The organism is Seonamhaeicola sediminis (assembly GCF_004358095.2).
GTDB lineage: Bacteria > Bacteroidota > Bacteroidia > Flavobacteriales > Flavobacteriaceae > Seonamhaeicola > Seonamhaeicola sediminis.
Genome location: NZ_SMZJ02000004.1, coordinates 57,672 through 115,342, shown reverse-complemented (window position 1 = coordinate 115,342; position 57,671 = coordinate 57,672). Strand labels below are relative to the sequence as shown.

Below are 57,671 nucleotides of genomic sequence, written 5' to 3'. Positions count from 1 at the left end.
AGCATCTACCATACGCTTCATATTCTTTATAAAGGCACCTGAGCTAAAATGTCCTTTTTCAATATCTTTTAATTGCTTTTCCCAACGCCCTGTTAATTCAGCTGATTTTAATAAATCATTTTGAATGGTATCTATTAACTGTATGCCCGTTTCTGTTGGTAATACTTGTTTTTTATTGCGTTTTATGTATTTTCGCTTAAAAAGTGTTTCAATAATGTTGGCACGAGTTGAAGGACGCCCAATACCATTTTCTTTCATTAAATCCCGCATTTCATCATCATCAACCTGTTTTCCAGCAGTTTCCATAGCACGCAAAAGTGACGCTTCTGTAAACTGATTTGGTGGCTTGGTTTCCTTTTCTAAAAACAATGGTTCATGAGGCCCTTTTTCACCCTTTATAAAGTTTGGTAGCATATTAGGCTCTTTTTCCTTTGAATTTGGAGTCTCGAACACGATACGCCAACCTTTATCTAATATTTCCTTACCTGTGGTTTTAAAGGATACACCTGAAGCTTTACCAACAACGTTTGTGCTAGACACCAAACAATCTGGATAAAACACTGCAATAAAGCGTTTTACAATAATATCATATACTTGTTGTTGTGCTGGCTGTAAGCGGTTTTGCATACCTGTAGGAATGATAGCATGATGATCGGTTACTTTTTTATCATTAAATACTTTAGAAGATTTTTTAATTTTCTTACCTAAAAGAGGCTGCATCAAATTGGAATAATAAGTAAGCTTTTTTAGAATACCCTCCACTTTGGGGTAAATATCACTTGGTAAAAAGGTAGTATCAACTCTTGGATAGGTTACCACTTTTTGTTCGTATAAGTTTTGAACAATTTTAAGGGTTTCTTCGGCCGAAAAACCAAACTTAGTATTACAATAAACTTGCAACCCCGTTAAATCAAATAATTTTGGAGCGTATTCTTTTCCTTTCTTTTTAGAGATTGAAACAATTTCAAAATCAGATTCTTTTACTTTATTAGCTAAAACCTGACCGTCTTCCTTTTTGAAAAAACGTCCTTCTTCGTAACTAAATAGGGTATCCCGGTATTTAGTTTGCAATTCCCAATAGGATGTTGGTTTAAAGTTTTCAATTTCTCTAAACCTATTTACCACCATTGCCAAAGTAGGTGTTTGTACCCTACCAACTGACAACACCTGTTTGTAACCACCATGTTTAACGGTATATAACCTAGTAGCGTTAATACCCAAAAGCCAATCGCCTATTGCACGCGAAAACCCGGCATAAAACAAATTATCATAATCTGATGCTGGTTTTAGGTTTTCAAAACCTTCTTTAATCGCTTCAGTGGTTAAAGATGAAATCCACAAGCGCTTTACCTTGCCTTTGTAATTAGCCTCATTCATTACCCAACGTTGGATTAGCTCGCCTTCTTGTCCAGCATCACCACAGTTTATAACCAGATCAGCCTTTTCAAATAAACGCTTCACAATATTGAACTGCTTCTGAATACCTGAATTAGAAACTACTTTAACCTCAAACTTTTCTGGAAGCATAGGCAAGTTATTCAAATCCCAGCTTTTCCAATAGGGTTTATAATCTACTGGCTCCTTTAAAGTGCATAAATGTCCAAAGGTATATGTTACCGCATAACCATTACCCTCAAAATAGCCATCGTGTTTGGTATTAGCACCCAAAACAGCAGCAATCTCTCTGGCAACACTTGGTTTTTCGGCAATACAGACTTTCACTTAATCTTTAATTTATAACGGCACAAAATATAAAAATTGAAGTCTTTTTTAAAGTTGAGTTATTAGGAGTTATTAACTTTAGATGTACTAAGGATTAAAGACCTGTCCTCTGTGAGGTTTTAGTGCATCTCGAACAAAACGCATTTCATTTTCTTCAACCACAATGAATGCAATGCTATGGATATCATTTACAACATCAACTCCAGTGATATTTAGGGATAATTTTTCTTTAGCAATATAGTCCTTGAGATGTATCATGTGATGTTCTGCTATCTTTTCAGCATCAGGACCTCTAAAATCCCAAATTAGTTTTAGTTGTCTCATAAAAACTAAAATTATCTATTTGCAAAATTACCACTCTCTAAGTTTATTAAGTTCTTCTTGTTCTTTTATTTGCTTTGGAGTGAGTACTTTTAAAAATGAGGGGTGTTGCTCTATAGCAAATTCAATTTTCTTTACAATCTCATCGGTAGTTTCGGCATCATAATCAATTTCTAATGGCTGCTTGATTTCCATAGATTGTAGAATATTTTTCTTTTTAATTCTAATACCCTTTTTATCAAAAGATCTTCTAAAACCATCAATTACAATAGGCACTACAATAGGTTTGTAACGTTTAATAATATGCGCTGTACCTTTTCTAATAGGCTTAAACGGTGTAGTAGTCCCCTGCGGGAAGGTAATGACCCAACCATCATCTAAAGCTTTACCAATATTAGAGATATCACTCATACGTACTTGACGATTAACATCTTTACCTTCTGCCCTCCAAGTACGCTCAATACTCACTGAACCTGCATAAGCTAGTAACTTTGGTAAAAATCCGGCTTTCATAGTTTCCTTAGCTGCTACGTAATAGATATTTAGCTTTGGGTTCCATAGATACCCAACATTTTTAATAGAGTCTACACGCCCACTTAAACTAGCATTAAATACATGGAACATTGCCACTACATCAGCAAAATAGGTTTGGTGGTTTGAAATAAAAAGGACATTCCTTTCTGGTAAATCTTTAATGATTTCGGAGCCTTCTATCTGAAGTTCATTGAACCCACGAAAGCGTCTGTGCGTCATGGCCCCCATAATTCTTATGAGCCACTTTTTTAAAAAGAGTATATGTCCGAAAGGGTTTCGTTTAAACAATCCCATGCCTTCTGGTTCTGGTTGGTTAGTATTGCAAAAGTAATAGAAACCTTTATAACTACAACAGTTGCTTTAAAATGTCTTTAATTTCGCTTAACATCATTGCTGTTGCTCCCCAGACCGTATAATGACTTAATTTAAATGCAGGCACCTCAACCTCAATACCATACGAGGTTTTTACTTTTTTTAAAGTGATTATATCATCATCTAAAAAATGGGGCAAACCTACCTCTATAATAGTTTCTACCTCACTTTCTTCTTTTATAAATTTAGGAATTTCTTTAGTAATAGCGATAAAAGGTTGTACATTAAAATTACTGGGCGGGATGTAAACTTGGGTTAGCTTTTTTACAACTTCAATATGATTTATGGGTACACCTATTTCCTCATTGGTTTCTCTAATAGCAGCCTCTTGTAATGATTTATCTTGAGCCTCTAGCTTACCTCCAGGAAATCCCACTTGGGCAGAATGCACACCATTGTATGTTTTCCTTAAAATAAGTACGAACTTAGTTAAGTATTCTTCGCTTGGATAAAATAAGGCCAATACCCCCGCACTTTTAGCATTTTTCATAGCTTTTTTTTGATGATTAAGCAGTTCTAAACGGTAAGGAGGCACCATTTTAAAGTGAGATGCTTCGGCTGGAAGTGGTATATTTTCTATTTTTGAAATTGATTTTAAAAATTCATCAAAAATCATAAAGTATGCGCTACACGTTGTTATTATTTCTTTTCGTTCTAATATTATCATGTGAAGATAAACAAACTAAAAAGAAAAACATAGTAGAGACATCTCAAACAAAAACAGAGAAAAAAGAAACTCAAAAAGATACTAACACCACACCTAAAAGGCCTTTTCCTAAGTTAAACTCGCGCATTGCTATGGATTTCTTTTTAAAGTATAACGAGGAACATAAAGAAAATAAAGTACGCATATTTACAGATTTTGGAAACATTGACATTTTACTCTTCAATGAGACTAGGTTCCACCGCTCTAATTTTATATTTTTAACTAAACAGAAATACTATGATGGCACCCAATTTTACCGTATAGTGCCAAATTTTATTATTCAAGGTGGCAATGGTGATGATAAATTAACCCCTAAAAAAAGGGCTTATATTGGAAAATATTTACTACCTGCCGATACCAAAAGAGGTTTTAAACATGATCGTGGTGTTATTTCTATGCCAAGTAGCGAAATTGACAACCCCCATAAACTAGCATCTCCATATGAGTTTTTTATTGTACAACAAAAAGGTGGAGCTTACCACTTGGACGGCGATTATACTATTTTTGGCAGGGTAATTAATGGAATGGATGTTGTTGATAAAATTGCTGCGGTTGATACCGATGATGGCGAATGGCCTATGCAAAATGTATATATTCGAAAGGTTGAGATTATTGATTAATAATTACTATTCTTGCTAGTAACTGGAAACTATAAAACTCATTTAACTTTTAAACAAACTACATATTCTGTGTATAATAGTTGTAATCTTTTAAAATAACATCAATAAATTCCATATCTGTTTTTTGTTTAATTTCCTTGATACCCACCACTTCAACCAATTTTTTTCTAAGCTTTATCAGGGTTTGATAGTCTCTGGCTAATTTTGCAGTTGTAAAGGTGTCTTTTATGATACGTGCATCGTTATCTGACAACTTGATAACATTAGGATAAGTGGGTACATAATCAGCCTTTAAATTTTCTAAAATTGTATGTTTAATAGTTACACTATCCCTTAAATTAATGACACCAGTACCTGCAGCCATATCACCAATTCTTTGTGACTTTTTACTGAAGATAATCACAAAAAAACCTAAAAAGAACAAATAAATATCTACTATTCTAAAGAACCACCGTACTACGTAATCTGATAGTGATGCCTGAAATCCATCAATTTTAACCACCTTAATCTTTAAGGCCTTTTTACCAATGGTTTGTCCGTTTAATAATGATTCTAGAGTCACTGTATAAAACATCACAGGAAAACTCAAAACCGTATTTATAGCTATCTGTGACCATTCGTCCATATTATCATAAGCACCAACTGTCCAACTTAAAATAAGCATGTACCCAATCTTTATAGCCCAATCAATAACAAAAGCTAAAATTCGTTCTCCTATTCCAGCTGTTGTAAAATTTATTTTGACATTTTGAGTCGTGTTAATTTGTAACTCTGACATTTTATATTTTAATTTATCTTGTATATGAGAGAAGTTGCATTCATTAAGCAAAATAAAGAAAAATGGTTGAGTTTTGAGAAAGCTATTTTCAATAATGACTTCAAAGATGCAGACGAACTTGCTTCGGAATACATTCAACTCATAAACGATTTAGCTTACGCCCAAACCTATTACCCTAAAAGCAAGGTTATTACCTATCTTAACCAGCTTGCTGCTAAGGCTTTTCAGAAAATTTACAAAACCAAACGTCACGACACAAACAGAATTATTGGGTTTTGGAAAACCGAAATCCCTTTAATATGCTATCAGTACAGAAAATTTATCTACGTGGCATTTATAGTTTTTTTCGCCTTTACCGCCATAGGTGTTATTTCTGCTGCTAATAATGCAGAATTTTTACGTTCGGTTGTAGGTGACCAATATGTAGATAATGCCATTAGAAATATAGAAGCAGGAGATCCTGTTGCCGTTTATAAAAGTGGCAGTAATTGGGGAAGTTTTATTGGTATTACCATCAATAATTTAAAAGTGGGTATTATTGCTTTTGTTTTAGGCGTTTTTCTTGGAATTGGTACGCTTTGGGTCCTATTAAAAAACTGTATTATGCTCGGTTCTTTTCAGTATTTCTTTTATGAAAAAGAAGTGTTTTGGGAAAGTGTAAGAGGTATTTGGATTCATGGTTCTATGGAAATTTTTGCCATTGTTATTGAGGCTGCTGCAGGGTTAATTCTTGGTGCTAGCATATTATTCCCTGGCACACATTCCAGGTACACCTCTTTTAAAATAGGTGCTAAAACTGGTGTGAAAATTTTAATTAGCACCTTTCCATTTACCTTTTTGGCAGGTTTCCTTGAGGGATTTATTACTCGCTACTCTAATATCATGCCCAATTGGTTATCGGTTGGTATCATTTTATCTACCTTAGGATTAATTAGTTTTTATTATTTAGTATATCCCTATAAAATTCAGAAAAAAATCACTCAAGTTCCTTCATTAAGACCAATCTATTCTTGATTTTTAAAAAAGCACATATTGTTTTATACCTTATATTATTAGTTTGTTTTTGTAACAACACCTTTGGTTTAAAGCCATTCCAAACACCACAGACTTTTAGACATTTTGAAGACAATTTTAAAGATAAATACAAAACTGAACGCTACAATTATGAAGGCGTAAAGGTAATTAGGCAAACTCCTGATGGATCTGGCAATTATGAGGAATACGAAAATAAAGACACTAAAATAAAAGAAGAAAGTGATGAAGAGTACTGGAGTATTAACTTAGGTGGCTTTGGGTGGATTTTCTATATTATACTTGCCCTTGCCGTTATATATCTAGTTTATATTTTATTAAATGAAGGTGGTACCGGTTTATTTTCTTCTGGTAGAAACAAGACTATAAAAAATTATGAAGACATTACCGCCGAAAATATTGAAGAAGCAGACATTAACACTTTAATTAAGCATGCCGAAAAAGACAATAATTACAGACTAGCAGTTAGATATTACTATCTTTTAGTATTAAAAACATTGAGTCTCAATAACCATATTAAGTATGAAGACGACAAAACCAATGCCGAATATCTAAGCGAAATTGAAAATAAAACATTTAGTAGCTCCTTTGCTTACACTTCTTATTTGTACAACTATATCTGGTATGGTGAATTTACTTTAAGCCCAAATCAATACAAAAAAGCAAAAACCAATTTTACAACGCTTTTAAAGCAAGTTGAATAATGAAAAAAGAATTTCCAATCATACTTGTTATTGTAGTTCTAATTATTTTTGGTGCTTTTGCATTAGGAATTAAGAGAACTAAAACTATAGATTGGGAAGAGTCTTTTAATGAGAAAAGCACTAAACCCTATGGTCTAAGTATTTTTTATAGAGAGCTTCCGTTTTTATTTGATGAATATGAAATTAGAACTGTATATCATCAACCACATAGCTATTTGGCTGCTAATTCAGAGGATGGTTGGGGTGATCATGTGGCTAAAGGTAATTACATTAAAATTGGAAACTCAGATTATTTAACACCACTATCGGTTCATGAGCTGCTGAATTTTGTAAATAACGGAAACACACTTTTTATCTCGGATTATTATTTTGCTAAAGAAATTCAAGATACTCTTGATATTGACATAGGCTTTGAATATAACCCCAGTAAGGATAGTATTTCAGAACTTTCGTTCACCAATAAATCACTTAATTTTACTAAGATTGACAAAAATGATGGAGACTATTATTTCACTGATTATGACTCTATATCCACTACCGTTTTAGGTCATGTTAAAACTGATAAAAAGCGTACAAACTTTATACATACTTCATTTGGAAAAGGTTCTATTTACCTTCATCTAGAACCTAAAGTATTTACTAACTATAACCTTTTAAAAGAAGACAGGTATAAATATGTTGAAAGTCTTTTATCTTACCTTCCAGACAATGATGTCTATCTAGATTCCTATAGCAAATATCAAACAGGGTATGACGGTGAGGTAGAACAAGAATCTAACCTCAGTTGGTTTTTAGACCAATTAGCTTTTAGATGGGCCTGGTATACAGCTATAATTTTTGGCCTATTGTTTATGATTTTTAATGCTAAAAGAAGGCAACGTATCATTAAAATAATAACCCCACTCCAAAACACAACAGTAGCTTTTGTAAAGACCATATCTAATTTATACTTTGAAACCAAAGATTACAAAAACTTAATAGAAAAAAAAATAACTTATTTCTTTGAGAAAATAAGAACAGATTATAATTTAAATACAAATGAGCTTAACGAAGCGTTTATTTCAAAACTTGCCGCTAAATCTGGTAAGAAAAAAAATGATGTAAAAACTTTGATTAATTACATCAAACTCATACAATCTAAAAGAGAGTATTTTGAGGGCAACCTAGTTACACTTAACAAACACATTGAAAATTTTTATTCCTAAATAATTATGAAGGACAACCAAGAAACAAATAAGCAAGAGCAATTAACACCAAAACCAGATGTAGTTGATTCCATAGATGATAGTGTCTTAAAAACAGAAGAAGCATTAGAATTTAAAAACCGATTGGATTTATCTGAATTACAAAGTAGTGTTCAAAAGATAAAGCAAGAGATTGGTAAAGTTATTGTTGGTCAGAAAGACATGGTAGATATGCTAATTGCCTCGCTTTTAGCACAAGGACATTCTTTAATTGAAGGAGTTCCTGGAGTTGCAAAAACGGTCACAGCAAAATTGCTTTCTAAATCATTAAGTGTAGGATTTAGTAGAATTCAATTCACACCAGATTTAATGCCAAGTGATATTTTAGGAACATCAGTTTTTAATTTAAAAGACTCAGAATTTGAATTTAAAAAAGGTCCTATTTTCTCTAATATGATTCTTATAGATGAGATTAACAGAGCGCCTGCTAAAACCCAAGCTTCACTTTTTGAAGTAATGGAAGAACGGCAAATTACCATTGACGGTAACAAATTTAAATTAGAGGTGCCTTTTATGGTTTTAGCTACTCAAAACCCTATTGAACAAGAAGGAACCTACAGATTACCAGAAGCGCAGTTAGATAGATTTTTATTTAAAATTGATGTAGACTACCCGACTCTTGATGAAGAGGTGGAAATATTAGAACGTGAGCATGCGTTGAAAGATGAGCAAAAAACAGATAAAATAAACTCATTTTTAACAGCTTCTCAAATTGCTAATTATCAAACCTTGGTGAGTCAAATTATCGTTGAAAAACACCTTTTAAAATATATTGCAGAATTAATTGTTGCCACAAGAAGCAACCGCTTTTTGTATTTAGGAGCATCACCAAGGGCGTCTATTTCAATTTTAAAAGCAAGTAAAGCATTTGCCGCCATGACTGGGAGAGATTTTGTAACTCCAGAAGACATTAAACGTGCCGCTGTACCTGTACTTCACCATAGAGTTATTGTAACTCCAGAACGTGAAATGGAAGGTGTAACCAGTAAACAAATCATAAAACAAATCATTGAAACCGTTGAGATTCCTAGATAGTAAGTTTTTTACACTAACAGTTTCCAGCACTAATCACTAATAAAGCTATTGAAATTCTTTAAACCATTTTACATCCAACCTAGGTTCTTTTTTGCTGGTATAGGTATAGTAACTTTATTCAGTCTCAGCTACTTTATACCAGTACTATTTAACATGGCACAGTTATCTATTCTGGTTTTGGTGTTTTTGTTTTTAGTAGACTTCATTATCATTTTTATTGGCAATAACAAGCTAAAAGCAAAACGTATTGTTCCTGAAAGATTTTCAAATGGCGATAAAAATAACATCAGCATAGAGGTAACCAACTATCATCCCTTTACGATATTCATAGTAATTATAGATGAATTACCAGAACAGTTTCAAAACAGAAATTTTAAACTTAAAAATATTCTAAACCCCAGAAAGACTAGAACAATTTCATATGAAATAAGACCAACAGAACGTGGCGAATATCACTTTGGAGATTTAAATATTTATGTATGCTCTGTTTTAAAATTAGTAGCAAAACGATACAAATTTGATAATGGTGCCATGATACCAACTTACCCTAGTTTTAAACAATTAAAAAAGTTTGAACTACTAAATATTAATAAAAATTCTACCGATTATGGTATAAAAAAAGTACGTAGATTGGGGCACACCATGGAGTTTGAACAAATAAAAGAGTATGTACAAGGTGATGATATTCGTACCATAAACTGGAAAGCCACTGCCAAGAAAAACCAACTAATGGTAAACCAATTCCAAGATGAAAAATCGCAGCCAGTATATTCGGTGATAGATAGAGGCCGAACCATGAAAATGCCTTTTAATGGTTTAAGTTTATTAGACTACGCCATTAATTCAACCTTGGTAATAAGCAACATTGTTTTAAAAAAACATGATAAAGCAGGGATGCTTTCATTCTCAAAAAAAATAAACAATGTTGTAGCTGCTGAAAGGCGTAGTGCACAAATGCAACTTATCTTAGAAGGGCTGTATAATGTAAAAACTAATTTTTTTGAAAGTGATTTTGGTAGGCTTTATAATAATTTAAAAAAGCATGTTACCCACCGAAGTTTAATTTTACTTTATACCAATTTTGAAACATTAGACGCCTTAAATAGGCAACTGCCTTACTTAAAGGCCATTTCTAAAAATCACCTGTTAGTGGTCATCTTTTTTCAAAATACAGAACTAAATAAACTAATAGAGAATAAAGCCGAGACTATTCAAGATGTATATGATAAAGTGATTGCTGAAAAATTCGATTTTGAAAAACGCTTGATTGTAAACCAATTAAAGAAATATGGTATTTACTCTATTTTAAGCACACCAGAGAATTTAACTATTGATACTATTAACAAGTACTTAGAAATTAAGGCTAGAGGATTATTATAAAAAGCCCCTTTTAAATAATTCTTTAAAAAGGGCTCCTTGCTATTAATCAACCAAAAAACTAAACATCTTCATTCAACCAAGCTTTCATCATCCACACCGTTTTCTCTTGTTCTGTTATAAAATCGCTCATCATGCTATTAGTTCCTTCATCATTAGCATCTCCAGATTTTTCTAATATCTCTCTTTCAATTTTGAGTAATTCAGTCAAAGAATTTACTATTAATCTTACTGCCTTGACATCCTCAGAAATATTTTTTCCAACTGGCACTTTAGCCTGAGCCGAATAAGCTTCAAATGTATGCAATGGTGTTTCTCCAAGTGTTAAAATACGCTCTGCTATTTCATCAACCTTAATATTTGCATCGTTATAAAGCTCTTCAAACTTGGTATGCAAATCAAAAAAGGCTTTCCCTTTGATGTTCCAGTGAATACCTCTTAAGTTTTGATAATATGTTTGAAAATTGGCTAATAAATGGTTTAAATCATTAGCCAAAACTTTAGTTTTTTTACTGTCTAATCCTATACTATTGAGTATCATTTTATTATAATTTTTATTTATTACAAATTTAACTTAAAATAAACCATATTTATTATAGTTTTTATTGATACATTTTATATTTTTATAACCTAAATTGATACCAATGACAATCACACAACTATATTATGTATTGGCAGTTGCCGAACAACAAAACTTCACAAAAGCCGCAGAGAAATGTTTTGTTACCCAACCTACATTAAGTATGCAAATTCAAAAGTTAGAAGATCAGTTAGATGTTCAAATTTTTGACAGAAGTAAAAAACCTATTGAGTTAACCGAAGTTGGCAAGAAAATAGTAACTCAGGCAAGAAATATTGTCAATGAATCGTACAGAATACAAGATATTGTAGACCAGCAAAAAGGTTTTATTGGTGGTGAGTTTAAACTTGGAGTGATACCAACCATCATGCCCACACTATTACCAATGTTCCTTAAAACCTTCATAAAAAGACATCCTAAAGTAAAACTTAAAATAGAAGAGTTAACGACTGAAGAAATTATTTCTAGAATAAAAGATGGTCATTTAGATGCTGCCATAGCGGCTACACCTTTAGAAGATGAGAATATAAAGGAACGCGTTTTATATTTTGAACCTTTTGTTTGTTACATACCAAAAAATCACAAATTATTTGGAAAACAAAACATTGACAGTACAGATTTGGAAATAGATAATATGCTTTTACTTGAAGATGGACATTGCTTTAGAGATGGTGTTATTAATTTATGTAAAGTTTTCAAAAACCATATTGATGACAAGTTTCAACTAGAAAGTGGCAGTATTGAGACGCTTATAAAACTCTCAAATGAAGGTTTAGGCATGACACTTTTACCCTATTTACACACCTTGGATATTAGAGAAAAGGAAAAAGAGAATTTACACTTTTTTAATGATCCACCACCTGCAAGAGAAGTAAGTATTATTTACCACAAAAGTGAATTAAAAATGCAAATTATTGAAGCTTTGCAAGACGTTATCTCAGGAATTATAAGAGGCGCTATAGCGTTTCAAGACGTAAAAATTATTAGTCCTATACCAAAATAGAAGACACTAAAAAGCGACCTATAGGTCGCTTTTTTTATGGTTTTAAATAAATTAAACATCTGTCTAAATCTGGGTTTTGCTGTACAAGAGATTGAATAAATATTTTAAGCTCTTCAATTTCATATGGCAGTAATCTTGTTACTGCTTTTTGTACTTCTCTGCAAAACAACGTAGCATCAAAACTAACTTTATTAAGTACAGTTTTAGTATACTCTAACATTGCTCTCGCCATAGTTATCTTAAGGTTTTAGGTTTCAGTATTAATAAATGTAGATTTGTTTTATAGGCTATAAATTTGCATTTATTCCAAAAGTAAATTTAGTAAAAAATTCCATTTCAAATTGTATTTAGCCTAAATTTAACATTTAAAATCGATTATCTCCATCTAGTAAATCACCTATCCCCCCAAGTATACTGCCTTCACCTTTATTTTTACCTCCACCCTGCGGTGCTGATGCTAGCACTCTTCCTGCTAACCTGCTAAATGGTAGTGATTGAATATAAATTGTTCCTGGTCCTTGCAATGTAGCAAAGAAAAGTCCTTCACCCCCAAAAATGGTGTTTTTTATACCACCAACAAACTCAATATCGTAATCTACCGTATGGTCAAAACCTACGATACAACCTGTATCTACTTTTAGAATTTCTCCAGCCATTAATTCCTTTTTTGCCATAGTACCACCTGCATGAACAAAGGCCATTCCGTCGCCTTCAAGTTTTTGCATTATAAAACCTTCACCACCAAAAAGTCCGCGACCTAGTTTCTTTGAAAATTCTATACCCACACTAACCCCTTTGGCTGCACATAAAAAAGCATCTTTCTGGCAAATAAACTTTCCACCAAACTGTGTTAAATCTATAGGGATTATCTTACCTGGGTACGGAGAAGCAAAAGCCACTTTACGCTTACCAATTATTTCGTTATAAAAAGCGGTCATAAATAGGCTTTCTCCTGTTAAGATTCTCTTACCCGCTCCTAAGATCTTTCCTAAAAACCCTGTATCCTTATGAGAACCATCTCCAAAAACAGTTTCCATTTTAACACCTTCATCCATCATCATAAAACTACCAGCCTCTGCAATTACGGCTTCTTGAGGATCTAATTCTATTTCTACGTATTGCATTTCTTCACCGTAGATAGTATAATCAATTTCGTGTGCTGTCATTTTTAATAAGTTTATTCGTTTATTTGTTGATGTGTTTAATGTTTTGTTACAGTATTAATTAAATTTTAAATTTTACTCTCGCTATGGTACTAACCTGTCTGCAAGCTGGCAGGCACAAAAAGCCTAACTACTTACTGAAGACTATTTCACTTTCAAACTCCACTCAAATCTAAAGGTTGAAACGGCAACGCCTTCTTCATTTACTCCAATAGATTCTAACCATATGGTTTGACCTTCACCGGTTTCAATAGCATTATAAAGGGTCTCATCAATGAGTTGGCCTTGACTACATGTAAACTTGATTCTCCCCGTTGCTTTTTTAGTATACTTTGCTTGGTTTGAAACCACTAACATAGAAATATTTTTACCAGATTCTTGAATCTTCCCAATCATTATAGCTGCAGTAGAAAGTTCTGCAGCCATACCTTGAACCGCCCAAAACATAGATTTGAATGGGTTCTGATTTATCCAACGGTGTTTTACAGAAACCATGCATTTTTTATCATTCAAATGTTTCACTCTAACCCCGCACAAATAGGCTGAGGGTAGTTTAAACATACTGAAAGCATTTAGTTTTCTGGGAGTTAACTTCATATTTAATATTTTAATTCTTCACTAATTTATGAAATAAAAACACAAAATTAAATGTTAAATTTATGTTAATATTAAGTACTATGCGTAACAAAGTACCTTATTTTAGACATATATTTGCATAAGAAACTATTATATGCTTTTAATCAATCGAAAAAACTATGTTAAGTAATCATCAAAAAAACATCGCCACGTTCATTCACTTATCAACGTTCAGTAGGTTTATTATTCCGTTTGGAAATTTTATTGGCCCCATTATACTATGGGTAACCAATAAAGATAAATCTGAGTTTATTGATGACCACGGAAAACAAGCTATAAACTTTCAAATTAGCATCTTGTTGTATGCTATTATTATAGGAACTTTAACTATTCCATTTTTCGTTTTTAAGATATTCAATGGTATAGACTTTATAGATTTTCATGGATTCCATGATTTTCACATTAACATTGGCAAACCTTCTCCCCTTCTATATATAGGAGGTGTTTTGGGAGCCTTTGCTATTATAGCTTTTATACTAGAATTAGTCTTTATTGTAATTGCTAGCTTAAAAGCAAGAGATGGAGAGTACTATAGATATCCGCTAACCATTAATTTTTTAAAGTAATGAGTGAGTGCGTTAGGGATTGAAGCAAGTTACCGTGTAACGCGGAAAGCCCGACCCGTCCCGATAGTTATCGGGAGTGTTACCTGCCTGCGATAACGCAGGTAGGCAGGCGCCATAAAAACAAAAATAATTTCATCAATATAATCAATCAAAAAATGAACAGTCTTAAAATATTAAACGAATGAAACTATGAAATGAGTAACAACCGAAAAACAAATGTAACACCTAAAGGTTAATTGCGAATTACATTTGACCTCTAAAAAATATTAAACATCAAATGAAAATAGAAAACACAAAAGCACAAATGCGTAAAGGGGTATTGGAATTCTGCATACTTTCTGTCTTGAAAGATGACGATGCTTACGTTGCAGAAATTTTAAGCACCTTAAAAGACGCAAAATTGCTAGTAGTAGAAGGAACCATATATCCGCTACTTACGCGACTAAAAAATGCTGGACTCTTGAATTACAGATGGGAAGAATCAACCTCTGGACCCCCAAGAAAATATTACGGTTTAACAGAAACCGGTAAGTTATTTTTAAACGAATTAAACACTACTTGGAGCGAATTACAAAACGCCGTTAACATAGTAACAAGCCAAAAAACAACAAAAAAATGAATAAAACAGTCAACATAAATTTAGCAGGTATCTTTTTCCATATTGATGAAGATGCATATCTAAAATTACAACGCTATCTTGAGGCTATAAAACGTTCATTTACAGACTCTCAAGGACGCTCTGAAATTATAGCTGATATTGAAGCTAGAATTGCTGAACTTTTTAACGAGCGTGTACAAAATCATAAAGAAGTTATACGCATTAAAGAGGTAGACGCCATTATTGCCATTATGGGTCAGCCAGAAGATTACTTGGTAGACGATGAGATATTTGAAGATGAACCTGAAGCATCCTATCAAAACAGAACACACACACCTTCTAAAAAACTCTACAGAGACACAGACAACTCTTATGTTGGCGGCGTTTCTTCTGGTTTAGGTCACTATTTTGGTATTGATGCCATATGGGTACGTTTAGCTTGGATTATTTTGTTTAGTGCTGCTGGAACAGGCATTTTACTGTACATCCTTTTATGGATATTAGTTCCGGAAGCTAAAACCACTGCAGAAAAAATAATGATGACAGGTGAACCTGTTAACATTAGCAACATAGAAAAAAAAATTAAGGACGGTTTAGATAATGTCACAGATACCGTTACTGACGTTGCCAAAAACGTTTCTGATACAGTTTCCGGAGCAGCAAAAAGTGCTAGTGATGCCGCAAAAAATGTAGATTTTAAGAAGCAAACTAAGAAAGTAAAATCTTCATCTAGTGCGTTTTTTGAAACCATTGGAGAAGTGTTTATGTTCTTCTTTAAAATATTTGCAAAACTTATTGGTATCTTACTCATATTTATAGGGGCCGTAACCATTATCTCGTTAATAGTTTCACTACTATCTGTAGGAGTTATAGATATTATCCAAGTGCCTTGGATGGAAAATGCCGAAATATTTAACGCTGGCAATTCTCCGCTTTGGTTAATATCATTATTTACGCTTTTTGCTATAGGTATTCCGTTTTTTTTCCTGTTTTATCTAGGTATAAAAATTTTAATAAATAATTCTAAATCTATAGGCAACATTGCTAAATTCACTTTACTTGGCGTTTGGCTCATATCAGTGATAGGCTTAGTTGTAATTGGAGTAAGAGAAGCCAGTGAACATGCTTATGATGAATCATTTACTGAGAAATACGAATTAAATATCACGGCTAATGATACTCTAAAAGTTAAAATGGTAACCAATGACGTTATGGATAGTTATCGTCGTCATCATAATTCATTTAAAGTAGCTAACAACGAAAATGGAGAAAGAACCATTTTTAATTCAGATATTTTGGTTGCAGTGCGCTCAACAACGGATTCCTTAGCTTCAGTACATATTAGAAAAAGTGCTGATGGTAGAACTTACGATAAAGCTATTGAACGAGCCAAAAACATAAATTATAATTATAGTTTCAATAATAACATCTTAATGCTTGATACTTTCTTATCAACGTCAGTAGAAAATAAATCTAGTGATCAAGAAGTATCTGTTATTCTTTACTTACCAGAGGGTGCTATTGTTAGTTTTAACAATAACACTAAATCGTTTTTAAACTATCATAAGAACCGAAGCAATATTATTTCCAGTAAACAAACAAACCTTTTACTTAAAGTAATTGAAGACAATACAGAATGTTTAGATTGCCCCAAAGAAGAAACCTTTGATGTTGATGTAGATATTAATAACGAAACATCTGGATTGAAAATAAACGAAGAAGGTGTTGAAATTAAAGGTGAAAACCTTAACATTAAAGTTGATGAAAATGGTATCAAGGGCGAGGGTGAAGAAGTGAAAGTAAACATAGATTCTGACGGTGTAGAAATTAAATCAAAAGATAACTAACAGTTCATCAATAAAAATCTACAATTCAGAAACTTAAATTATAAATCAAACTTTACAATAAAGATATTTGAATTAAATAACAAGACACAAAAACAATCAAAAAACAAACAATCATGACAACATTAGTAAAAATTATTGTAGCTGCCATTTTAAGTCTTTCGCTTGTATCCTGTAATTTTGACATTAATTTTAGCACAGGTATTAAAGGTAATGGTAATGTAATTACAGAAGAAAGAGATCTATCAGAATCATTCTCAACTATTAAAGCAGAAGAAGGATTAAATGTATATTTAACCCAAGGTAATGAGGAAAGTATTACTGTTGAAGCTGATGAAAATTTACATGACATTATTGTAACCGAAATAGAAGATGGTGTTTTAAAAATCCATACAAAACAAAACATAGGTAAGGCATCAGCCAAAAAAGTTCATGTTAGTTTTAAGAACATTTCTGGTATTATTTCTACTAGTGGCAGTGATGTATACTCAACTAATACTGTTGCAGCTAGTGAGCTAACACTTAAAACAACCAGTGGAAGCGATATGAAACTAGACGTGAATACATTATACTTAAATTGTAAATCTACTAGCGGAAGCGATTTAAAACTCTCTGGAAAGACCAAAACCCTTGAGGCAGAAGCTAACAGCGGAAGCGATATAAAGGCGGGTAATTTAGTAGCAGAGTCTAGTATTGTGAAAGCATCTAGTGGGGCAGATATTACAGTAAACACATCAAAGGAGTTAACAGCTAAAGCTTCCAGCGGTGGAGATATAAGATATTACGGAGATCCAGAAACTGTAATCAAAAGTGATAACGCCTCAGGAAGTGTAAAAAAGCTTAATTGAAACCAAACTAGATATCATCCCTTCCTATTACTAATAAATTAGGGACCTGGATGCAGTATTAACCAATCAAAAAAAGGTCTTCATGCATTGAAGACCTTTTTAATTAATTTTTTAAGTCGGGGTGGCAGGATTCGAACCTGCGACCTCCTGCTCCCAAAGCAGGCGCGATGACCGGGCTACGCTACACCCCGAAATTGTAACGGGATGCAAATATACTTTTTTAAACAATATACCATATCATTATCTAATAATTTCTTCTACTTTTATCAGTAAAATATCTATTTTAGAACCTCATTATTTTAAAATTATTTTGTGCTTTATTAAAAAAGTATTCCTTGTTTTTTACTTAGTTATTATCTCAAATGTTTTTGGACAGTCGAAAATCATTGGGAAAATTATAGACGCAGATAATAACACACCTTTGAATAATGTTACAATTATAGACAAAAACACACAAAAATCTTTGTTATCAAATAGAGACGGAAGTTTTCAACTTAACAAAGTTGGCACTTATATTTTTAAAAAAGAAGGATATAATGAACACGTAGTAACTTTAAAAGACGACCAATACCACCTTATCCAATTAAGATTAAATCCATCTCAACTAAATGAAGTTATCATCAACAGTTATCATATTCCAAAAAAACTAAAAAATGCAACGGCATCTATTGAAATTATTTCATCAAAAGATATTCAACTAGACAACAACACTAATGTTACTTCAGTTTTAAACAGAACTCCTGGGGTTTTTATGCAAAGTGGAGCTTTAAACACAAACCGCATAACTATAAGAGGTATCGGCTCTAGGAATTTATTTGGCACCTCTAAAATAAGAGCCTACTTTAAAGATATCCCTCTTACAAATGGTAGTGGCGAAACTAATATTGAAGACTTTGAGTTGGGAGCCATATCCCGTTTTGAGATAACTAAAGGAGCGGTTTCCAGTATATATGGTGCTGGCTTAGGCGGTACAATAAACTTAATTCCAGAAAACAACAACTTTAGCCAAGATCAAACACATAGTGAGTTTACATTTGGTTCATTTGGTTTGTTAAAAAATCTTACAAGTCTAAATATTAGCTCAAAAAAAAATGGTTATAAAGTTATTTACAGTAACACAAATAGTGATGGTTATCGTGAAAACAACCAATATAAAAGACAAACGTTAACTGTAAATTCCAATCATTTTATAAACGAAAAAAATGATTTTTCGGTTTTGGCAAGCTATGTTAATTTAAAAGCATTTATTCCAAGTTCTTTAAATGAAGATAGTTATTTAAACAATCCAACCTCAGCTGCATTTACATGGAATAGTGCCAAAGGGTTTGAAGATTCACAAAGAGGGGTTTTAGGGTTGTCTTGGAATCATCAACTTAATTCTAAAATCAGTCAAACAATTAGTATCTTTACTTCGTTTAGAAACGGTTACGAACCCAGACCCTTTAACATTCTTTCTGAAAAAACATTGGCCATTGGAGCTAGAAGTAGGCTCAAAGGAAATACTGAGTTTTTTAAAAACCCATTCCGATGGATTATTGGAGGTGAACTATTTAAAGACACCTACAAACACAAAACTTTTGAGAATTTATATCAAGATTTTCCCGAAGGAATAGGAAGTGTAAAGGGAAACAACCTATCAAACTTTAAAGAAAAAAGAAGCTACTACAACTTATTTTTGGAGACCAATTATGATATTTCCATCAGCACCACCATTTCTTTTGGAATGAACCTCAATCAAACATCGTATAATTTAAAAGATAGATTTGAAGTTACACAAAACAATCCGGATCAATCGGGTAGTTTCAAATTCAAAAGTATTTTATCTCCCAAATTTGGTGTTTTACAAAAATTAACAAAAAACAATAGTGCTTTTATCAGCTTAAGTCATGGCTTCTCTCCTATCTCTTTACAAGAAACCCTTTTGCCAAATGGACAAATAAACAACAATTTAAAACCTGAAACAGGATGGAATTTTGAGATAGGCACCAGAGGTTCTTCATCCAACAACCTTTTACAATATAGCGTTTCAGCATATCGATTAAATATTATAAACCTACTAGTTGCTAGAAGAACTTCTGAAGACCAGTTTATAGGCATTAATGCTGGTGAAACACAACATGATGGCTTAGAGGCTAGTCTAAACTATTCCTTAGTTTCAAAAGCCTCACTTCAAATAAATGCCTCAACAAATTTCACTTTAAACAATTACAAATTCAAAACATTCATTGATAATAACAACAATTATTCAGGAAATGATTTAACAGGGGTACCATCTGAAGTTTTTAATGCTGTTATAGATTTTGATTCTCAAATAGGAATTTATGGCAATATCAATTTTCAGCATGTGGGTCAAATGCCTATTACAGACAGTAACAGCTTGTATTCAAAAAGTTATAATTTAACTAATTGTAAAATTGGATTGAGAAGAAATCTTAATAAAAACCTAAAAATGAACCTATTTGTTGGTTTAAACAATATCTTTGATACTCGTTATGCCTCTCAAATTTTGATTAATGCTTCAGGTTTTGGAGGTAGTGCTCCTAGATACTATTATCCTGGAAACCCAGTTAATTACTATACTGGTATTAATTTAAATTACACTTTTTAACTATGAAAAAGGTTATCATTTTATCCTCAATTATACTTACCACTTGTTTTGCTTGTGCTCAACAAATGGAGTCTGAAGTTAAAGCAGAGTCTCCTGTTAATGAAAACTACACAACAGAAGCCGTTGTTTTAGATTTAAGCATTCCTTGGGGCATGACTTTTTTACCTGACGAAAGTATGCTGATTACAGAAAAAACAGGTAATCTAATTCATTTTAAAGATGGTCAAAAGATCAATATAGAAGGTGTCCCTGATATTTACGTACGCGGTCAGGGTGGGTTTATGGATATAAATTTGCATCCCGATTACACTAATAATGGTTGGATTTACATGACTTACGCTTCTACAGAAGGTGATGGTGATGGTGGTAACACCACGCTTATGAGAGCTAAATTATCTGGCAACCAATTAACAGATAAAGAAATACTTTATAAAGCGGAACCTAACTCAAAAAAAGGACAGCACTGGGGATCAAGAATTGCCTTTGACAACCAAGGATATTTATATTTTTCTGTTGGTGACCGTGGTAATAGAGATGTAAATCCGCAAGATATTACTAGAGATTGTGGTAAAATTTACAGACTGAATGACGATGGAAGCATACCACAAGACAACCCTTTTGTAAATACTGAAAATGCCAAAACCGCCATTTACAGTTACGGACACAGAAACCCACAGGGTATGGTTAAAAATCCGTTTACTGGAGACATTTGGGTTAATGAACATGGACCTAAAGGAGGTGACGAAATTAATATTATTAGAAAAGGAAAAAATTTTGGCTGGCCCATTATTTCATATGGCATAAACTATAATGGTACTACTTTTACAGATATTACCGAAAAAGAAGGTATGGAGCAGCCCTTGTTTTATTGGGTGCCTTCTATTGCACCTAGCGGGATGGCTATAGTATCCTCAGATATATACCCCAATTGGAAAGGCAATGTTTTGGTGGGATCATTGAAATTTAAATATTTAGAGCGTCTTATATTAGAGGATAATAAGGTTATTAAACGAGAAAAATTATTTGAAGATATCGGTAGAGTAAGAAATGTTGTTCAAGCTCCTAATGGTTACATTTATGTTGCCGTTGAAAATAAAGGTATTGTTAAAATTGTCCCAGAAAAATAAAATGAAAAACTATTTAGTATACTTAGTAGTATTTTTTACACTAACAATTGCATCGGCACAAGACAACCTAAACGAAAGTATTGAAAGAGGCAAGGATATTTACACCGACTTTTGTATCAATTGCCATATGCCTGAGGGCGAAGGTGTTGAAAACTTATATCCGCCCTTAGCCAAATCAGACTACTTATCAAAAAACAGAGAAGCTAGTATTAGAGGTATAAAATATGGTCAGAGCGGTGAAATGATTGTAAATGAGGTGAAGTACAATGGAGACATGGCCCCCATGGGATTGAGTGATGATGAGGTGGCTGATGTAATGAATTATATTACTAATTCTTGGGGAAATAAAAACGATGACATAGTTACTGAGGAAGAAGTTTCAAAGGTTAAAAAATAATGTTTTTCTTGTTAAATACTTACGGTTTTAAGTAACTTTGTAAGAGGCCTTTAAACTTCAACTTTATGCTGATTATAGGAATTGCAGGCGGTACCGGTTGTGGCAAGACCACTGTTGTAAATCAAATTTTAAACGAATTGCCCGAAGGAGAAGTCGGTATTATTTCTCAAGATTCCTATTATAAGGATACTTCGCATTTAAATTATGATGAACGGGCTAAAATTAATTTTGATCATCCGCGTTCCATAGATTTTAAATTGTTAGAAGCACATCTTAAAAAGCTAAAAAAAAACAAACCCATACAGCAGCCTGTTTATTCATTTGTTGAACATAATAGAACAGGAGATACCATTTTAACACACCCTAGAAAAGTCATGATTGTTGAAGGTATCTTAATCCTTACCAACCCAGAATTAAGAACTATGTTCGACATAAAAATTTTTGTACATGCCGATTCTGATGAACGCTTAATAAGACGATTGAAAAGAGATATTGCTGAACGTGGCAGAGATTTAAACGAGGTTTTAACACGCTACCAAAACACCTTAAAACCTATGCATGACCAATTCATTGAACCTATGAAAGAATATGCAGATATCATAATACCTAACAATAAATACAATACGGTAGCTGTAGATATTGTTCGCACTATAATTAACGAGAAGTTATAATGAGTTTTTTTAAACAAAAATTTTTTAAACCTTTTAAGAATATCTTTATTCTCATTTTAGTAGCCTTTCTTATTTGGATGTTATTTTTTGACGCCAATTCTTGGTTAATACACCATGAATTAAATTCTGAAATTAATGATTTAGAAAATGAAAAAGAGTACTACCAGAAAGAAATAGAAAAAGACAATAAAGAAATTAAAAAACTCAGTACCGAAGAAGGCTTAGAAAAGTTTGCACGCGAAGAATATTATATGAAACGTGAAAACGAAGAAATTTTTATAATTGAATACGAAGACAGTTTAAAACTTAAAAAGGATGAGTAAACGCTTATTTAGCGAATTTGATTCCGTATCATCAAAACAGTGGAAGCAAAAAATTCAGTTCGATTTAAAAGGAGCTGATTATAATGAAACGCTTGTTTGGAACACTAATGATGATATTTCAGTTAAACCGTTTTATCATTCTGATGATTTTGATGAGTTCCCAAAGCCATCAAAAACAAAAGCTACGGCGTGGAATATCTGTGAAACTATTTTTGTGGCCAATGCTGAAAAGTCTAACTTAAAAGCCTTAGATTCAATAAGCAGAGGTGCTGATAGCATTAAATTTATTATTCCTTCAGAGGATATTTCCATTGAATCCTTATTAGAAAGCATCAATGTATTGTCAATACCAATCCATTTCGAACTACAATTTTTATCCCCAGATTTTGTAAAAAAAATAGTTTCTTTTTCAGAAAAAGAAAACATCTATATAAATACCGATATTATTGGAAATCTTGCCAAAGCTGGTAACTGGTTTGAAAATTTAAACAATGATTTTTCAAAATTTGAAACCATAGTAAATCTAACCCATTCATTTAGTATTGAGACATCTTTGTATCAAAATGCCGGAGCTAATACAGTGCAGCAATTGGCGTACACCTTAGCACATGCTAATGAATATTTAAATAGATTGGGAAATGAGCAGCCCTTAAATGTAATCTTTAATGTATCAATTGGCACCAATTACTTTTTCGAAATAGCCAAATTAAGGGCCTTACGATTACTTTGGGATACATTAGCTACGGAATACCAAATAAATACAGACTGCCATATTTTTGCAACGCCAACTAAGCGCAATAAAACCCTGTATGATTACAACACGAATTTGTTACGCACTACAACTGAATGCATGAGTGCTATTTTGGGAGGCACCAATACTATAAGTAATTTACCATATGATGCTATTTACCGCAAGCCTAATGAATTTGGAGATAGAATAGCAAGAAATCAGTTGTTAGTCCTAAAGCATGAAAGTTATTTTAATAAGGTAAACAATCCTTCAGATGGTGCCTATTATATAGAATCCATTACCAATCAATTAGCCGAAAAAGCATTAGAGTTATTCAAATATATTGAAATTCATGGTGGCTTTTTAAATCAGTTAAAGGATGGTACTATTCAACGTAAAATAAAAGAAAGTGCAGCTAAAGAGCAGGAACAGTTTAATACAGGGAAGGAAGTTCTTTTAGGCACTAACAAACATCCTAATGAAAAAAATAAAATGAAAGATCAATTGGAATTGTATCCATTTTTAAAAACCAATAAGCGAAAAACGTTAATACAACCTATTTTAGAAAAACGATTATCCGAAAATTTAGAACAAAAACGATTAAAAAATGAAAATTAAAATGAAATCTATTTTAAAACTTACAACAGTCACTTTAGTACTTATTTTATTTAATTGCAAGAATGAAACCGTTCAAATTGAATATCAATATACTGATAAACCATTATCATTAAGCTGCAACAATTTAGATGCTAAACTATATCTTGAAGCACTTTATTCTTTTGAGGATGATATTTTAAACTTTTACGGAAAAAATAGAAGAAACACAAATGCTACACCAAGTCTTACTATGGCATACAATCAATTTGTAAGAAACGCTATTTCTGGGAGAGTTCCATATCAAAGTGTTGTCTCTGCCCATACTATAAGAGTTTTTGAAGCATTAAAACAAGACAAAACATTATGGGATTCAGAAAACACTAAAAGTCATCTAAATTATAGTAGCCCATTAATTGATTGCATTGCAAATAATATCAATGATGATAATTTAAAAACTACTTTTAATGCTCTTTTATCCATAAACGATCTAAGCCCAAAACTTTTTGGTGCACCGCTTACCAGTAAATACAGAAATGCACTTAATGATAAATATTTAGCTTCTTACATAGCCTTTGACTTATATTATTCAAAGCTTTTTGACATAGACTTATCTATGGTCAATCTTGAAAAGCCGGAAGCAAAAGTTGATTTTAACAATGTACCTTCTCAAAATGATCCACATGCCGGACACAACCACTAATTAAGAGTCTTGAGAAAAAACATTCAACATATTGCCTTAAAAAATGCAGAAGCAAGAAAAAAAATAGAAAATTTAAGTTTTGCTACTGCTGAAGGTATTAATATAAAATCATCATACTCTAAAGATGACATTGAAGGTTTAGAGCATTTAGATTTTGTTGCTGGAATAGCCCCAAATTTACGAGGCCCTTACAGTACTATGTACGTTCGTAGACCATGGACTATTCGTCAGTACGCTGGTTTCTCAACAGCTGAAGAAAGCAATGCGTTTTACAGACGTAATCTGGCTGATGGACAAAAAGGGCTATCTGTTGCTTTTGATTTGGCCACTCATAGAGGTTATGATAGTGACCACGAGCGTGTAGTTGGTGATGTTGGAAAGGCAGGCGTTGCAATAGACTCCGTGGAGGATATGAAAGTACTTTTCAATAAAATTCCTTTAGATAAGATGTCGGTCTCCATGACTATGAATGGGGCTGTACTACCCATTATGGCATTCTATATTGTAGCTGCAGAAGAGCAAGGTGTTAGTCCACAACAACTTGCCGGCACCATCCAAAATGATATTCTAAAGGAATTCATGGTACGCAATACCTATATCTATCCACCAACGCCTTCCATGAAAATCATATCTGATATTTTTGAATTTACCAGCAAACAGATGCCTCAGTTCAATAGTATTAGTATTTCTGGCTATCATATACAAGAAGCTGGAGCTACCAGTGACATTGAACTGGCTTACACTTTGGCCGACGGATTGGAATATATTAGGATAGGATTAGCTGCCGGAATGGATATTGACTCCTTTGCTCCGCGCATTTCTTTCTTTTGGGCCATTGGCATGAACCATTTTATGGAAATTGCTAAAATGCGAGCCGCCAGAATGCTTTGGGCTAAATTAGTAAAACAATTCAACCCTAAAAACCCAAAGTCATTGGCTTTAAGAACACATTGCCAAACCTCTGGTTGGAGTTTAACGGAGCAAGATCCGTTTAACAATGTTGCCAGAACTACCATAGAAGCTGCTGCGGCTGCATTTGGTGGTACTCAAAGTTTACATACAAATGCTTTAGATGAAGCCATTGCGCTACCAACAGATTTTTCTGCTAGAATTGCCAGAAACACACAATTATACCTTCAAGAAGAAACCAAAATTACTAAAACCGTTGATCCCTGGGCAGGAAGCTATTATGTTGAAAAACTAACCCATGATATCGCACAAAAAGCGTGGTTACTAATTGAAGAAATTGAAGCTCATGGTGGTATGACCAAAGCTATTGAAGCAGGCATCCCAAAAACCCGTATTGAGGAAGCCGCTGCCCGAAAACAAGCCAGAATAGATTCGGGTCAAGATATTATAGTGGGTGTTAACAAATATAGATTAGAAGAAGAAGCACCTATTGCAACGCTAGAGATTGACAATCAAACTGTAAGAAAGCAACAAATTGATAGTCTTCAAAGAGTAAAAGCAGAAAGAAATTCTAAAAAAGTAAAAGCCACACTTTTAAAATTAACTAAAGCAGCTAAAGAATGGCAAGATTCTAAACATTCCCTTTTGCAAGGGAACAAGAATTTATTAGCTTTAGCTATTGAAGCCGCTAGAGAACGAGCTACCTTGGGAGAAATTAGTGACGCTCTTGAGAACGTTTTTGGGCGTTACAAAGCCCAAATAAAATCATTTTCGGGTGTTTATAGCAAAGAAGTGAAAGACGACAAATCATTTAAAAAAGCACAGGAATTAGCCGATATTTTTGCAGAACAGGACGGAAGACGCCCACGTATCATGATTGCAAAAATGGGGCAAGATGGTCATGATCGTGGTGCTAAAGTTGTTGCTACCGGTTACGCTGATGTTGGTTTTGATGTAGATATTGGCCCTTTGTTCCAAACACCACAAGAAGCCGCTAAACAAGCTGTGGAAAACGATGTTCATATTTTAGGCATATCGTCTTTAGCTGCTGGTCATAAAACATTGGTTCCTCAGGTTATTGAAGAACTAAAAAAATACGGTCGGGATGACATCATGGTGATAGTTGGTGGCGTTATCCCAAAACAGGATTATCAATTTTTATTTGATGCTGGTGCTATTGCCGTTTTCGGTCCTGGAACTAAAATAAGTGAAGCCGCTATTAAAATTTTAGAGATTTTAATTGATAATTAAACCTTATATCCCTTTGAAAAAAAGAAAATCATCATAATTGCTCTCATTATTTTTGTTCTTATTACAATTATGGTGATGATTATTCCAATCTTTCATTCTGCTAAAAGTGCTTCACCAGATTTTGCTCCAAAGAGCACTGAAGAAGCGATAGAGCTTGAACCTCAATATAGTTGCCCTATGAATTGTGAACCTGTTAAAAAATATTCAAGAAACGGTGTTTGCGATGTTTGTGAAATGCCCTTAAGAGTAGTGCAAACCAGAGATGTTTTTGACGCTGTTCTTACAGAGGAAAATACCTTTGAAGATTACAAAGAAAAACCATCTGGTTCTAGCCAGAAATAGTGCAAATCTTTTAAATAGTATCAATTAAAAATAGATACCACAATATTTGTTACACTGTTAACAAGTTACGTTTTTATTACTCATAAATAATTGTATTTTTACCACTTAATAAACCAAATCGTTTAATGGGTAAAATCATAGCAATTGCTAATCAAAAAGGTGGTGTTGGAAAAACAACAACATCTATTAATTTAGCAGCATCTCTGGGTGTTTTAGAGAAAAAAGTATTATTAATTGATGCTGACCCACAAGCTAATGCAACTTCTGGAATTGGTATTGATGTTGAAACAGTGGAGGTAGGTACTTATCAGCTTTTAGAACACTCTAATTCTGCTAAAGAAGCTATAATAAAAACCGAAACTCCTAACCTAGATATTATTCCAGCTCACATAGATTTAGTTGCTATTGAAATTGAACTGGTTGATAAAGAGTCTCGTGAATATATGTTGAAAACAGCCATTGCATCAATTAAGGATGCATATGACTATATTTTAATAGATTGTGCACCATCATTGGGTTTATTAACCCTTAACGCATTAACGGCTGCCGATGCGGTAATTATTCCAATACAATGCGAATACTTTGCTTTGGAAGGTTTAGGTAAATTACTAAATACCATTAAAAGTGTTCAAAAAATCCACAATCAAGATTTAGATATTGAAGGTTTACTGTTAACCATGTACGATTCGCGTTTACGTTTATCTAATCAAGTGGTAGAAGAAGTCCAAAAGCATTTTAATAATATGGTTTTCCAAACTATCATTCAAAGAAATGTGCGTTTAAGTGAAGCGCCTAGTTATGGTGAAAGCATAATTAATTATGATGCCAGTAGCAAAGGTGCCAACAATTACTTAAGTTTGGCAAAAGAAATTATCAATAAAAACGCTTAAAAATGGCCAAAGCAACCAAAAAACAAGCTTTAGGTAGAGGTTTATCAGCACTTTTAAAAGATCCAGATAATGACATACAATCGGTTCAGGATAAAGATGCAGATAAAGTTATTGGTAATATTATAGAGCTTGATTTAGATTTTATTGAAGTTAACCCATTTCAACCTAGAACCAATTTTAGTGAAGAATCCTTAGAGGAATTGGCTACCTCTATAAAAGAGTTGGGTATAATTCAACCAATTACCGTTAGAAAATTAGGTTTCAATAAATACCAGTTGGTTTCAGGTGAGCGTCGTTTTAGAGCATCTAAATTAGTTGGTTTAGAAGCTATTCCTGCTTATGTAAGAATTGCAAACGATCAGGAGTCCTTAGAAATGGCCTTAGTTGAAAATATTCAACGGCAAGATTTAGACCCCATTGAAATTGCACTCTCATACCAGCGATTAATTGATGAAATACAACTTACTCAGGAACAGTTAAGTGAACGTGTTGGTAAAAAGCGTTCCACAATCACAAATTATCTCAGGCTTTTAAAATTAGACCCTATTATTCAAACCGGTATGCGCGATGGTTTTATATCTATGGGGCATGGACGAGCACTCATTGCGGTTGAAGATCAGGCATCTCAACTTGATATTTACGAAAAAGTATTAGAAAATGAACTTTCTGTAAGAGCTACCGAAACCTTAATTAGAAACTTTAACACCTCTAAAGAAGTTCAAATTCCTTCAAAAGAAAATAAAGAAGAGACTCCCAAATACATCAAAAAAGGGGTTAGTATCTTTTCAGAATACTTTGGGCATAAAATTGACGTTAAAGTCTCTAAAAATGGAAAAGGAAAAATCACCATTCCTTTTCATTCTGAAGAGGACTTTAATCGTATTAAAAAATTAATTCAAGGTGCTAAATAAATCGGTAATATTAAGTGTATTTGCCTTCTTATTTTGTTTTTCGGTAGTAGCTCAAGAAAAAGAGAAGAAAACAAAACGCAAAAAACTTCCAAAAGAAATAGTTATAGATAGCGTACTCACTAGAGAGCCTATAAACCCATTATCACCGGCAAAAGCTGCTTTTTATTCGGCAATTTTACCCGGTTTAGGACAAGCCTACAATAAAAGATACTGGAAAATACCTATTGTGTATGGTGCCTTGGGAACCGGAATTTACTTTTACACCAATAACAATAAAGAATATAATCGTTACCGCGATGCTTACAAGAGACGTTTAGCAGGTTTTACTGATGATGAATTTTATTTTGATTCTAACGGTAATCAACTATCTTCTCCCAGAGTAACCACACAAGGATTGGAGCGTGGTCAGGAATTTTACCGAAGAAACAAAGAAATATCGCTTTTAGTAACACTTGGTATCTACGCCTTAAATATCATTGATGCCAATGTTGATGCTCATTTATTGCAATATAATGTAGATGAAAACTTATCTTTAGCTCCTCATTACAAATTCAATGAGTTTGATGCCAAAAGTAACGTTGGACTAACCTTAAATTTAAAATTCTAGTCCATAATATATGGACATAACAAATATAAAATTTTACAAAATGAAAATTGCTTTATTAGGATACGGACGCATGGGACAAACCATAGAGAAAATAGCAATTAGTAGAGGGCATGATGTTATTCTAAAAATTGATAAAGATGATAAAGACTATGATATAACGGAGGCCGATGTTGCAATAGATTTTAGCTTACCTACTGCTGCATTCGGTAATATCACTAACTGTCTCTACAATGGGGTACCTGTAGTTTCTGGAACCACGGGGTGGCTAGAACATTATGATGAAGCCGTTGCGCTTTGTAATAAAAAAAAGGGTGCTTTTATTTACGCTTCAAACTTTAGTTTAGGTGTTAACATCTTCTTTGAGTTAAATAAAACACTAGCAAAGATGATGAGTAATTTAAGTCAGTATCAAGTAACAATGGAAGAAATTCATCATATAAAAAAATTAGATGCTCCCAGCGGAACAGCCATTACATTGGCCGAGGGTGTTATTGAAAACAACAAAAATTATGATGCTTGGGAATTAGATAACACTGACAAGGAAACTACAATTCCTATTGCTGCCAAACGTATTGAAGATGTTCCGGGAACGCATTCTGTGAATTACAAAAGCGAAGTTGACAGTATTAATATAGAGCATATAGCACATAATAGGCAAGGGTTTGCATTAGGAGCCGTTGTAGCCGCTGAATGGCTTGTTGGAAAAACGGGTGTGTTTTCAATGAAGGACGTTTTATATCTTTAATGATAATTGTCAATTGAATAATGACTAATGATTTAAAAGACAGAACAAAAATATTTTCACATGATTGCGTTAAGTTAGCAGTTTCATTGCCAAATACATTTCTTAGAAATCACATCAAAGAATAATTAATAAGATGCTGCACTTCTGTGGCGGCTAATTATAGAGGAAGTTGATGAAAGCTTCTTTTAAATTGAATTTATTGTAGATGAAGTTTTAATACCAAAAGAAACTTGTAAATCTTTGTTAAATGAAGCTAATCAATTAACCAAAATTTTTATTTCATCAAGAAAAACTGCAAATTTGAACCTCAAAAATTAATCAATTGTCATTAGACAATTATCAATAGAGCAAGATTATGACATTAATGCAATGGTTTATATTCATTTTAATTATTCAAGTAATTCATGGTTTAGGTACTTGGAAACTATACATTAAAGCTGGAAGACAAGCTTGGGAAGCTTTTGCGCCCATATATAATGGCGTTGTTTTAATGAAAATTATCAACCGTCCATGGTGGTGGATAATCTTGTTATTTCTTCCCATTGTAAACTTAATTATGCTTATAATTGTTTGGGTTGAAACTGCCAGAAGCTTTGGTAAAAATAAAATAGCAGATACCTTTTTAGCCATTGTTACTCTAGGATTTTACAACTATTATTTAAACTATGTTGCTGATGTTAAATACGTTGAAAACCGTGATTTAAATCCTAAATCATCATCGGGTGAGTGGACTAGTTCTATTCTATTCGCTATTGTTGCCGCTACCATTGTGCATACTTATTTTATGCAACCATTTACCATTCCTTCATCATCTTTAGAAAAATCTTTATTGGTGGGCGACTTTCTTTTTGTAAGCAAGTTTCATTACGGTGCTAGAGTTCCAATGACAACCGTTGCAGCGCCTATGGTACATGATACCATACCAAAATTAGGGGCAAAATCTTATTTATTTGATGACCATAAAGATAGTAATTCATGGATAAACAAGTTGCAACTACCCTATTTAAGAATTCCGGGGTTTGAAAAGATTGAGCGAAACGATATTGTTGTTTTTAATCAACCTGCAGACACCTTGTTGGATATGAATAATTTCCATCCTGATAGAAATTATTACAAGCCAATTGACAAGAAAACCAATTTAGTAAAACGTTGTGTTGGAATACCTGGTGATACTCTAGAAGTTAGAGACGGTTACGTTTATATAAACGGTGAGCAAAATGTATTACCAGACAGAGCGCACCTACAGTTTAGTTACCTTGTGCAACCCAAAACACATCAATTTAATCCCGAAATCATGAAGAAACGCTATGATATTACGGATGGTTTTGGTATTATCAACAATAATAACACATATCTTTTCTCTGCGATTTCTGACGAAGCCTTATCCAAATTTAAAAACCATCCTAACGTTGGTGGTATTACCCCAAATAAACAACCTAAAGGAGAAAGAGACTCAGAGATTTTTCCTCACGACCCAAATTATACTTGGAATAGAGATTTCTTTGGTCCACTTTATATTCCCGAAAAAGACAAAACCATTGACATAAATTTAGAAGTTTTACCCCTTTACAAACGTGTTATTTCAGAATATGAACATAACAAATTAGAGGTAAAAGGCAATCAGATTTTAATTAATGGAAAAGTAGCCAACACCTATACGTTTAAACAAAACTACTATTGGATGATGGGTGATAACCGTCATAACTCAATAGACGCCCGTGCATGGGGATTTGTACCGTTTGACCACGTTGTTGGAAAACCCGTTTTCATTTGGATGAGCTGGGATGGTATTAAAAACCCACGTTGGGAGCGTTTCTTTACAACTGTTAGTGGTAGCGGTAAAGCAACTTCGTATTTTATTCCTTTTCTAATCATTCTGTTCGGTTCAATAGCCTTCAATAAATGGCGTAAACGCAAAAAGGCTAAAGCCTAAAATGAACATAATCATCCATCCAACATACTTCCCTAGCATAACTCATTTTGTAGCTATGGTACAGGCGGATGACGTTGTGTTTGAGGTGCATGATAACTTTTTAAAACAGACTTATAGAAACCGCACCCATATCTATGGAGCCAATGGCAGGCAAACCCTAAATATCCCTGTGGTTCATTCGCAAAAAAATCGACAAAAATATAAAGATGTAAAAATTTTTAATGAAGCACAGTGGCAATCAAATCACTGGAAATCATTACTTTCAGCATACAGAACCTCTCCTTTTTTTGAATTTTATGAAGATGATATTCAGCCTTTATTTCATCAAAAAACCAACTATATTTTAGATTTTAACCTAAAATGCTTTGAGGTTATCTGTGATTGTTTACAATTACACTTAAACGTTTCTGAATCTCAATCTTTTGAAAAAACTATTGAAGATAAAATAGATTATAGATATTTGGTAAATGCAAAAAAGGAACAACCACAACCATTTGAATCTTATACCCAAGTTTTTAGTAACAAACATGGTTTTATTAGCAACTTAAACATCTTGGATTTGTTATTTAATGAAGGCCCTAACAGCTTAATTTACTTAGAATCTCAAACCATAAGGCCTTTGTAATGTTACAACCTATTTTACATTACGGTTGTCATTTTTTAATGCCTTTAGTTTTAGCTTTAGTGTGGTATAAGCCTAAATGGATGATGGCTTATCTTATTATGATTTTGGGTATGTTAATAGATTTAGACCATCTACTAGCAACGCCTATTTTCAATCCTAACAGGTGTAGTATTAATTTTCATCCGCTGCACTCGTATTTCGCTATGGCGTTTTATATTTTATTGCTAATCCCGAAAAAAACCCGATTGATTGGATTAGGATTGGTAATCCACATACTTGCCGATGTAGTAGATTGTTCTTTTATGTAAACTAATTTTTTAAAGCTAGCGTTGTCATTATAGGAAAATGATCTGAAAACGCTTCTGCATAAGACTTAAATCCGTTTATTTTAAACCTTTCATCTGCAAAAATAAAATCAATTCTAACTGGGAAAAACTTAAAGTTGTAAGTACGCCCAAAACCATTTCCGGCTTCTTTAAAAGTATCTTTTAAATTGCCTTTAATTTTTCTGTAAACATATGAAAACGCGGTGTTGTTAAAATCACCACAGATTATCATCTTATATCTACACTGTTCTTTGTGTATTAAAAACAATTCGGTCTGAAACTGTTGCATTTTAAATGTTGAGCTTATACGCTTTAATAACCTTTCAGAATCTTCATTTTTAAGACTTTCTACGTCGGCATTAATTCTTAATGATTCTAAATGAATATTATAAACCCTTACGGTATCATCTCCTTTTACAACATCAGTAAAAATGGCATTGTTACCTGTATTAGGAAACTCAATAGAGCCCGAATTTACAATCGGGAATTGTGAAAAAATGGCTTGTCCGTATTTAGTTTTCTTCCCAGAAAGTTTTTCAAATTTGTATTTAAAAAAAGACAGGTTGATTTGTTTATGTGGATGATATTCCTGAACACTTAAAATATCTGGCGCTTCGGTTTTTATAAAATCAACAATTTTAGTTTGAATAGCATCTTCTTTTATCCATTCGTATAAATTAAACAACCTAACGTTATAATTCATTACCTTAAAATTGTCTTCACTTTCTACTGGCTTTGAAGATGAGAACTTGTATAAGGACCCATAAGAAATATAACCCACAAACAACACCAAAAAAGACAATACAAACTGTCTTTTAAGTCTTATTAACCAGTATAAGGCCAATAAGATATTAAGAATAATTAATAATGAAACTCCTAAATTAAGTACTGATAAAACCGCAAATGTTTTAGGTGGTAGATACGGCAGCGTGAATGAAAAAAGTAAAGCCAAGGCTAAAACAATGTTGATGAAGTAAATAATTTTATTTAAAAAACTAAGCTTTTTCACTGTTTGATAACTGTTGATCTAAGACTGGGAAGTTAATTTAAATTTCTCTGGTAATTATGACTGCTATTTTCCTGCTCTAAACAGAAAATCTTTTTCTTCGACAGTTAAACTATCGTAGCCACTTTTACTTATTTTATCTAAAATAACATCAATTTTTTTCTGGTTGTTAAACTCGTTAAACTCTGTTTTAGTATACCCCCCTACTTTACTTTTCTTTTTATGAACGGTTTTTAATTTGCTTTTTTTTGAAGGCTTAAACATACTCGTTAAAGTATCCATAACACGTTCAAAACCTTTACCTATATCTGTTCCTTTAGTTAATTGTTTTGCATAGATATACCCTAAAACAGCTCCGCCTAAATGCGCTAGATGCCCACCTTGATTAACCAAACCAAATAAACCAATAACATCTAAAACCACAATAGCAGCGCCAATATACCAAAGCTTGAGATTAAAAACAATCAACCTAACTTCCTGATTTGGCATATAAGCACAAACAAATATTAACAAGGCTCTCACCGCTGCCGATGCCCCAACTAGTTTAGCATTAACACCAAACAAACTAGGAAACAATTGATAACCTAACATAAATAATAAGCCTCCGCAAATAGCCCCTAGAAAATAAATATTCAGTGCCATTTTGGGGCTAAACAAGTTTAAAATCATACGCCCAATAAAATACAACCAAAGCATATTAAAAAGAATATGCAGCACATCGCCATGTAAAAAAGCATAAGAAATAAGACTCCAAGGTTGTACAATAAAATCTAAAAACCCACTAGGTAATTTAAGCCAATCTAAGTGTAGCCTAAATAGTTTTTCAATAACAAAAACTACCGCATTAACCACAATGATTTTCTCTAAAACATTAAGCCGCTTTAATTTATCTTTTATGTCTTGATTAAGAGTTGTCATTTTAATACCAACGGTTTTGGTTAAACTGGTTTTTTTTCCAGTACCACATAATTAAAAAGCCTGTAAGGGCACCTCCAACATGGGCAAAATGAGCTACATTACCGTAACCAAAAATAGACTGACCACTAATACCAGAAATTAGATCTAAAGCAATAAGTCCTGGAATAAAATATTTAGCCTTTATAGGAATTGGTAAAAATATCAACATTAATTCTGCATTAGGATTCATCATTCCAAATGCTGCCAAAATACCCATTAAACAACCAGAAGCACCAACCATAGAACTATTGAATACACCAACAAAATCTGCTAACTGCTGATTAGTTAGTGCTGATTTCCAACGTGTATCATACATGTTGTAACCAGATTTTAATGTATCAAGCGTATCCACTTGATTAAATCCAGCCTCTTCCAACAATGATAAACCAGAATAAAACTTAAAATAGTAATATAATAATTGCAATACCACGGCTCCTAAACCGGCTGAAAAATATATAAACAAAAAACGTTTAGACCCTAACACTTGCTCTACTGGTGTACCAAACATCCAAAGGGCAAACATATTGAAAAATAAATGTGACCAACCACCATGCATAAACATATGTGTTAATATTTGCCATAATTGAAAGCCTTCATTTTGCGGAAAACGTAGTGCAAACCAATCGTAAAATAGTTCCCCGCCTCCAATAGCTAAAGTCCCTATAAACATAATCACATTAATGATTAGTAAATGCTTTACGGTTTCTGAAATTCTCATCATATTCTAAATAAATTTTTTATCTAATTCATCAACACTCATTGTTATGAATGTTGTTTTATTAGTTGGTGACACATTAGGTTCTTTACAAGCAAACAACTTATTTACCAAATGTTCTTGTTCATCTTTTTCTAAACTTTGGCCAGTTTTTATAGCCAAACTTTTTGCCATAGATTTTGCTAATAAATCGGTAGCGCTAAAATGGGCATCGGGCACTTCATTTTCAACATCGCTTATTAACTGTTCTAAAATAATAGAAACTTCGCTTTCTGGAACAGTTATGGGCACTCCAGTAATCTCTACAGATTCTTTTAGAACGTTAGAAAACACAAAACCGGTATGCTCCAAATCATCTTTTAACTGATTTAAAATTTGAATTTCCTGTACTGAAAAATGAAGCTGCAAAGGAAATAATAGCTGCTGACTAACCGCTTCCTTAATCGTCATATTTTTTAAAAAGTCTTCATACAAAACACGTTGATGCGCCCGGTGTTGATCTATAACCAACATACCTGATTTAATAGTGCTTACTATGTATTTATTATGAAGCTGATAGGTGGTTTGTACCTGCGCTACTTGATTATCACTTTCAAAAATAGAAGCAGTAGACTCTTCACTTTCAAAGTGAACCTCACTAAAATCTTCTGGCTCAGTGTTACTTTTAGATTCTAAACCAACATACAGACTTTCCCAATTGCTAACTGTGGGTTTAAAAGGTGTTGTTTGCCTTCCAATAACTTTCTTGTCTTCTCTAAACGGATTAAAACTTCTGTCTACTTCAATGGTAGGCGCATTGGTTGTTGTTCTTTTAAACTCATAAGGTGTATCTAAACTAGAATCTCTATCAAAATCTAAAACAGGTGCAATGTTAAACTGCCCAAGACTATGCTTCACTGCCGAACGCAATAAAGCATAAAGCGTATGTTCATCATCAAACTTAATTTCTGTTTTGGTTGGATGAATATTAATATCAATAGTTTGAGGGTCTACCTTTAAATTCAAAAAGTAACTAGCATGCGTACCACTTTTTAATAGCCCCTCAAAAGCAGATGCTATAGCGTGGTTTAAGTAGGCACTTTTAATAAATCTATTGTTTACAAAAAAGTACTGCTCACCCCTAGTTTTTTTTGCAAATTCTGGCTTGCCTACAAATCCCGAAATTTTGAGTACTTCGGTATCTTCTTCAACAGGAACTAATTTCTCGTTAGTCTTGTTCCCAAATATATTAACAATACGTTGTCTGAAATTACTAACCGGCAAATTAAAGGTTTCACTACCATTGCTATACATAGCAAAATTGATATCACAATGCACTAAGGCTACTCTGTGAAATTCATCAATAATATGACGAAGTTCTACAGCATTCGATTTTAAAAAATTTCGACGTGCTGGTATATTAAAAAACAGATTTTTTACAGAAACCGAAGCACCCTTTGGTGTTACTACCACCTCCTGTGATACTACTTCACTGCCTTCAATAATAATTGCTGTTCCAACATCATCTTGTTCTTGTTTAGTTTTTAATTCTACATGCGCAATAGCAGCAATACTTGCTAAGGCTTCACCACGAAACCCTTTGGTATTGAGTTGAAACAAGTCATCGGCAGTTCTTATTTTAGAAGTGGCGTGGCGTTCAAAGCTCAATCGAGCATCGGTAACGCTCATGCCTTTACCATCATCAATAACCTGAATAAGTGTTTTACCAGCGTCTTTAACAATAAGTTTTATGGTTTTAGCCTCTGCATCAATAGCATTTTCCAACAACTCTTTAACAACCGAAGCAGGACGTTGTACAACTTCTCCGGCGGCAATTTGGTTAGCTACATGATCAGGTAAAAGCTGTATAATGTCTGCCATGTATTATTTTGAAAAGAAAATAGATAAATCGAAACCAATAACAAACAAGAAAATCAAAACTAAAATACCAACTATAATAAGTACACGTCTATTTGCTTCCCTGTTTGGATTATGTTTATAATCGTTTATGGCATTGTTAAATTTTGTTTTTAAACCAGAATTATTACCTACCGTAATCCTATGTTCGTCAAACTTATGTTTAATTTCAAACGGATTACCTTCCCCCTTATAGTAACGAGGTGTATAGTTAAACTTTTTATTCTTACGTAATTTTAAAAGCCCCATAATTTCTAAGTTTTTGAGTTACATGTATCTTTTTTCTAATACATACATGACAATCAATAATAGTACCAAAGCCAAAATTAGAATTCGTACAGACATGGTACCTTTAACTTTTCGCTTACCTTCCCTAGTGGCTCTCCATCTGGAAACAAATTCTTTTTCAGGGTTTTCTTCGGCATTGGAATCTGATTGATTCTCTTTTGAAAACCTAGGCTGATAGTTGAATCTTTTATTTTTTTTCTGTTTAAACAAATTAACAGTGCTAAATCTCAAAAATACAAACTAAAGTTTGAAGTTAAAAGCAGAAAGCACGAAGTTAACAGAAAGTTATAAAGATTATAAAAGCTACAGACTGAAGACTAATTAAATGCTTTTACAAAAAAAAACACTAACTGTTTTTACGAAGTTCTGCCATTTTAATGGCAGCTATGGCAGCTTCGGTTCCTTTGTTACCATGCTTTCCTCCAGAACGTGCTTGAGCTTGTGCTAAAGTGTCATCGGTAAGCACACAAAAAATTACCGGAACCTCCCGCATCACATTGAGGTCTTTAATACCTTGAGACACAGCTTCACATACAAAATCGAAATGCTTGGTTTCTCCTTTAATAACGCTGCCTATAGCAATCACCGCATGCACCATTTGTTCCTGCATTTTTTTACTACCATAAATAAGCTCAAAACTTCCTGGAACATTCCAACGTATGATATTATTGGGCAGTACACCATTATCAATTAAAGCATCTTGGGCCCCTTGATAAAGTGCTTCAGTAATAGAATCGTTCCATTCAGAAACAACAATCCCAAACCGAAATTTACTCGCGTTTGGGATTGTTGTTTTATCGTATTCTGATAAGTTTTTATTTTCTGTTGCCATTTTACTCGATAATCGAGATTTAATTATTCTAGGTTTTACTAGAGAACAATAATTCTTTAAATATTGCTTCTCAACCTAAAACAAAGTTGTTTTACTTGTTAGCTAAAACAGTTGCTTTACCTATAAACACGTCAATATTTGAAGCCTCTGTAGATTCGGGATAATCAGCTTTAATTCTTTCAAAATAAGACAATGCTTTAACGGCTTTTCCTAAATCTAGCGCAATGTTACCAGCTTTATATAAGTACATGGGCGTAGTAAACTCATTGTCACGCAATTTAATAGCTTGCTCATAATAATCTAAGGCATCTTCTGGCTGATTTAACTGCACAAATGCGTCACCAATATTACCTTTAGCTAATGGCGCTAAAATCTCGTCGTCACTCTTAAAATTGCTTAAGTGCTCCACTGCATTTTTGTAATCTTTCAACCTTAAATAAGCAGTTCCCGCATAATAACTCGCTAGATTAGCTGCATCAGTACCACTGTATTCATTTATAATATCTAACATACCAAACTTGCCTTCTCCTCCGTTCAAAGCTAAGTTGTAAAGCGAATCTTTTGCAACTGCTGTTTGGGCTTCATCAAAGTACTTTTGCGCTTGAAACATATCGTTCATAGCAGTTATTTGTTTGGGCTTTGCTATAAATTCTTTATAACCCATAGTTCCTAAAACCACAGCAGCTACTACCCCAATGATTATGAAAATATATTTTTGATTCTTTTCAACAAAAGCTTCGGTTTTTGAAGCGCCTTCATCAAGGGTATTAAAAACCTCTGCTGTTGTAGATCCTTCTTCAATATTCTGTTGCTTTTCTTCCTTGGTTTTTGGTTTATATCCTCTCTTCTTGTACGTTGCCATATATTATAAATTAATGCGCCGCAAAAATATAATTTTTCTTAATAACTAAAAGGCTATTTATTTGATATTTTTCAATAATTTGCACTTCTCTTTACAGTTTTTTTGCTAAAACAGACTTTAAATTACATTGGGCTACATGATTTTAAAATCGCTTTCATTACTTAACTACAAAAATTTTGATAGCAAATCTTTTGTTTTCAATGAAAAAATAAATTGTATTGTTGGTAATAATGGCATTGGGAAAACAAACGTATTAGATGCTATCTACCACTTGTCTTTTGGTAAAAGTTATTTCAATCCAGTGGCTACTCAAAATATAAAACATGGTGAAGATTTTTTTGTGGTTAATGGTGATTATGATAAAGATGACAAAACCGAAAAAATAGTTGTTAGCCTTAAACGTGGCCAGAAAAAAGTTATTAAGCGTAACGGTAAAGCCTACGAAAAATTTAGTGAACACATTGGTTTTTTACCTTTAGTAATTATCTCACCAGCAGACAGAGACCTAATAATTGAAGGCAGTGATACCAGGCGAAAATTTATTGATAGTGTGATTTCTCAAAGCGACAAAACGTATTTAAGTCTCCTAATTAATTACAATAAAATACTGGCACAACGTAATGCTTTGTTGAAATATTTTGCTTTGAACCATACATTCAACAGTGACACTTTAGAGGTTTACAACAATCAACTCACCGAATACGGTTCCCAAATTTTTGAAAAGCGTAACGCTTTTTTAAAAGTTTTTATACCTATATTCAAAGAGCGTTACAAAGCAATTAGTAGTGGTAATGAAGTGGTTGATTTGGTTTATCATAGTCATTTGTTTGAAGATGGTCTAAACACGCTTTTAACAAACGTTCTTAATAAAGACAAAGCGCTGCAATACACTAGTGTTGGTATTCATAAAGACGATTTACATTTCAATATTGAAACCCATCCTATCAAAAAATTTGGAAGCCAAGGACAACAAAAATCGTTTTTAATTGCCTTAAAATTAGCTCAGTTTGATTTTATAAAAGCCCAAAGTGGTGTACTACCTATTTTATTATTAGATGATATTTTTGATAAACTAGATGAACAACGTGTTGCTCAAATTATTAAATTAGTGGATGGTGAGAATTTTGGACAGTTATTTATTAGCGACACCCACGCAGACCGTACCGAAAAGGCCGTTAAACAGGTGCATCTATCTTATGAAATATTTAAATTGTAAAATTGACCGATGACCAATAACAAATATATTGTATTTGCAAACTCAATAATAAAATTATAAGCTATAAGAAAAATGCCTAAACGCCATAACGAACATATCAGTATCAAAGATGCTTTAAAGCAGTTTGTAGAAGCCAATAATCTAGAAAATGGCTTAGATAAGGTTAATGTTGCCGATGCTTGGGAAAAACTTATGGGTAATGGTGTAAATAACTATACAACCTCTATCAATTTACAAAGAGACACGCTACATATTCAGTTAAGCTCCAGTGTTTTGCGTGAAGAATTAAGCTACGGTAAACAAAAGATTATCAATATGCTTAACGAAGAATTAGGCAAAGAAATCATTAAAAAACTAATTTTAAGATAAACACCCTAAACACTGATTATCAGTGGGTTTAAAAGTTAAATTTAAAAAATTATTGAAAATTAATGATAATTTAATGATTTACAACGCTTTTAAATATTACCTTCGCAACAATAATAATTTAATTTTTTTTTAAAATGAGTAAAGGAACAGTTAAATTCTTTAATGATTCTAAAGGTTATGGGTTCATTACAGAAGAAGGTTCAAACAAAGAACATTTTGTTCACATTTCTGGATTGATTGATGAGATTAAAGAAGGTGATGATGTTGAATTCGATCTACAGGAAGGTAGAAAAGGTTTAAACGCAGTAAACGTAAAAGTTATCTAATTATAATTATTTTACTTTTTATTGACAATTTAAAAATCCCGCAACTGTGTTGCGGGATTTTTTTATACTAGTTATTATATTTAATTAAAACTGCTCTCTTCCTGAAAAATGGAACGCTCCTTCAATAGCAGCATTTTCATCACTATCACTTCCGTGAATAGCATTTTCACTAATAGAGTTGGCATATAATTTTCTAATAGTTCCTTCGGCAGCATCGGCAGGATTAGTGGCTCCAATTAAAGTTCTAAAATCTTCAACTGCATTTTCTTTTTCTAAAATAGCAGCCACTATGGGTCCACGAGTCATATATTCAACCAACTCTCCAAAAAACGGACGCTCGTTATGAATTGCATAAAACGTTTCAGCGTCAGATTTGGTCATCTGTGTTAATTTCATTGCTACAATTCTAAATCCTGAAGCTGAAATCTTTTCTAATATTGCCCCAATGTGTCCTTTCTCAACAGCATCTGGCTTAAGCATTGTAAATGTTCTATTTGTTGCCATTTTAATATTTTAAGTTGGCGCAAAAGTAATGTATTTCTGTTTAAACCCAAATAATCCAATTTTAAAAAATTGTATATTCGTCGTCTATGAATAAACAAGACATTAATAGTATTAAACAGTTACTATCAAACTCTAAAAAGATTGTAATTGTACCTCATAAAAACCCAGATGGTGATGCCATTGGTTCTAGCCTTGGTTTACTACACTACCTCTTAAAAGGAAAACATAAAGCCCAAGTAATCGCCCCAAACGATTATCCTAGTTTTTTAAAATGGATGCCTAATGAAGTTTCTATTTTAAAACACGACTCACAAACCAAGCAGTGTGTTGATTTAATTAATCAAGCTGATATTATTTTTACTTTAGATTTCAATGCATTTCACAGAACCGGTAACATGGAAGCCGTACTCACTGAAAGCAAAGCTCTCAAAATAATGATAGACCATCATCAAGCACCCGATGATTACGCTACATATATGTTTAGTGACGTTGGTATGAGTTCAACCTGCGAAATGATTTATCATTTTATTGATATGCTAGGTGATTTAGATTTAATTGACACTGATATCGCAACCTGCTTGTACGCTGGCATCATGACAGATACAGGCTCTTTTAGGTTTTCTTCAACAACTAGCAAAACGCACAGAATAGTGGCCAATCTAATTGAAAAAGGCGCTAATAATGCTGAAATTCATAATAATGTATATGACACTAATAGTTATAACAAACTACAACTTTTAGGCTGTGCACTTAATAATTTAAAGGTAATCTCAGAATCTAGAACTGCCTATATCACGCTATCACAAGACGAATTAAATCAATACAAATATACCAAAGGCGATACAGAAGGCGTTGTAAATTATGGGTTATCTCTTGAAGGTATTGTACTTGCCGCTATTTTTATTGAAGACAAACAAGAAGGGATTATTAAAATATCGCTTCGTTCTAAAGGCAACTTCTCTGTAAACGACATGTCTCGCAGTCATTTTAACGGTGGTGGACATATAAATGCCGCTGGCGGAAAGAGCTATTCTTCTTTAAAAGATACTGTTGAAAAATTTATTAGTATATTACCTACTTATAATAAAGCCCTAAATAATGAATAAATTACTAACCCTAGCCTTACTTATAATGGTTTTTAGCTGTAAAACACCTGAAGCTAGAAGACCTATTTCATCTAAATCTGGTTCTTTTATAAACGAATCTGTAGCTCGCAATAAAGCTTTAAATAAAAAGGAACAAGCTGCTTTTGAAACTATTATGCAACAAACCAACCAAAACTATATAGCTTCAGAAAGTGGTTTTTGGTATTTTTACAATACTAAAATTGAAGTGGATACTTTAAAAACGCCAGGTTTTGGAGATATTGTAAATTACAATTACAATGTAAAAACGTTGAATGGCCAACTCATATATTCAAAAGAAGATACGAAAACTCAGAACTACACCATGGATAAACAAGAACTTTTCACTGGATTACGAGAAGGTTTAAAGCTCATGAAAACAGGTGAAACAGTGACGTTTTTATTTCCGTCACAAAAAGCATATGGTTATTATGGTGACGAAAATAAAATTGGAACTAACGTACCTCTCATATGTGAAGTAACCGTAAACTCTATTACATCTAATCAAGACCAATAAATGCGCTGTTTTAGTAATAGCATCAATTTTATTTTTCTACTTTCTTTAGTAGTTTTTTCATCTTGTAAAAAGTCTTACTCTAATCTTGAAGATGGGCTATATGCCGAAATAAAAACCACTAAAGGTAATATGGTTGCCAAATTAGCGTTTAAAAAAGTTCCTGTTACTGTTGCTAATTTTGTATCGCTTGCTGAAGGCACTAATACTCTTGTAGATAGTATTTATTTGGAAAAGAAATTTTATAACGGACTCACGTTTCATAGGGTAGTAGACTCTTTTATGATTCAGGGTGGAGACCCTTTAGCAAATGGCAGAGGAAACCCTGGGTATAGATTTAAAAATGAATTTCATCCAGATTTAAACCACAATAAACCTGGTGTATTAGCAATGGCCAATGGTGGTCCAAACACTAATGGTAGTCAGTTCTATATCACAGAGGTTCCAAGACCTGACCTCAATAACCATTATAGTGTTTTTGGTGAATTAGTGATGGGTGCCGAGGTTCAAGATAGCATTTCTAATGTGAAAACCGATGCAAACGAAAAACCGCTTGAAGATATTATTATTGAAGAAATAAATATTATTAGAAAAGGAAAAGGCGCCGAAAATTTTAATGCCCCAAAAATTTTCAAAAATCATTTTATTCAAGAAATCCGAAAAGAAAAAAAGAGAAAAGAAAGAGCTAAAGCCATTATTAGAGACACAAAAGAAAAGTTTATAGAACAGCAAGAACAAGCCACTACATTGCCATCTGGATTACAATATTTTATTTCAAAATTAGGCAAAGGTGAAAAACTTTCAGAAAACACTATTGTAAAAACCCACTATACCGTTTACTTTAGTAGCGGAAAACTAATTCAAACCAGTAGCCTTGAAAAAGCAAAAGCCCTAGAGGCTGTTAACGAAAAGCGCCTAAATGTTAATGGTTACCAACCTATTCGCGCAGATATTAGTCCTGATGCCGATATGATTCCTGGTTTTAAAGAAGGTTTACAACAGTTGTGTGTTGGTGATAAAGCTACCTTGTTTATACCGTACCATCTAGCGTATGGAGAATCTGGAAATAGGGGTATTCCTCCCAAAACAGACCTTATTTTTGAAGTAGAAATTCTTGAGATACTCAAGTGACATAAAGCAAAGTTTGATTTTCAAAAAATAACCTTGTAATACCTTATAACTTAAAAATATTCAAACCGATATTATCACATAAGTCAACATAATTTTAACACTTAAGTTATAGTAAACACTTATATTTACACCTTAAAAGTACCTCATGCACGCATTAAAATTTGATTGGAACCCCATAACCGGCATTGACATTGTTGGTAACTTTAAATTGCACTTTTATAGCCTTATGTGGGTAGTTGCCTTTATACTTGGATGGTATATCATGAAGCGTATTTTCACTAAAGAAAAAGTTTCACTCACTTATTTAGACCCCTTATTTATTTACACGGTTTTGGCAACCATGTTAGGTGCTCGCCTCGGGCATGTCTTGTTTTATCAAAGAGAATTGATATCTCAAGATTTCTGGAGTATTTTCCTGCCTTTCAGTTTTAAAGATGGTATAGAATTTACAGGTTTTCAAGGTTTAGCAAGTCATGGGGCTGCTATTGGTATCATTATAGGCATGTATTTATACCGAAGAAAACACAAATACAAAACTCTACTTTGGATATTAGACCGAGTAGTTATTTCAGTGGCTTCAGGTGCCGTTTTTATCAGGATAGGAAATTTCATCAATTCTGAAATCATCGGAAGAGAGTCAGGAGATTTCCCTTTGGGTGTCCGCTTTATTCAAGACTACTATTATAAGAGTCAAATTACGCAGCTAACAGGAATCAAAGACGTTCAAAAGGCATACAATGCTGTTACTGAAAACCCAGAATTTACTAAGTTATTAAACGCTGTTCCTTACCGTCATCCGGCACAATTATACGAATCTTTCAGTTATATTTTTGTGTTTTTAACTCTCTGGTATTTTTACTCAAAAACCCCTAAAAAAGACCAGTCTGGTTTTCTATTTGGGCTATTTCTTATTCTACTCTGGACCGTGCGTTTCTTTGTAGAGTTTGTAAAAGAGCCCCAAGGAGACGAATACATTAATTGGTTTGGCTTACAAACAGGACAATGGTTAAGTATTCCATTCATAATTATTGGCTTGTATTTTATGTTTGTTTACAAACCAAAATCAGCTAGATAATGCTTTTTAGAATTCTTATTGCTACGCTCTTTGTCTCTTGTTTATTTTCTTGTAAAGAAGATAAAAAAGTAATTAAGCAAACCGAAATTTCTTTTAAAAAAGAAGGTGAACTTTCCATACATAAGATTAAAACAGACGCTTCAAAAATCACATTAGACATTGAAATTGCTGATACCGATTTTGATATTCAAACGGGATTAATGTATCGGAGTTCTATGCAAACTAAACAAGGGATGCTGTTTGTTTTTGATGATGAAACCGAACGGTTTTTCTATATGAAAAACACCAAAATTCCGTTAGACCTTATCTTTATTAACGCTAACAAAACCATTGTTAGTTTTCAAGAAAATGCCAAACCTTTTAATGAATCATCACTTCCATCAAATGCTCCAGCTAAATATGTTTTAGAAATTAATGCTGGGTTGGTTGAAACTTGGAACCTTTCGGTTGGAGACAGTTTAAGTTTTTAAGGTTTCATTTAAATTTTAACAACTCTAGTTATGCTGCCTTTTCAAATTCTTTAGTTTGTGAAATTTTCAATTACTAGTATGTAAGTAATTAGACTTATTAGACACAAAGTATTAAAACGATACAGATAGAAAAGTTCCTTATAAATGAATGACAAAAAAATTGTGCTTCCTATAATTGTTATTTCACAATTATTCTGCACCTCATTATGGTTTGCAGGTAATGCGGTTATAGATGATTTAACAAGCAGCCTTCATCTTCAGGAAAGTGCATTGGGATATTTAATATCTACCGTTCAATTTGGTTTCATCATCGGCACCTTATTATTTGCAATTTTTTCAATAGCAGATCGTTTTTCCCCTTCAAAGGTTTTTTTTGTTTGCGCATTTTTAGGTGCCTTGGCCAACTTAAGCATAACTTGGGAAGGCAACTCGTTTTCAAGCATCCTCTTGCTTAGATTTTTGATAGGATTCTTTCTTGCAGGTATCTATCCTGTTGGAATGAAAATAGCCGCTGATTATTATGAAAAAGGCTTAGGTAAATCACTAGGCTTCTTAGTTGGCGCTTTAGTAGTTGGTACAGCTTTACCACACCTATTAAAAGATATAAAAGGTGATTACTCTTGGGAAATAGTATTATTTTCAACCTCTTCTTTGGCTCTATTAGGAGGTTTATTAGTTGTAATCTTAATACCTGATGGGCCTTATAGAGCACCTAATAAGAAATTAAATATCTTATCTACTTTTAATATCTTCAAAGCAAAACCATTTAGATTGTCTGCCTTTGGGTATTTTGGACATATGTGGGAGCTGTACACATTTTGGGCTTTTGTTCCAGTTATCTTACAATATTATACTGAAATACATCCTGAAACATTTTTTAAAACCTCGCTATTATCATTTATCATTATAGGGGTTGGTGGTTTTTCCTGTACTATAGGAGGCTTTTTGGCTCAAAAGATGGGGGCCAAAAAAATGGCATTTATCTCATTATTCTTATCATGCATGTGCTGTCTCATATCTCCTGTGATCTTTTTAATAGAATCTCAGTTTCTATTTGTTACTTTCCTTATTTTTTGGGGTATGGTTGTAATTGCTGATTCTCCACTATTATCAACACTGGTAGCTAAAAATGCACCTTCTACGCTTAAGGGAACAGCTTTAACCATAGTTAATTCTATTGGCTTTGCTATAACTATTGTAAGTATTCAAATTACTAATTTACTAAGAGAAGAGGTAGACGCTCCAGTTATATTAATTGTTTTGGCTTTGGGACCAATACTTGGGTTAATATCACTTAAAAACAAAAAAAGCCTATCAACCAAAGTTGATAGGCCTTAAAAAGAATGAGTTAGTTAGTTTTAGTCCTTCTTCTTTTTATCATCTAATTTTTGTACCGTGTTGTACATAATTGGCGTTGCAATAAATAATGATGAATATGTACCCACAATGACACCAACGATTAAAGCAAACATAAAACCTCTGATAGAATCGCCACCAAAAATAAAAATAGCCAATAATACTACCAAGGTAGTTAAAGAGGTATTTAATGTTCTACTTAATGTACTGCTTAATGATTCGTTTACCACACGGAAAAATTTCCAACTGGTATGCTCATTAAAGAATTCTCTAATTCTATCAAACACTACTACGGTATCATTTAACGAGTAACCTATTACTGTTAATACGGCAGCTATGAATGCTTGGTTAATCTCCATGTTAAATGGCATAAACTTATAAGTTAACGAGAATATACCTAAAACAATTAATACATCATGAAAAACTGCTGCAACAGCACCTAATGAGTATTGCCAACGTTTAAAACGAATTAAAATATAAAGGAACACCACTATTAAAGAACCTAATACCGCCCAAACCGAAGCTTGTTTGATATCATCAGCAATTGTAGGGCTCACTTTATAGGACTCCATTAAACCAACTTGCTTATTTTCATCACTTAAATCAACAAATTGCTCATAATCTACGCCTTCTAAATAAGGTTGTAAACCACTGAAAAGTTTTTCTTTAATTTCCTCATCAACCTCAATTCCACTTTCATTTACTTTATATTTAGTAGTGACTTTTAATTGGTTTGTAGCTCCAAAGGTTTTAGCATCGGCACTTCCAAATACGTCTGGATTAGATAAAGCCCCTGTAATTTCAGAAGCACTTACATCATGTGCAAAACGAACTAGATATGTTCTACCTCCAACAAAATCAACCCCTTGGTCTAATCCGTTAGAGAATAAAGACCCCAAACTTAATGCTATAATGGCACCTGAAATAATAAAGGCTACTTTACGTTTCTTTAAGAAATCTATATTGATATTTCTAAATAAGTTTTTAGTTATTGGTGTAGAGAAGTTTAATGTACCACCTCTGTTCACATACCAATCAATTAATAATCTGGTAATGAAAATGGCAGTAAATAGCGATGTTCCAATACCAATTAATAAGGTTGTTGCAAAACCTTTAATAGGTCCTGTTCCAAAAATGAACAGTATTAATGCTGTTAAACCTGTTGTGATGTTTGCATCTAAAATAGAAGACAGTGCATTACCAAATCCATCTGCAATAGCTTCTTTTTGACCTTTACCTTTAGTAAGTTCTTCTCTTACACGTTCAAAAATAAGCACGTTTGCATCTACAGACATACCAATGGTTAATACAATACCCGCAATACCTGGTAACGTTAGTACAGCGCCTAATCCTGATAAGATTCCGAAGATTAAAAGGATATTCAATGCCATAGCTACATCTGCCATTCCACCCGCTTTTCCATAGTAGAAAATCATCCATAGTAGCACCACTATTAATGCAATGATGAATGACATGGTACCACTATCAATAGCTTCTTGTCCCAATGATGGCCCAACCACTTCACTTGAAATAATATCTGCCGATGCTGGTAACTTACCTGCACGTAACACGTTTGCTAAATCACTTGCCTCTGCAACTGAAAAATCACCCGAAATTGATGAGTTACCACCAGCAATTGGACCAGATGTTACACCTGGAGCCGAATAAACAACATTATCTAAAACAATAGCAATTTGACTACCTTTAGAAAACGCGTCACCGGTCATTTTTTCCCAAATCTTTGCTCCTTTAGAATTCATTTGCATAGACACTTCTGGTCTACCTGTTAGTCCATAACTTACACGAGCATCTGTAACAACTGCACCACTTAACTGCGGTATATCATCCCTATTGCCAACTAAGGCATATAAATCTACAAGCTCTGAGTTTTTATCTGGCTTACCAAATACAAACTTAGCATAGCGCTGTTCTACAGGAAGTAAAGACCTTACCTCTCTTTTATTTAGATACTCAAGTATTTTTTCTTTGTCCTTTAGCTCAAACCTAGCAATAACTGGACCACCTTGGTAACCTGGACCTCTTATTAAATCTAATAATGGGTTAACCGCATTGGCAACCTCTGTAGAGTCTGTTGTGGCATCACCTAGTAGTTCATCAACGGTATCTTGAGCTGTTGCATCTTCAGCATCATTACTTTCGGCTACGTCATTAGCAGCTTCAACTTCTACTAAAGGTTTTAGAGTCTCATTAGCCTGACCTAAAAAGTTAAAGAACAAGTCACCTCTGTAAGCATCCCAAAACTGTAACTGGGCCATGGTGGTAAAATTACGCTCTGCTCTTTCAATATCTTTAGCTCCTGGTAACTCAATTAATATTCTACCAGAATTACCCAAACGCTGAATATTTGGTGAGGTTACCCCTAATCCATCAATACGTTTACGTAGTACTTCGAAGGCAGACACTACAGACTCGTCAATCTTTCTTTGAATAATGGTTTTTACTTCATCATCACTCATACTTCCATCAATCTCACCATCAAGATCTTTGGTGTAAAAAATATCTGGTGAAGCTAACTTAGTGTCTCCTTTTATTTTATCAAATTCAATAAAGAAATCTTCTAAATAAGTATTCTGACTGTTCTTTTGAACTTCAGAAGCATTTTCTAAAGCCGTATTAAAAACCGGATCTTTAGTATTATTTGCTAATCCTTTTAAGATATCTTTTACAGACACTTGAAGAATTACGTTAATACCTCCTTTTAGGTCTAAACCTAAATTCATGGCATTATCCTTTACCTCATCGTATGTGTAATCTAAAACACCTAAAATACTGTAAACAGTATCTTTTGAAATGGCATTTAAGTAATTGGCTTCTTCCTGACTTCTCTTTGCGCGATAGTCTTCTTCGGTTTCAGCTATTGTTTCAATAGCATGAGTTTCGGCTTCACTTTCTACTTGACTTGCTTTAAATGTAAACGATAATTGGTATATACTCACCAACCCGAACAATAAAGCAAACAATTTTACTACTCCTTTGTTTTGCATTCTTTTGTTATTTATATCAAATTTTTCAAATAGGTTTTATATAAATCACCTAAAAACTCTGATAATTATTCTTATGTTATATTTGAAATATAAGCGCTTAAACGCTTTTAATTTTTTATGATTGATTGGGGTTTTAATGTTATTCTGAATAAAATAAAGAATCTTGAGATTCTTCGCTACACTTCGATTGTGCTCAATGTGAAACGCTCAGAAAGACAATTTAGTTTTAGCAAATAGGCCCCGCTCTAACTTCTGGTTCTTTATGTGAAGTATTATCAATTGCAATTGCAATACTCTGGCTTACTTTATAAGCTATTCTTATTAAGTGATCGGACTTATCACTAGGTTGGTTTCCTAATGAAAAATATACATTAGGGTTGCTAAATCTGTCGTAATCATATTTTATTTCTAGAACATACTTACCGCCTAAATTTGATGATTCTGAACCTTTTCTGATATCGTAAACATCAAGATTATATTTAGAAGGCTTGTTAGTACCGCCAGTATCTTTATTATTTGAAGCATAATCAAATACCAAATGCTTTTCTTTTGAAAGCATTTCTTTTATGCTGACAGCCTTTACCTTACTGTGGTAAGTAATTTTTAAAGTACTGTTTTCAGTCTCCTGAACTTCTATGCTTGTGGCACCAACTTCTTGCAGTTGTTTTTTAATATCTGCAATAACGTTCTGAACATCATCCTTAGTAGTCTCTGCATTAACAAACTCCATAACAATTTCCTGATTAGGAAGAGGGTCTTGCTTTTGGCAAACACCAAGAAGTGTTAATGCTATAATTAATGTACTAAAGTACCATTTTGCGTTCATGCGCCAAATATATAAAAATAAAGACTGTATTGCTACAGTCTTTATTGATAAATTATGTAAGTGAATATTAAGCCTCTACATTTAATAATCCGTTGGTTTTTCTAACCCCTTCTGCACTAGATTGCATGTGTGCTTTTTCGGCATCACTTAATGGAATATCAACAATCTTTTCAATACCATCTTTACCCAAAACAACAGGCACACCTATACAAATATCATTCAATCCATACTCACCTTCTAATAAAGTTGAACAAGGGAAGATTTTCTTTTGATCACAGGCTATAGCTTGCACTAAAGCGCTTACTGCAGCTCCAGGAGCATACCACGCCGAAGTTCCTAACAGTTTAGTTAAAGTAGCTCCACCAACTTTAGTGTCGGCTGCAACTTGTTCTAATCTTTCAGTACTTAAAAACTCTGAAACTTTTACACTATTTCTAGTTGCATGACTAGTTAAAGGCACCATACCAGTGTCACTATGACCACCAATTACCATTCCGTCTACATCAGAAATTGGTGCTCCCAAAGCTTCTGCTAATCTGTATTTAAAACGAGCAGAATCTAAAGCACCACCCATACCAATAATTTTGTTTTTAGGTAAATCTGTAGATTGGTGTACTAAGTACGTCATAGTATCCATTGGGTTACTAACCACAATAATGATTGTATCTGGTGAATACGCTATTAAGTTTGAAGACACTGTTTTAACAATACCAGCGTTAATTCCAATTAACTCCTCACGCGTCATACCAGGTTTTCTTGGAATACCTGAAGTAATCACACAAATATTACTGCCGGCTGTTTTGCTATAATCGTTTGTAACACCGGTTATTTTGGTGTCAAATCCATTTAATGATGCTGTTTGCATTAAATCCATAGCTTTCCCTTCAGCATATCCCTCTTTAATGTCTAGTAAAACTACTTCTGAAGCAAAATCTTTTATAGCAATATACTCAGCACAACTTGCACCTACTGCTCCTGCTCCTACTACTGTTACTTTCATGTTCTTAATATTAGTTTGTTAAAATTTTGAATAGTTTTCGGTTTTATATCCCTAAACTTTATGGTATAAAATTTAGTCTTTTTATAGATACATTTAAGACCAAAGTCATGCAAAATTAAGAATTAAAACGCTCTAAATAAAAAAAGTACAAGATTAAATCCTGTACTTTTTTAAAACATAAAATTAAATATAAACTAACTAAAATTAAAACATATATTTTGAAGACTATTCAATGATTCTATTATTATTTTATCTAAATCCGAAATTGATTCCAACCGAAAATGCGTTGAACTCTGATAAATGATACTCTGCATTCAATCTGAAAAAACCCAATTTAAGTTTAGTACCAATAGTTCCTCTTACCGATGATACCTCACTTGATACTGAAAACGGGTCTGTGATTGTTTCTGAAAAAAATGGACCACTAGAAACGGTATATGTTCCTAATAAATCAGATTCTGATTTCCCCTTGATATAACCTAAACCACCATAAAAGTTAATAACAGGTAATTTTGTTGAAGCTATTAGTTGAAACAACCAAGTGTTAGTATCATTTTCAAGTCTCTGGTCATTACCACTCACCCCTGATGACTCTGTTAAATCATAAGATCCATCTAAATGTGTGTAAGCTACCAAACCAGAAATAGCAACTGGCAATATTTTATCTGCAGGCAACCATTTAGTAAATTCCATCTGCAAACCAGCACCGTACATACTAATATCAACGTCTTCGGTATCTATTTTTGGTACAAAACGAGCTTTAATTTCTATACCCTTACCTAACCCTAATGCGCCTTGTATAAATGCTGTTGGCAGCAAATTAGCAGTTTCTGAACCAATACCACTTGGAAGTGTTATCACCTCTTGTTGCTCTCCTAAAATAGGGTCATCATAGGTTACAACTATATCAATATCTGGATCGTTTTCCCCTAGTGCTGTAGATACAGATTTAGAGGTTGATGTATCTGTAAATGAGACTACAAAATCTTGGTCTGGATTACTGTTATAATCTACTAGATTCATTAAAAATGTTTTATTCTCATCTTTCACAGTTGCAGCATTTGCTACAATTGAAATCTCAAAACCACCTAAGGGCTTAGCATCAGCTGTATTAAACCAATTTGAATTCATACTATGCATAAGGCCGTTGGTTCCAGGCATTAAATAGTCGTTAGCAAATTGCTCAGCATTATCAACTCCAGCAGCTAATAAGGCATCAATATCATTTTGAGCTTTTGAAGTAAGTGCCGTGAAACACAATAACATAAGTAAGGTAAACTTTTTCATCTTCTTTTAATTAGGGTAGAACAAACATAAGAAAATATTTGCTAAATATAACATTTAATCGAAAAAAAATACTTTTAATCGATTTTTTTATTTATTTACAGAAACTATTAGGATTGTGACTCATTAAATAATTTATTCCTTCTTGTCTTAACAAGCAAAGAGCAATTACTAAAAAATAATCCTTGTTACACAGTAGTTTAGTGATTTTTTTAGCAATAAAAAACCCCTGTAATGATTCTTACATTACAGGGGTTTAAGGAATAAAATATTTATATTCAATTAAGCATCTATATTCGCATAAATAGCATTCTTTTCAATAAAATCTCTCCTTGGCGGTACTTCATCACCCATCAACATAGAGAAAATTCTATCAGCTTCAGATCCATTGTCTATTTGTACCTGACGCATGGTTCTAAACTCGGGGTTCATGGTAGTATCCCATAGTTGTTCAGCATTCATTTCACCAAGACCTTTATAGCGCTGAATTTTACTACCATCTCCAAACTCAGCTATAATCTCATCGCGTTCTTTATCAGACCAAGCGTAACGCTTTTTAGTACCTCTCCTTACCAAATATAGTGGTGGTGTTGCAATATATACATGTCTGTTTTCAATCAATTCTTTCATATATCTGAAGAAGAATGTTAAGATGAGTGTTGCAATATGACTACCATCAATATCGGCATCACACATAATCACAATTTTGTGATAACGCAATTTTGAAATATTTAATGCCTTACTATCTTCTTCAGTTCCTATGGTTACACCTAGCGCTGTAAAGATGTTTTTAATCTCTTCATTTTCAAACACCTTGTGTTGCATGGCCTTTTCAACATTCAGAATCTTACCTCTTAATGGTAAAATAGCTTGAAAATTTCTATCTCTACCTGCCTTAGCGGTTCCTCCTGCAGAATCACCCTCTACTAAATACAACTCACATTTTTCTGGATCTTGCTCAGAACAATCAGTTAATTTACCAGGCAAGCCACCTATACTCATGACGGTTTTACGCTGAACCATTTCCCGAGCCTTTTGGGCCGCATGACGTGCTTGAGCCGCTAAAATAACTTTCTGAACAATGATTTTCGCATCGTCTGGATGTTCCTCTAAATAATCGGTTAACATCTCAGAAACCGCTTGACTTACAGAAGAAGATACTTCTCTATTTCCAAGCTTTGTTTTGGTTTGTCCTTCAAACTGAGGTTCTGCAACCTTTACCGAAATAATAGCAGTTAACCCTTCACGGAAATCGTCGCCTGAAATATCAAATTTCAATTTATCTGTCATTCCAGAAGAATCAGCATATTTCTTTAGCGTATGAGTCAATCCACGCCTAAACCCTGTTAAGTGCGTCCCTCCTTCATGTGTATTAATGTTATTTACATAAGAGTGCAAATTCTCTGCATAAGAAGTGTTATAAATCATAGCAACCTCAACAGGTATTCCATTTTTATCTCCTTCAAAAGCAATAACGCTTTGCATTAAAGGTTCTCTATTACCATCAAGATACTTAACAAATTCTGTTAAACCATTTTCAGAATAAAATATCTCACCTTCAAACTCTCCCTTATCATCTTTACGGCGCCTGTCTGTAAGCGTAATGGTTATACCTTTATTTAAGAATGCCAGTTCTCTAAGTCTACTGGCCAAGGTATCGTAATTATATTCAATTTCGGTTTGAGTAAAAATTGTAGGGTCTGGTTTAAAAGTTACTAAAGTTCCTGTTTTATCAGAATCTCCTACCGTTTTTACTGGATATAATGTCTTACCGCGCTCATACTCCTGCTCCCATATTTTTCCTTCTCTGTGAACTGTAGCTTTTAAATGCTCTGACAAAGCATTAACACAGCTTACTCCTACCCCATGTAAACCACCAGATACTTTGTACGAATCTTTATCAAATTTTCCTCCAGCACCAATTTTAGTCATAACCACCTCAAGTGCAGATACCCCTTCTTTTTTGTGCATCCCCACTGGAATACCACGACCGTTATCTTCAGTAGTGATAGAATTATCCTCGTTAATGATAACACTTATAGTATCACAATGTCCAGCCAAGGCTTCATCTATTGAATTGTCCACCACCTCATAAACCAGATGATGCAACCCTCTTACCCCAACATCACCAATATACATAGACGGACGCATACGCACGTGCTCCATTCCTTCTAGCGCCTGAATACTATCGGCTGAATAATTGTGTTTTTTTGCTTCTTCGCTCATAAATTCTTGTTTAATATTGTATTTACCGTTCCTAATTCTGATTTTAAAAAAGGTTATTTAAGTTCTAAAATTTTCAATTTTATTTCAAAAATTTAGAATCCAGTTTACACAAAAAAATGACGCGTATGCATCATTTCTCCTAATAACAAATATACGAAATATAGAAGCCTTTAAAAAGCTTTTTATGGAGTTTATACAAAAATTATCAACAATTGTTAACTAGTTAAAAGTCGCTTAAAAAGCTTTAAAAGCGCCTTAAAATTGATTTTAACGATTTTTTTCACAAACGTAAAACCTTAACTAATCAAAAATGCTTTACAAGCCTTATTTGGTATTATAAGAATACTAATAATTGGCTAAAAAAAGTAACTTTCACCCGTTGTGCATTTTAATTAAACTCTGTCAATTCGAGTGGATTTCACGATTGAAATGAGTGAAATTTGTATCAAGAATTAAGGGTTTTGTAAGAAAAAAGCTCTCGGTACAATTTTTCGTTCCTCAAAATCACTCGAACTGACATTAATTTCGTTTGAATGTTTCAAAATGCACAACGGGTTAACTTTCTTATTCATCTAAATCATTCAGTAATACATCCTGAAACATTTTCTATAACATAAAATCTTCTTACATATAATGGTTTTATTGCTTTTTTTACCAAGCTATTCTGAATAATAGAAAAATTATTACATTAAGGAATATTAAACAAAAGTAGCCTAACCCAAAAGATTGACGAAAACAATATGGCTGGATTGATAAAAATAGCTCTAGAAAAAAATTGATTTATTTTTTTATTTAAATAAAGCTACTAAAATATGACTCTTATCACTTTATATAACCTTAATTACTTTTAGTTTTGCCTCTTAAATTATAAAAAGTAGTTTTAAAATGATATGTACTAGAAATGTCAAAGGAAAGTTTGTTATTGCTTTGGCTCTATTGTTTCCTTTTCTGTTGTTATCTCAAGATAATAAAGAAGAAAAACCAAAAATAAACTGGAATATAACCTCTCAAATATGGCTTCGGTATTCTGATTTAAATGAAGGGTCTACAATACAAGGCGAACCTACATCAGAGTTTTTTGATATTTCAATTCGAAGATTACGTATCCCTGTGAGTTGCCAAGTTACACCAAAAATTTATATGTACGCCATTTTTGGCGGTAACAATTTTAATTTTAAAAATAAAGACCTCCCCCTCGAAATACTTGATCTTTACGCAGAATATACCTTTAATAAATATTTTGAAGTTGGTGTGGGTAAATCTGGCTGGCAAGGATTAAACAGATGGAACATTAGATCCAGCAAGACATTGATG

60 protein-coding genes and 1 tRNA gene (2 of these 61 cut by a window edge) are annotated in these 57,671 nt (G+C 33.2%); 37 read left to right on the top strand and 24 right to left on the bottom strand.

Annotated elements, in window-relative coordinates; all coding sequences use genetic code 11:
• The 4 genes from E1J38_RS06855 to E1J38_RS06840 all read right to left on the bottom strand — a co-directional run.
• On the bottom strand, window positions 1-1,722 hold the 5' portion of the coding sequence (locus E1J38_RS06855; RefSeq protein WP_133355308.1) for a type IA DNA topoisomerase. The gene continues 570 nt to the left of window position 1, outside the view; only the first 1,722 of its 2,292 coding nucleotides appear in the window; its start codon is at window positions 1,720-1,722; its stop codon lies off the left edge, out of view.
• A gap of 87 nt (window positions 1,723-1,809) precedes the next feature.
• The gene (locus tag E1J38_RS06850) at window positions 1,810-2,046 is read right to left on the bottom strand and encodes a hypothetical protein (protein ID WP_133355307.1); all 237 of its coding nucleotides are present in this window, start codon (window positions 2,044-2,046) and stop codon (window positions 1,810-1,812) included.
• Window positions 2,047-2,073: 27 nt separating this feature from the next.
• Window positions 2,074-2,871 (bottom strand): lysophospholipid acyltransferase family protein, encoded by a 798-nt coding sequence (locus tag E1J38_RS06845; RefSeq protein ID WP_133355306.1) that lies wholly within the window; start codon window positions 2,869-2,871, stop codon window positions 2,074-2,076.
• 52 nt (window positions 2,872-2,923) lie between these two features.
• On the bottom strand, window positions 2,924-3,565 hold the full coding sequence (locus tag E1J38_RS06840; protein WP_133355305.1) for an NUDIX hydrolase: 642 nt from the start codon (window positions 3,563-3,565) through the stop codon (window positions 2,924-2,926).
• A 5-nt stretch (window positions 3,566-3,570) separates the two neighbouring features.
• Here E1J38_RS06840 and E1J38_RS06835 point away from each other — a divergent pair, with 5 nt between their 5' ends.
• On the top strand, window positions 3,571-4,275 hold the full coding sequence (locus tag E1J38_RS06835) for a peptidylprolyl isomerase (RefSeq protein ID WP_133355304.1): 705 nt from the start codon (window positions 3,571-3,573) through the stop codon (window positions 4,273-4,275).
• Window positions 4,276-4,333: 58 nt separating this feature from the next.
• Here E1J38_RS06835 and E1J38_RS06830 read toward each other — a convergent pair whose 3' ends face one another.
• Window positions 4,334-5,053, bottom strand: coding sequence for an RDD family protein (locus E1J38_RS06830; RefSeq protein WP_133355303.1), 720 nt, complete (start codon window positions 5,051-5,053; stop codon window positions 4,334-4,336).
• Between the two features lie 24 nt (window positions 5,054-5,077).
• Between E1J38_RS06830 and E1J38_RS06825 the strand changes: the two genes are divergently transcribed.
• The 5 genes from E1J38_RS06825 to E1J38_RS06805 all read left to right on the top strand — a co-directional run bounded on the left by E1J38_RS06825 (window position 5,078) and on the right by E1J38_RS06805 (window position 10,448).
• Entirely contained in the window at window positions 5,078-6,067 is a 990-nt protein-coding gene (locus E1J38_RS06825) for a stage II sporulation protein M (protein WP_133355302.1), read from the top strand.
• On the top strand, window positions 6,064-6,789 hold the full coding sequence (locus E1J38_RS06820; RefSeq protein WP_133355301.1) for a hypothetical protein: 726 nt from the start codon (window positions 6,064-6,066) through the stop codon (window positions 6,787-6,789). Before E1J38_RS06825 ends, E1J38_RS06820 begins: the two co-directional genes overlap by 4 nt.
• Window positions 6,789-7,994 carry a DUF4350 domain-containing protein gene (locus E1J38_RS06815; RefSeq protein ID WP_133355300.1) on the top strand — a complete coding sequence of 402 codons (1,206 nt, stop codon included), beginning with the start codon at window positions 6,789-6,791 and terminating at the stop codon, window positions 7,992-7,994. Before E1J38_RS06820 ends, E1J38_RS06815 begins: the two co-directional genes overlap by 1 nt.
• A gap of 6 nt (window positions 7,995-8,000) precedes the next feature.
• Window positions 8,001-9,068 carry an AAA family ATPase gene (locus E1J38_RS06810; protein ID WP_133355299.1) on the top strand — a complete coding sequence of 356 codons (1,068 nt, stop codon included), beginning with the start codon at window positions 8,001-8,003 and terminating at the stop codon, window positions 9,066-9,068.
• A 153-nt stretch (window positions 9,069-9,221) separates the two neighbouring features.
• Window positions 9,222-10,448: a DUF58 domain-containing protein gene (locus E1J38_RS06805; RefSeq protein ID WP_186525828.1), complete on the top strand. Its 1,227-nt coding sequence runs from the start codon at window positions 9,222-9,224 to the stop codon at window positions 10,446-10,448.
• Window positions 10,449-10,506: 58 nt separating this feature from the next.
• Here E1J38_RS06805 and E1J38_RS06800 read toward each other — a convergent pair whose 3' ends face one another.
• Complete coding sequence (locus E1J38_RS06800) at window positions 10,507-10,986, bottom strand: Dps family protein (protein WP_133355298.1); 480 nt, start codon at window positions 10,984-10,986, stop codon at window positions 10,507-10,509.
• Window positions 10,987-11,089: 103 nt separating this feature from the next.
• Between E1J38_RS06800 and E1J38_RS06795 the strand changes: the two genes are divergently transcribed.
• Window positions 11,090-12,028 carry a hydrogen peroxide-inducible genes activator gene (locus E1J38_RS06795; protein ID WP_133355297.1) on the top strand — a complete coding sequence of 313 codons (939 nt, stop codon included), beginning with the start codon at window positions 11,090-11,092 and terminating at the stop codon, window positions 12,026-12,028.
• Window positions 12,029-12,062: 34 nt separating this feature from the next.
• Here E1J38_RS06795 and E1J38_RS06790 read toward each other — a convergent pair whose 3' ends face one another.
• The 3 genes from E1J38_RS06790 to E1J38_RS06780 all read right to left on the bottom strand — a co-directional run bounded on the left by E1J38_RS06790 (window position 12,063) and on the right by E1J38_RS06780 (window position 13,788).
• Window positions 12,063-12,260, bottom strand: coding sequence for a hypothetical protein (locus E1J38_RS06790; protein WP_133355296.1), 198 nt, complete (start codon window positions 12,258-12,260; stop codon window positions 12,063-12,065).
• A gap of 133 nt (window positions 12,261-12,393) precedes the next feature.
• Window positions 12,394-13,194 carry a TIGR00266 family protein gene (locus E1J38_RS06785; RefSeq protein ID WP_133355295.1) on the bottom strand — a complete coding sequence of 267 codons (801 nt, stop codon included), beginning with the start codon at window positions 13,192-13,194 and terminating at the stop codon, window positions 12,394-12,396.
• Window positions 13,195-13,335: 141 nt separating this feature from the next.
• Window positions 13,336-13,788, bottom strand: coding sequence for a DUF4442 domain-containing protein (locus E1J38_RS06780; RefSeq protein WP_133355294.1), 453 nt, complete (start codon window positions 13,786-13,788; stop codon window positions 13,336-13,338).
• Window positions 13,789-13,946: 158 nt separating this feature from the next.
• Here E1J38_RS06780 and E1J38_RS06775 point away from each other — a divergent pair, with 158 nt between their 5' ends.
• The 4 genes from E1J38_RS06775 (at window position 13,947) to E1J38_RS06760 (ending at window position 17,683) form a co-directional block, all read left to right on the top strand.
• Window positions 13,947-14,393 carry a DUF4870 domain-containing protein gene (locus tag E1J38_RS06775; protein WP_133355293.1) on the top strand — a complete coding sequence of 149 codons (447 nt, stop codon included), beginning with the start codon at window positions 13,947-13,949 and terminating at the stop codon, window positions 14,391-14,393.
• Between the two features lie 277 nt (window positions 14,394-14,670).
• The gene (locus E1J38_RS06770; protein ID WP_133355292.1) at window positions 14,671-15,012 is read left to right on the top strand and encodes a PadR family transcriptional regulator; all 342 of its coding nucleotides are present in this window, start codon (window positions 14,671-14,673) and stop codon (window positions 15,010-15,012) included.
• A complete protein-coding gene (locus E1J38_RS06765) occupies window positions 15,009-16,838 on the top strand; it encodes a PspC domain-containing protein (protein ID WP_133355291.1) in 1,830 nt (609 codons plus the stop codon). Before E1J38_RS06770 ends, E1J38_RS06765 begins: the two co-directional genes overlap by 4 nt.
• A 113-nt stretch (window positions 16,839-16,951) precedes the next feature.
• Window positions 16,952-17,683, top strand: coding sequence for a head GIN domain-containing protein (locus E1J38_RS06760; protein ID WP_133355290.1), 732 nt, complete (start codon window positions 16,952-16,954; stop codon window positions 17,681-17,683).
• Window positions 17,684-17,799: 116 nt separating this feature from the next.
• On the opposite strand, the gene E1J38_RS06755 is transcribed toward E1J38_RS06760, so the two are convergent.
• Window positions 17,800-17,874 (bottom strand) — tRNA-Pro (locus tag E1J38_RS06755).
• A gap of 119 nt (window positions 17,875-17,993) precedes the next feature.
• On the opposite strand from E1J38_RS06755, the gene E1J38_RS06750 reads away from it, so the two are divergent.
• From E1J38_RS06750 to E1J38_RS06675, 16 genes are all read left to right on the top strand, one after another.
• Complete coding sequence (locus tag E1J38_RS06750) at window positions 17,994-20,291, top strand: TonB-dependent receptor domain-containing protein (protein ID WP_255449803.1); 2,298 nt, start codon at window positions 17,994-17,996, stop codon at window positions 20,289-20,291.
• A gap of 2 nt (window positions 20,292-20,293) precedes the next feature.
• Window positions 20,294-21,418 (top strand): PQQ-dependent sugar dehydrogenase, encoded by a 1,125-nt coding sequence (locus E1J38_RS06745; protein WP_133355289.1) that lies wholly within the window; start codon window positions 20,294-20,296, stop codon window positions 21,416-21,418.
• A 1-nt stretch (window position 21,419) separates the two neighbouring features.
• A complete protein-coding gene (locus tag E1J38_RS06740; protein WP_186525827.1) occupies window positions 21,420-21,815 on the top strand; it encodes a c-type cytochrome in 396 nt (131 codons plus the stop codon).
• A gap of 65 nt (window positions 21,816-21,880) precedes the next feature.
• Entirely contained in the window at window positions 21,881-22,486 is a 606-nt protein-coding gene (udk, locus tag E1J38_RS06735; RefSeq protein WP_133355288.1) for a uridine kinase, read from the top strand.
• Window positions 22,486-22,809, top strand: coding sequence for an FtsB family cell division protein (locus tag E1J38_RS06730; RefSeq protein WP_133355287.1), 324 nt, complete (start codon window positions 22,486-22,488; stop codon window positions 22,807-22,809). Before udk ends, E1J38_RS06730 begins: the two co-directional genes overlap by 1 nt.
• The gene (locus E1J38_RS06725; RefSeq protein ID WP_133355286.1) at window positions 22,802-24,157 is read left to right on the top strand and encodes a methylmalonyl-CoA mutase subunit beta; all 1,356 of its coding nucleotides are present in this window, start codon (window positions 22,802-22,804) and stop codon (window positions 24,155-24,157) included. The genes E1J38_RS06730 and E1J38_RS06725 overlap by 8 nt, the downstream gene beginning before the upstream one ends.
• A complete protein-coding gene (locus E1J38_RS06720; protein WP_133355285.1) occupies window positions 24,147-24,836 on the top strand; it encodes a hypothetical protein in 690 nt (229 codons plus the stop codon). Before E1J38_RS06725 ends, E1J38_RS06720 begins: the two co-directional genes overlap by 11 nt.
• A 9-nt stretch (window positions 24,837-24,845) precedes the next feature.
• Window positions 24,846-26,996: a methylmalonyl-CoA mutase gene (gene scpA / locus E1J38_RS06715; RefSeq protein ID WP_133355284.1), complete on the top strand. Its 2,151-nt coding sequence runs from the start codon at window positions 24,846-24,848 to the stop codon at window positions 26,994-26,996.
• Window positions 26,997-27,071: 75 nt separating this feature from the next.
• Window positions 27,072-27,338, top strand: a complete 267-nt coding sequence (locus E1J38_RS06710) for a hypothetical protein (RefSeq protein WP_133355283.1) — start codon at window positions 27,072-27,074, stop codon at window positions 27,336-27,338.
• A 125-nt stretch (window positions 27,339-27,463) separates the two neighbouring features.
• Entirely contained in the window at window positions 27,464-28,228 is a 765-nt protein-coding gene (locus tag E1J38_RS06705) for a ParA family protein (protein WP_133355282.1), read from the top strand.
• A gap of 2 nt (window positions 28,229-28,230) precedes the next feature.
• Complete coding sequence (locus tag E1J38_RS06700; protein ID WP_133355281.1) at window positions 28,231-29,139, top strand: ParB/RepB/Spo0J family partition protein; 909 nt, start codon at window positions 28,231-28,233, stop codon at window positions 29,137-29,139.
• Entirely contained in the window at window positions 29,129-29,746 is a 618-nt protein-coding gene (locus E1J38_RS06695) for a DUF5683 domain-containing protein (RefSeq protein WP_133355280.1), read from the top strand. The genes E1J38_RS06700 and E1J38_RS06695 overlap by 11 nt, the downstream gene beginning before the upstream one ends.
• A 40-nt stretch (window positions 29,747-29,786) precedes the next feature.
• Window positions 29,787-30,491, top strand: coding sequence for a 4-hydroxy-tetrahydrodipicolinate reductase (gene dapB / locus E1J38_RS06690; RefSeq protein ID WP_133355279.1), 705 nt, complete (start codon window positions 29,787-29,789; stop codon window positions 30,489-30,491).
• A gap of 355 nt (window positions 30,492-30,846) precedes the next feature.
• Window positions 30,847-32,424, top strand: coding sequence for a signal peptidase I (gene lepB, locus E1J38_RS06685; RefSeq protein WP_133355278.1), 1,578 nt, complete (start codon window positions 30,847-30,849; stop codon window positions 32,422-32,424).
• A 1-nt stretch (window position 32,425) separates the two neighbouring features.
• Complete coding sequence (locus E1J38_RS06680) at window positions 32,426-33,049, top strand: WbqC family protein (RefSeq protein WP_133355277.1); 624 nt, start codon at window positions 32,426-32,428, stop codon at window positions 33,047-33,049.
• Window positions 33,049-33,357, top strand: a complete 309-nt coding sequence (locus tag E1J38_RS06675) for a DUF6122 family protein (protein WP_133355276.1) — start codon at window positions 33,049-33,051, stop codon at window positions 33,355-33,357. Before E1J38_RS06680 ends, E1J38_RS06675 begins: the two co-directional genes overlap by 1 nt.
• Before the next feature lies 1 nt (window position 33,358).
• Here the strand turns inward: E1J38_RS06675 and E1J38_RS06670 are convergent, their stop codons facing one another.
• From E1J38_RS06670 to E1J38_RS06635, 8 genes are all read right to left on the bottom strand, one after another.
• The gene (locus E1J38_RS06670) at window positions 33,359-34,384 is read right to left on the bottom strand and encodes an endonuclease/exonuclease/phosphatase family protein (RefSeq protein WP_133355275.1); all 1,026 of its coding nucleotides are present in this window, start codon (window positions 34,382-34,384) and stop codon (window positions 33,359-33,361) included.
• A 63-nt stretch (window positions 34,385-34,447) separates the two neighbouring features.
• A complete protein-coding gene (locus E1J38_RS06665; protein ID WP_133355274.1) occupies window positions 34,448-35,299 on the bottom strand; it encodes a rhomboid family protein in 852 nt (283 codons plus the stop codon).
• Between the two features lies 1 nt (window position 35,300).
• Complete coding sequence (locus tag E1J38_RS06660; protein WP_133355273.1) at window positions 35,301-36,059, bottom strand: rhomboid family intramembrane serine protease; 759 nt, start codon at window positions 36,057-36,059, stop codon at window positions 35,301-35,303.
• A gap of 3 nt (window positions 36,060-36,062) precedes the next feature.
• On the bottom strand, window positions 36,063-37,913 hold the full coding sequence (mutL, locus tag E1J38_RS06655) for a DNA mismatch repair endonuclease MutL (RefSeq protein ID WP_133355272.1): 1,851 nt from the start codon (window positions 37,911-37,913) through the stop codon (window positions 36,063-36,065).
• 3 nt (window positions 37,914-37,916) lie between these two features.
• Window positions 37,917-38,198, bottom strand: a complete 282-nt coding sequence (locus E1J38_RS06650) for a riboflavin synthase subunit beta (protein ID WP_133355271.1) — start codon at window positions 38,196-38,198, stop codon at window positions 37,917-37,919.
• A gap of 18 nt (window positions 38,199-38,216) precedes the next feature.
• Window positions 38,217-38,447 carry a hypothetical protein gene (locus E1J38_RS06645; protein WP_133355270.1) on the bottom strand — a complete coding sequence of 77 codons (231 nt, stop codon included), beginning with the start codon at window positions 38,445-38,447 and terminating at the stop codon, window positions 38,217-38,219.
• A gap of 136 nt (window positions 38,448-38,583) precedes the next feature.
• Window positions 38,584-39,069, bottom strand: a complete 486-nt coding sequence (ribH, locus tag E1J38_RS06640; RefSeq protein ID WP_133355269.1) for a 6,7-dimethyl-8-ribityllumazine synthase — start codon at window positions 39,067-39,069, stop codon at window positions 38,584-38,586.
• Window positions 39,070-39,160: 91 nt separating this feature from the next.
• Window positions 39,161-39,931 carry a tetratricopeptide repeat protein gene (locus tag E1J38_RS06635; protein WP_133355268.1) on the bottom strand — a complete coding sequence of 257 codons (771 nt, stop codon included), beginning with the start codon at window positions 39,929-39,931 and terminating at the stop codon, window positions 39,161-39,163.
• A gap of 136 nt (window positions 39,932-40,067) precedes the next feature.
• On the opposite strand from E1J38_RS06635, the gene recF reads away from it, so the two are divergent.
• The 3 genes from recF (at window position 40,068) to E1J38_RS06620 (ending at window position 41,842) form a co-directional block, all read left to right on the top strand.
• Window positions 40,068-41,147: a DNA replication/repair protein RecF gene (gene recF / locus E1J38_RS06630; protein WP_133355267.1), complete on the top strand. Its 1,080-nt coding sequence runs from the start codon at window positions 40,068-40,070 to the stop codon at window positions 41,145-41,147.
• A gap of 72 nt (window positions 41,148-41,219) precedes the next feature.
• The gene (locus E1J38_RS06625; protein ID WP_133355266.1) at window positions 41,220-41,516 is read left to right on the top strand and encodes a DciA family protein; all 297 of its coding nucleotides are present in this window, start codon (window positions 41,220-41,222) and stop codon (window positions 41,514-41,516) included.
• Between the two features lie 134 nt (window positions 41,517-41,650).
• Window positions 41,651-41,842, top strand: a complete 192-nt coding sequence (locus E1J38_RS06620) for a cold-shock protein (protein WP_133355265.1) — start codon at window positions 41,651-41,653, stop codon at window positions 41,840-41,842.
• 84 nt (window positions 41,843-41,926) lie between these two features.
• Here the strand turns inward: E1J38_RS06620 and E1J38_RS06615 are convergent, their stop codons facing one another.
• Window positions 41,927-42,346 (bottom strand): nucleoside-diphosphate kinase, encoded by a 420-nt coding sequence (locus E1J38_RS06615; protein WP_133355264.1) that lies wholly within the window; start codon window positions 42,344-42,346, stop codon window positions 41,927-41,929.
• An 86-nt stretch (window positions 42,347-42,432) separates the two neighbouring features.
• On the opposite strand from E1J38_RS06615, the gene E1J38_RS06610 reads away from it, so the two are divergent.
• The 6 genes from E1J38_RS06610 (at window position 42,433) to E1J38_RS06585 (ending at window position 47,998) form a co-directional block, all read left to right on the top strand.
• Complete coding sequence (locus E1J38_RS06610) at window positions 42,433-43,452, top strand: DHH family phosphoesterase (RefSeq protein ID WP_133355263.1); 1,020 nt, start codon at window positions 42,433-42,435, stop codon at window positions 43,450-43,452.
• A complete protein-coding gene (gene gldI, locus E1J38_RS06605) occupies window positions 43,445-43,987 on the top strand; it encodes a gliding motility-associated peptidyl-prolyl isomerase GldI (RefSeq protein WP_133355262.1) in 543 nt (180 codons plus the stop codon). The genes E1J38_RS06610 and gldI overlap by 8 nt, the downstream gene beginning before the upstream one ends.
• A complete protein-coding gene (locus E1J38_RS06600; protein WP_133355261.1) occupies window positions 43,988-45,115 on the top strand; it encodes a peptidylprolyl isomerase in 1,128 nt (375 codons plus the stop codon).
• Window positions 45,116-45,260: 145 nt separating this feature from the next.
• Window positions 45,261-46,190, top strand: a complete 930-nt coding sequence (lgt, locus tag E1J38_RS06595; RefSeq protein WP_133355260.1) for a prolipoprotein diacylglyceryl transferase — start codon at window positions 45,261-45,263, stop codon at window positions 46,188-46,190.
• Window positions 46,190-46,660, top strand: coding sequence for a DUF192 domain-containing protein (locus E1J38_RS06590; protein WP_133355259.1), 471 nt, complete (start codon window positions 46,190-46,192; stop codon window positions 46,658-46,660). Before lgt ends, E1J38_RS06590 begins: the two co-directional genes overlap by 1 nt.
• 144 nt (window positions 46,661-46,804) lie before the next feature.
• A complete protein-coding gene (locus tag E1J38_RS06585; RefSeq protein WP_133355258.1) occupies window positions 46,805-47,998 on the top strand; it encodes an MFS transporter in 1,194 nt (397 codons plus the stop codon).
• A gap of 20 nt (window positions 47,999-48,018) precedes the next feature.
• Here E1J38_RS06585 and secDF read toward each other — a convergent pair whose 3' ends face one another.
• From secDF to gyrB, 5 genes are all read right to left on the bottom strand, one after another.
• Window positions 48,019-51,021 (bottom strand): protein translocase subunit SecDF, encoded by a 3,003-nt coding sequence (gene secDF, locus E1J38_RS06580; RefSeq protein WP_133355257.1) that lies wholly within the window; start codon window positions 51,019-51,021, stop codon window positions 48,019-48,021.
• Between the two features lie 226 nt (window positions 51,022-51,247).
• The gene (locus tag E1J38_RS06575; RefSeq protein WP_133355256.1) at window positions 51,248-51,847 is read right to left on the bottom strand and encodes a hypothetical protein; all 600 of its coding nucleotides are present in this window, start codon (window positions 51,845-51,847) and stop codon (window positions 51,248-51,250) included.
• Between the two features lie 67 nt (window positions 51,848-51,914).
• Window positions 51,915-52,847, bottom strand: coding sequence for a malate dehydrogenase (locus E1J38_RS06570; RefSeq protein ID WP_133355255.1), 933 nt, complete (start codon window positions 52,845-52,847; stop codon window positions 51,915-51,917).
• Window positions 52,848-53,096: 249 nt separating this feature from the next.
• A complete protein-coding gene (locus E1J38_RS06565; protein WP_133355254.1) occupies window positions 53,097-54,134 on the bottom strand; it encodes a DUF6588 family protein in 1,038 nt (345 codons plus the stop codon).
• A 279-nt stretch (window positions 54,135-54,413) separates the two neighbouring features.
• Window positions 54,414-56,357 carry a DNA topoisomerase (ATP-hydrolyzing) subunit B gene (gene gyrB, locus E1J38_RS06560; RefSeq protein WP_133355253.1) on the bottom strand — a complete coding sequence of 648 codons (1,944 nt, stop codon included), beginning with the start codon at window positions 56,355-56,357 and terminating at the stop codon, window positions 54,414-54,416.
• 885 nt (window positions 56,358-57,242) lie between these two features.
• Between gyrB and E1J38_RS06555 the strand changes: the two genes are divergently transcribed.
• Window positions 57,243-57,671, top strand: the beginning of a protein-coding gene (locus E1J38_RS06555) for a porin (protein WP_133355252.1). Its footprint extends 840 nt past the window's final position; the window shows 429 of its 1,269 coding nt (coding positions 1-429); its start codon is at window positions 57,243-57,245; its stop codon lies off the right edge, out of view.

Excerpts from the sequence above, each read along its gene's own strand:
- gyrB (WP_133355253.1), bottom strand. The coding sequence starts at position 56,357 with ATGAGCGAAGAAGCAAAAAAACACAATTATTCAGCCGATAGTATTCAG.
- E1J38_RS06615 (WP_133355264.1), bottom strand. The coding sequence starts at position 42,346 with ATGGCAACAAATAGAACATTTACAATGCTTAAGCCAGATGCTGTTGAG.
- E1J38_RS06635 (WP_133355268.1), bottom strand. The coding sequence starts at position 39,931 with ATGGCAACGTACAAGAAGAGAGGATATAAACCAAAAACCAAGGAAGAA.
- E1J38_RS06790 (WP_133355296.1), bottom strand. The coding sequence starts at position 12,260 with ATGGCGAGAGCAATGTTAGAGTATACTAAAACTGTACTTAATAAAGTT.
- E1J38_RS06600 (WP_133355261.1), top strand. The coding sequence starts at position 43,988 with ATGCGCTGTTTTAGTAATAGCATCAATTTTATTTTTCTACTTTCTTTA.
- lepB (WP_133355278.1), top strand. The coding sequence starts at position 30,847 with ATGACATTAATGCAATGGTTTATATTCATTTTAATTATTCAAGTAATT.
- E1J38_RS06590 (WP_133355259.1), top strand. The coding sequence starts at position 46,190 with ATGCTTTTTAGAATTCTTATTGCTACGCTCTTTGTCTCTTGTTTATTT.
- E1J38_RS06675 (WP_133355276.1), top strand. The coding sequence starts at position 33,049 with ATGTTACAACCTATTTTACATTACGGTTGTCATTTTTTAATGCCTTTA.
- E1J38_RS06745 (WP_133355289.1), top strand. The coding sequence starts at position 20,294 with ATGAAAAAGGTTATCATTTTATCCTCAATTATACTTACCACTTGTTTT.
- E1J38_RS06770 (WP_133355292.1), top strand. The coding sequence starts at position 14,671 with ATGAAAATAGAAAACACAAAAGCACAAATGCGTAAAGGGGTATTGGAA.
- E1J38_RS06840 (WP_133355305.1), bottom strand. The coding sequence starts at position 3,565 with ATGATTTTTGATGAATTTTTAAAATCAATTTCAAAAATAGAAAATATA.
- E1J38_RS06585 (WP_133355258.1), top strand. The coding sequence starts at position 46,805 with ATGAATGACAAAAAAATTGTGCTTCCTATAATTGTTATTTCACAATTA.
- E1J38_RS06805 (WP_186525828.1), top strand. The coding sequence starts at position 9,222 with ATGGCACAGTTATCTATTCTGGTTTTGGTGTTTTTGTTTTTAGTAGAC.
- E1J38_RS06705 (WP_133355282.1), top strand. The coding sequence starts at position 27,464 with ATGGGTAAAATCATAGCAATTGCTAATCAAAAAGGTGGTGTTGGAAAA.
- recF (WP_133355267.1), top strand. The coding sequence starts at position 40,068 with ATGATTTTAAAATCGCTTTCATTACTTAACTACAAAAATTTTGATAGC.
- E1J38_RS06830 (WP_133355303.1), bottom strand. The coding sequence starts at position 5,053 with ATGTCAGAGTTACAAATTAACACGACTCAAAATGTCAAAATAAATTTT.
- E1J38_RS06665 (WP_133355274.1), bottom strand. The coding sequence starts at position 35,299 with ATGACAACTCTTAATCAAGACATAAAAGATAAATTAAAGCGGCTTAAT.
- E1J38_RS06625 (WP_133355266.1), top strand. The coding sequence starts at position 41,220 with ATGCCTAAACGCCATAACGAACATATCAGTATCAAAGATGCTTTAAAG.
- E1J38_RS06765 (WP_133355291.1), top strand. The coding sequence starts at position 15,009 with ATGAATAAAACAGTCAACATAAATTTAGCAGGTATCTTTTTCCATATT.
- E1J38_RS06575 (WP_133355256.1), bottom strand. The coding sequence starts at position 51,847 with ATGAACGCAAAATGGTACTTTAGTACATTAATTATAGCATTAACACTT.
- ribH (WP_133355269.1), bottom strand. The coding sequence starts at position 39,069 with ATGGCAACAGAAAATAAAAACTTATCAGAATACGATAAAACAACAATC.
- E1J38_RS06565 (WP_133355254.1), bottom strand. The coding sequence starts at position 54,134 with ATGAAAAAGTTTACCTTACTTATGTTATTGTGTTTCACGGCACTTACT.
- E1J38_RS06815 (WP_133355300.1), top strand. The coding sequence starts at position 6,789 with ATGAAAAAAGAATTTCCAATCATACTTGTTATTGTAGTTCTAATTATT.
- E1J38_RS06740 (WP_186525827.1), top strand. The coding sequence starts at position 21,420 with ATGAAAAACTATTTAGTATACTTAGTAGTATTTTTTACACTAACAATT.
- lgt (WP_133355260.1), top strand. The coding sequence starts at position 45,261 with ATGCACGCATTAAAATTTGATTGGAACCCCATAACCGGCATTGACATT.
- E1J38_RS06725 (WP_133355286.1), top strand. The coding sequence starts at position 22,802 with ATGAGTAAACGCTTATTTAGCGAATTTGATTCCGTATCATCAAAACAG.
- E1J38_RS06760 (WP_133355290.1), top strand. The coding sequence starts at position 16,952 with ATGACAACATTAGTAAAAATTATTGTAGCTGCCATTTTAAGTCTTTCG.
- E1J38_RS06650 (WP_133355271.1), bottom strand. The coding sequence starts at position 38,198 with ATGGGGCTTTTAAAATTACGTAAGAATAAAAAGTTTAACTATACACCT.
- E1J38_RS06680 (WP_133355277.1), top strand. The coding sequence starts at position 32,426 with ATGAACATAATCATCCATCCAACATACTTCCCTAGCATAACTCATTTT.
- gldI (WP_133355262.1), top strand. The coding sequence starts at position 43,445 with ATGAATAAATTACTAACCCTAGCCTTACTTATAATGGTTTTTAGCTGT.
- mutL (WP_133355272.1), bottom strand. The coding sequence starts at position 37,913 with ATGGCAGACATTATACAGCTTTTACCTGATCATGTAGCTAACCAAATT.
- E1J38_RS06785 (WP_133355295.1), bottom strand. The coding sequence starts at position 13,194 with ATGACAGCACACGAAATTGATTATACTATCTACGGTGAAGAAATGCAA.
- E1J38_RS06845 (WP_133355306.1), bottom strand. The coding sequence starts at position 2,871 with ATGGGATTGTTTAAACGAAACCCTTTCGGACATATACTCTTTTTAAAA.
- secDF (WP_133355257.1), bottom strand. The coding sequence starts at position 51,021 with ATGCAAAACAAAGGAGTAGTAAAATTGTTTGCTTTATTGTTCGGGTTG.
- E1J38_RS06610 (WP_133355263.1), top strand. The coding sequence starts at position 42,433 with ATGAATAAACAAGACATTAATAGTATTAAACAGTTACTATCAAACTCT.
- E1J38_RS06660 (WP_133355273.1), bottom strand. The coding sequence starts at position 36,059 with ATGATGAGAATTTCAGAAACCGTAAAGCATTTACTAATCATTAATGTG.
- E1J38_RS06730 (WP_133355287.1), top strand. The coding sequence starts at position 22,486 with ATGAGTTTTTTTAAACAAAAATTTTTTAAACCTTTTAAGAATATCTTT.
- udk (WP_133355288.1), top strand. The coding sequence starts at position 21,881 with ATGCTGATTATAGGAATTGCAGGCGGTACCGGTTGTGGCAAGACCACT.
- E1J38_RS06825 (WP_133355302.1), top strand. The coding sequence starts at position 5,078 with ATGAGAGAAGTTGCATTCATTAAGCAAAATAAAGAAAAATGGTTGAGT.
- E1J38_RS06800 (WP_133355298.1), bottom strand. The coding sequence starts at position 10,986 with ATGATACTCAATAGTATAGGATTAGACAGTAAAAAAACTAAAGTTTTG.
- E1J38_RS06850 (WP_133355307.1), bottom strand. The coding sequence starts at position 2,046 with ATGAGACAACTAAAACTAATTTGGGATTTTAGAGGTCCTGATGCTGAA.
- E1J38_RS06710 (WP_133355283.1), top strand. The coding sequence starts at position 27,072 with ATGATTATTCCAATCTTTCATTCTGCTAAAAGTGCTTCACCAGATTTT.
- dapB (WP_133355279.1), top strand. The coding sequence starts at position 29,787 with ATGAAAATTGCTTTATTAGGATACGGACGCATGGGACAAACCATAGAG.
- E1J38_RS06775 (WP_133355293.1), top strand. The coding sequence starts at position 13,947 with ATGTTAAGTAATCATCAAAAAAACATCGCCACGTTCATTCACTTATCA.
- E1J38_RS06835 (WP_133355304.1), top strand. The coding sequence starts at position 3,571 with ATGCGCTACACGTTGTTATTATTTCTTTTCGTTCTAATATTATCATGT.
- E1J38_RS06570 (WP_133355255.1), bottom strand. The coding sequence starts at position 52,847 with ATGAAAGTAACAGTAGTAGGAGCAGGAGCAGTAGGTGCAAGTTGTGCT.
- E1J38_RS06620 (WP_133355265.1), top strand. The coding sequence starts at position 41,651 with ATGAGTAAAGGAACAGTTAAATTCTTTAATGATTCTAAAGGTTATGGG.
- E1J38_RS06810 (WP_133355299.1), top strand. The coding sequence starts at position 8,001 with ATGAAGGACAACCAAGAAACAAATAAGCAAGAGCAATTAACACCAAAA.
- E1J38_RS06700 (WP_133355281.1), top strand. The coding sequence starts at position 28,231 with ATGGCCAAAGCAACCAAAAAACAAGCTTTAGGTAGAGGTTTATCAGCA.
- E1J38_RS06780 (WP_133355294.1), bottom strand. The coding sequence starts at position 13,788 with ATGAAGTTAACTCCCAGAAAACTAAATGCTTTCAGTATGTTTAAACTA.
- E1J38_RS06720 (WP_133355285.1), top strand. The coding sequence starts at position 24,147 with ATGAAAATTAAAATGAAATCTATTTTAAAACTTACAACAGTCACTTTA.
- E1J38_RS06795 (WP_133355297.1), top strand. The coding sequence starts at position 11,090 with ATGACAATCACACAACTATATTATGTATTGGCAGTTGCCGAACAACAA.